At 49.1% G+C, this 57,671-nt stretch carries 51 protein-coding genes, 2 tRNA genes, 7 pseudogenes and 1 CRISPR repeat array (2 of these 61 running past the window's edge); of the genes and pseudogenes, 18 read left to right on the forward strand and 42 right to left on the reverse strand.

What is annotated here, in order from left to right; all coding sequences use genetic code 11:
* Positions 1 to 1,237: direct repeats of the CRISPR family, unit length 32 nt; unit sequence GTTTCAACACACAGCCGCCCGAAGGCGGCTGG (it extends 2,853 nt beyond the left edge of the window).
* A 189-nt stretch (positions 1,238 to 1,426) separates the two neighbouring features.
* The 15 genes from cas2 to cas3 all read right to left on the reverse strand — a co-directional run bounded on the left by cas2 (position 1,427) and on the right by cas3 (position 21,396).
* Positions 1,427 to 1,720: a CRISPR-associated endonuclease Cas2 gene (gene cas2 / locus J7445_RS05150; RefSeq protein ID WP_003685729.1), complete on the reverse strand. Its 294-nt coding sequence runs from the start codon at positions 1,718 to 1,720 to the stop codon at positions 1,427 to 1,429.
* A gap of 74 nt (positions 1,721 to 1,794) precedes the next feature.
* Positions 1,795 to 2,808 (reverse strand): type I-C CRISPR-associated endonuclease Cas1c, encoded by a 1,014-nt coding sequence (gene cas1c / locus J7445_RS05155; protein ID WP_209283250.1) that lies wholly within the window; start codon positions 2,806 to 2,808, stop codon positions 1,795 to 1,797.
* Positions 2,809 to 3,018: 210 nt separating this feature from the next.
* Positions 3,019 to 3,822 (reverse strand): DUF5677 domain-containing protein, encoded by an 804-nt coding sequence (locus tag J7445_RS05160; protein WP_209283251.1) that lies wholly within the window; start codon positions 3,820 to 3,822, stop codon positions 3,019 to 3,021.
* Between the two features lie 48 nt (positions 3,823 to 3,870).
* Positions 3,871 to 4,521 carry a CRISPR-associated protein Cas4 gene (gene cas4, locus J7445_RS05165; RefSeq protein WP_209283252.1) on the reverse strand — a complete coding sequence of 217 codons (651 nt, stop codon included), beginning with the start codon at positions 4,519 to 4,521 and terminating at the stop codon, positions 3,871 to 3,873.
* A 15-nt stretch (positions 4,522 to 4,536) separates the two neighbouring features.
* On the reverse strand, positions 4,537 to 5,403 hold the full coding sequence (gene cas7c, locus J7445_RS05170) for a type I-C CRISPR-associated protein Cas7/Csd2 (RefSeq protein ID WP_209283253.1): 867 nt from the start codon (positions 5,401 to 5,403) through the stop codon (positions 4,537 to 4,539).
* Between the two features lie 11 nt (positions 5,404 to 5,414).
* Entirely contained in the window at positions 5,415 to 7,193 is a 1,779-nt protein-coding gene (cas8c, locus tag J7445_RS05175; RefSeq protein WP_209283254.1) for a type I-C CRISPR-associated protein Cas8c/Csd1, read from the reverse strand.
* On the reverse strand, positions 7,190 to 7,867 hold the full coding sequence (cas5c, locus tag J7445_RS05180) for a type I-C CRISPR-associated protein Cas5c (RefSeq protein WP_209283255.1): 678 nt from the start codon (positions 7,865 to 7,867) through the stop codon (positions 7,190 to 7,192). Before cas5c ends, cas8c begins: the two co-directional genes overlap by 4 nt.
* 99 nt (positions 7,868 to 7,966) lie before the next feature.
* Complete coding sequence (locus J7445_RS05185) at positions 7,967 to 10,678, reverse strand: DEAD/DEAH box helicase (RefSeq protein WP_209283256.1); 2,712 nt, start codon at positions 10,676 to 10,678, stop codon at positions 7,967 to 7,969.
* Between the two features lie 11 nt (positions 10,679 to 10,689).
* A complete protein-coding gene (locus J7445_RS05190; RefSeq protein ID WP_244969542.1) occupies positions 10,690 to 11,097 on the reverse strand; it encodes a DUF1016 N-terminal domain-containing protein in 408 nt (135 codons plus the stop codon).
* Positions 11,075 to 12,868, reverse strand: coding sequence for a site-specific DNA-methyltransferase (locus J7445_RS05195; protein WP_209283258.1), 1,794 nt, complete (start codon positions 12,866 to 12,868; stop codon positions 11,075 to 11,077). The genes J7445_RS05190 and J7445_RS05195 overlap by 23 nt, the downstream gene beginning before the upstream one ends.
* Positions 12,869 to 12,906: 38 nt before the next feature.
* Positions 12,907 to 14,079: a GapS4b family protein gene (gene gapS4b / locus J7445_RS05200; protein ID WP_209283259.1), complete on the reverse strand. Its 1,173-nt coding sequence runs from the start codon at positions 14,077 to 14,079 to the stop codon at positions 12,907 to 12,909.
* 2 nt (positions 14,080 to 14,081) lie between these two features.
* Positions 14,082 to 15,017, reverse strand: a complete 936-nt coding sequence (gene gapS4a / locus J7445_RS05205) for a GapS4a family protein (RefSeq protein ID WP_209283260.1) — start codon at positions 15,015 to 15,017, stop codon at positions 14,082 to 14,084.
* A gap of 2 nt (positions 15,018 to 15,019) precedes the next feature.
* The gene (locus tag J7445_RS05210; protein WP_209283261.1) at positions 15,020 to 16,030 is read right to left on the reverse strand and encodes a nucleoid-associated protein; all 1,011 of its coding nucleotides are present in this window, start codon (positions 16,028 to 16,030) and stop codon (positions 15,020 to 15,022) included.
* Positions 16,030 to 18,912, reverse strand: coding sequence for an SNF2-related protein (locus J7445_RS05215; RefSeq protein ID WP_209283262.1), 2,883 nt, complete (start codon positions 18,910 to 18,912; stop codon positions 16,030 to 16,032). The genes J7445_RS05210 and J7445_RS05215 overlap by 1 nt, the downstream gene beginning before the upstream one ends.
* 96 nt (positions 18,913 to 19,008) lie before the next feature.
* Complete coding sequence (gene cas3 / locus J7445_RS05220) at positions 19,009 to 21,396, reverse strand: CRISPR-associated helicase Cas3' (protein ID WP_209283263.1); 2,388 nt, start codon at positions 21,394 to 21,396, stop codon at positions 19,009 to 19,011.
* 554 nt (positions 21,397 to 21,950) lie between these two features.
* On the opposite strand from cas3, the gene J7445_RS05225 reads away from it, so the two are divergent.
* The 7 genes from J7445_RS05225 (at position 21,951) to J7445_RS05255 (ending at position 27,900) form a co-directional block, all read left to right on the forward strand.
* Positions 21,951 to 22,160 (forward strand): heavy-metal-associated domain-containing protein, encoded by a 210-nt coding sequence (locus J7445_RS05225; protein WP_154885967.1) that lies wholly within the window; start codon positions 21,951 to 21,953, stop codon positions 22,158 to 22,160.
* A 75-nt stretch (positions 22,161 to 22,235) separates the two neighbouring features.
* The gene (locus J7445_RS05230; protein WP_209283351.1) at positions 22,236 to 23,765 is read left to right on the forward strand and encodes an ABC transporter permease/substrate-binding protein; all 1,530 of its coding nucleotides are present in this window, start codon (positions 22,236 to 22,238) and stop codon (positions 23,763 to 23,765) included.
* A gap of 127 nt (positions 23,766 to 23,892) precedes the next feature.
* A complete protein-coding gene (locus J7445_RS05235; protein ID WP_209283264.1) occupies positions 23,893 to 24,141 on the forward strand; it encodes a CsbD family protein in 249 nt (82 codons plus the stop codon).
* Between the two features lie 220 nt (positions 24,142 to 24,361).
* Positions 24,362 to 25,111, forward strand: a complete 750-nt coding sequence (locus tag J7445_RS05240) for a class I SAM-dependent methyltransferase (protein WP_209283265.1) — start codon at positions 24,362 to 24,364, stop codon at positions 25,109 to 25,111.
* 208 nt (positions 25,112 to 25,319) lie between these two features.
* A complete protein-coding gene (gene tehA, locus J7445_RS05245; RefSeq protein WP_209283266.1) occupies positions 25,320 to 26,261 on the forward strand; it encodes a dicarboxylate transporter/tellurite-resistance protein TehA in 942 nt (313 codons plus the stop codon).
* Between the two features lie 91 nt (positions 26,262 to 26,352).
* Complete coding sequence (locus J7445_RS05250; protein ID WP_209283267.1) at positions 26,353 to 26,799, forward strand: hypothetical protein; 447 nt, start codon at positions 26,353 to 26,355, stop codon at positions 26,797 to 26,799.
* A 21-nt stretch (positions 26,800 to 26,820) separates the two neighbouring features.
* The gene (locus tag J7445_RS05255) at positions 26,821 to 27,900 is read left to right on the forward strand and encodes a hypothetical protein (protein ID WP_209283268.1); all 1,080 of its coding nucleotides are present in this window, start codon (positions 26,821 to 26,823) and stop codon (positions 27,898 to 27,900) included.
* 120 nt (positions 27,901 to 28,020) lie between these two features.
* Here J7445_RS05255 and J7445_RS05260 read toward each other — a convergent pair whose 3' ends face one another.
* A complete protein-coding gene (locus J7445_RS05260) occupies positions 28,021 to 28,872 on the reverse strand; it encodes an MBL fold metallo-hydrolase (RefSeq protein WP_209283269.1) in 852 nt (283 codons plus the stop codon).
* 97 nt (positions 28,873 to 28,969) lie between these two features.
* On the opposite strand from J7445_RS05260, the gene J7445_RS05265 reads away from it, so the two are divergent.
* Positions 28,970 to 29,956, forward strand: coding sequence for a GlxA family transcriptional regulator (locus J7445_RS05265; RefSeq protein WP_209283270.1), 987 nt, complete (start codon positions 28,970 to 28,972; stop codon positions 29,954 to 29,956).
* Positions 29,957 to 29,962: 6 nt separating this feature from the next.
* On the opposite strand, the gene J7445_RS12355 is transcribed toward J7445_RS05265, so the two are convergent.
* The gene (locus tag J7445_RS12355) at positions 29,963 to 30,094 is read right to left on the reverse strand and encodes a hypothetical protein (RefSeq protein ID WP_280530525.1); all 132 of its coding nucleotides are present in this window, start codon (positions 30,092 to 30,094) and stop codon (positions 29,963 to 29,965) included.
* A gap of 9 nt (positions 30,095 to 30,103) precedes the next feature.
* Between J7445_RS12355 and J7445_RS05270 the strand changes: the two genes are divergently transcribed.
* On the forward strand, positions 30,104 to 30,976 hold the full coding sequence (locus tag J7445_RS05270) for an ABC transporter ATP-binding protein (protein ID WP_209283271.1): 873 nt from the start codon (positions 30,104 to 30,106) through the stop codon (positions 30,974 to 30,976).
* Between the two features lie 326 nt (positions 30,977 to 31,302).
* Positions 31,303 to 32,622: an MFS transporter gene (locus J7445_RS05275; RefSeq protein WP_209283272.1), complete on the forward strand. Its 1,320-nt coding sequence runs from the start codon at positions 31,303 to 31,305 to the stop codon at positions 32,620 to 32,622.
* Positions 32,623 to 32,708: 86 nt separating this feature from the next.
* On the opposite strand, the gene J7445_RS12505 is transcribed toward J7445_RS05275, so the two are convergent.
* On the reverse strand, positions 32,709 to 32,798 hold the full coding sequence (locus J7445_RS12505; RefSeq protein WP_099048457.1) for an IS3 family transposase: 90 nt from the start codon (positions 32,796 to 32,798) through the stop codon (positions 32,709 to 32,711).
* 220 nt (positions 32,799 to 33,018) lie between these two features.
* Between J7445_RS12505 and J7445_RS12510 the strand changes: the two are divergent.
* A pseudogene (locus J7445_RS12510) lies at positions 33,019 to 33,129 on the forward strand (IS5/IS1182 family transposase); the annotation flags it as partial.
* 149 nt (positions 33,130 to 33,278) lie between these two features.
* On the opposite strand, the gene J7445_RS12360 reads toward J7445_RS12510, so the two are convergent.
* Positions 33,279 to 33,410, reverse strand: a complete 132-nt coding sequence (locus J7445_RS12360; protein ID WP_267894338.1) for a hypothetical protein — start codon at positions 33,408 to 33,410, stop codon at positions 33,279 to 33,281.
* Between the two features lie 249 nt (positions 33,411 to 33,659).
* Here J7445_RS12360 and J7445_RS05285 point away from each other — a divergent pair.
* The 3 genes from J7445_RS05285 to J7445_RS05295 all read left to right on the forward strand — a co-directional run bounded on the left by J7445_RS05285 (position 33,660) and on the right by J7445_RS05295 (position 36,264).
* Positions 33,660 to 33,729 (forward strand) — tRNA-Glu (locus tag J7445_RS05285).
* Positions 33,730 to 33,734: 5 nt separating this feature from the next.
* Positions 33,735 to 33,810 (forward strand) — tRNA-Met (locus J7445_RS05290).
* Between the two features lie 468 nt (positions 33,811 to 34,278).
* The gene (locus J7445_RS05295; protein WP_209283273.1) at positions 34,279 to 36,264 is read left to right on the forward strand and encodes a slipin family protein; all 1,986 of its coding nucleotides are present in this window, start codon (positions 34,279 to 34,281) and stop codon (positions 36,262 to 36,264) included.
* Between the two features lie 198 nt (positions 36,265 to 36,462).
* On the opposite strand, the gene J7445_RS05300 is transcribed toward J7445_RS05295, so the two are convergent.
* From J7445_RS05300 to J7445_RS05345, 10 genes are all read right to left on the reverse strand, one after another.
* Positions 36,463 to 37,011, reverse strand: coding sequence for an SMI1/KNR4 family protein (locus J7445_RS05300; protein ID WP_209283274.1), 549 nt, complete (start codon positions 37,009 to 37,011; stop codon positions 36,463 to 36,465).
* Positions 37,012 to 37,230: 219 nt separating this feature from the next.
* Entirely contained in the window at positions 37,231 to 37,881 is a 651-nt protein-coding gene (locus tag J7445_RS05305; protein WP_070495245.1) for a hypothetical protein, read from the reverse strand.
* Positions 37,882 to 37,905: 24 nt separating this feature from the next.
* Positions 37,906 to 39,933: an excinuclease ABC subunit UvrB gene (gene uvrB / locus J7445_RS05310; RefSeq protein ID WP_209283275.1), complete on the reverse strand. Its 2,028-nt coding sequence runs from the start codon at positions 39,931 to 39,933 to the stop codon at positions 37,906 to 37,908.
* Positions 39,934 to 40,030: 97 nt separating this feature from the next.
* Positions 40,031 to 40,363 (reverse strand): thioredoxin TrxA, encoded by a 333-nt coding sequence (gene trxA / locus J7445_RS05315; protein WP_003763849.1) that lies wholly within the window; start codon positions 40,361 to 40,363, stop codon positions 40,031 to 40,033.
* Between the two features lie 150 nt (positions 40,364 to 40,513).
* A complete protein-coding gene (locus J7445_RS05320; protein WP_209283276.1) occupies positions 40,514 to 42,061 on the reverse strand; it encodes an ABC transporter ATP-binding protein in 1,548 nt (515 codons plus the stop codon).
* Between the two features lie 192 nt (positions 42,062 to 42,253).
* A complete protein-coding gene (locus J7445_RS05325; protein WP_209283277.1) occupies positions 42,254 to 43,795 on the reverse strand; it encodes a fatty acid--CoA ligase in 1,542 nt (513 codons plus the stop codon).
* A gap of 109 nt (positions 43,796 to 43,904) precedes the next feature.
* Positions 43,905 to 44,927: an ABC transporter permease gene (locus tag J7445_RS05330; protein ID WP_070689051.1), complete on the reverse strand. Its 1,023-nt coding sequence runs from the start codon at positions 44,925 to 44,927 to the stop codon at positions 43,905 to 43,907.
* A 43-nt stretch (positions 44,928 to 44,970) separates the two neighbouring features.
* Positions 44,971 to 45,147 (reverse strand): hypothetical protein, encoded by a 177-nt coding sequence (locus J7445_RS05335; protein WP_168162004.1) that lies wholly within the window; start codon positions 45,145 to 45,147, stop codon positions 44,971 to 44,973.
* A 35-nt stretch (positions 45,148 to 45,182) separates the two neighbouring features.
* The gene (locus J7445_RS05340) at positions 45,183 to 46,235 is read right to left on the reverse strand and encodes an ABC transporter permease subunit (RefSeq protein ID WP_016687013.1); all 1,053 of its coding nucleotides are present in this window, start codon (positions 46,233 to 46,235) and stop codon (positions 45,183 to 45,185) included.
* 90 nt (positions 46,236 to 46,325) lie between these two features.
* A complete protein-coding gene (locus tag J7445_RS05345; RefSeq protein WP_019271478.1) occupies positions 46,326 to 46,961 on the reverse strand; it encodes a phospholipase D-like domain-containing protein in 636 nt (211 codons plus the stop codon).
* 26 nt (positions 46,962 to 46,987) lie between these two features.
* On the opposite strand from J7445_RS05345, the gene J7445_RS05350 reads away from it, so the two are divergent.
* Positions 46,988 to 47,155: a hypothetical protein gene (locus J7445_RS05350; protein WP_176662394.1), complete on the forward strand. Its 168-nt coding sequence runs from the start codon at positions 46,988 to 46,990 to the stop codon at positions 47,153 to 47,155.
* Here J7445_RS05350 and J7445_RS12215 read toward each other — a convergent pair.
* Positions 47,123 to 47,329: pseudogene (locus J7445_RS12215) on the reverse strand (hypothetical protein); the annotation flags it as partial. The gene J7445_RS05350 and the pseudogene J7445_RS12215 overlap by 33 nt on opposite strands.
* Positions 47,330 to 47,473: 144 nt before the next feature.
* Positions 47,474 to 47,659, reverse strand: a pseudogene (locus tag J7445_RS05355) (transposase); the annotation flags it as partial.
* A 182-nt stretch (positions 47,660 to 47,841) separates the two neighbouring features.
* Between J7445_RS05355 and J7445_RS05360 the strand changes: the two are divergent.
* A pseudogene (locus J7445_RS05360) lies at positions 47,842 to 48,156 on the forward strand (transposase); the annotation flags it as partial.
* A 63-nt stretch (positions 48,157 to 48,219) separates the two neighbouring features.
* Positions 48,220 to 49,227: an IS5 family transposase gene (locus J7445_RS05365; RefSeq protein WP_209283352.1), complete on the forward strand. Its 1,008-nt coding sequence runs from the start codon at positions 48,220 to 48,222 to the stop codon at positions 49,225 to 49,227.
* Between the two features lie 146 nt (positions 49,228 to 49,373).
* Here the strand turns inward: J7445_RS05365 and J7445_RS05370 are convergent.
* From J7445_RS05370 to J7445_RS05395, 6 genes and pseudogenes are all read right to left on the reverse strand, one after another.
* Positions 49,374 to 49,559, reverse strand: a pseudogene (locus J7445_RS05370) (hypothetical protein); the annotation flags it as partial.
* An 18-nt stretch (positions 49,560 to 49,577) separates the two neighbouring features.
* Positions 49,578 to 49,739, reverse strand: a pseudogene (locus tag J7445_RS12515) (deaminase domain-containing protein); the annotation flags it as partial.
* On the reverse strand, positions 49,709 to 49,903 hold the full coding sequence (locus J7445_RS05380; RefSeq protein ID WP_003757858.1) for a phospholipase D-like domain-containing protein: 195 nt from the start codon (positions 49,901 to 49,903) through the stop codon (positions 49,709 to 49,711). The gene J7445_RS05380 and the pseudogene J7445_RS12515, both read right to left, overlap by 31 nt.
* Positions 49,904 to 50,054: 151 nt before the next feature.
* Complete coding sequence (locus J7445_RS05385) at positions 50,055 to 50,984, reverse strand: CobW family GTP-binding protein (protein ID WP_019271481.1); 930 nt, start codon at positions 50,982 to 50,984, stop codon at positions 50,055 to 50,057.
* The gene (locus tag J7445_RS05390; RefSeq protein ID WP_049227861.1) at positions 50,972 to 51,448 is read right to left on the reverse strand and encodes a Fur family transcriptional regulator; all 477 of its coding nucleotides are present in this window, start codon (positions 51,446 to 51,448) and stop codon (positions 50,972 to 50,974) included. Before J7445_RS05390 ends, J7445_RS05385 begins: the two co-directional genes overlap by 13 nt.
* A 67-nt stretch (positions 51,449 to 51,515) precedes the next feature.
* Entirely contained in the window at positions 51,516 to 51,728 is a 213-nt protein-coding gene (locus J7445_RS05395; protein ID WP_209283278.1) for a hypothetical protein, read from the reverse strand.
* A gap of 194 nt (positions 51,729 to 51,922) precedes the next feature.
* On the opposite strand from J7445_RS05395, the gene J7445_RS05400 reads away from it, so the two are divergent.
* Entirely contained in the window at positions 51,923 to 53,389 is a 1,467-nt protein-coding gene (locus tag J7445_RS05400; protein ID WP_209283279.1) for a DUF3360 family protein, read from the forward strand.
* 171 nt (positions 53,390 to 53,560) lie between these two features.
* Here J7445_RS05400 and J7445_RS12520 read toward each other — a convergent pair.
* The 5 genes and pseudogenes from J7445_RS12520 to J7445_RS05420 all read right to left on the reverse strand — a co-directional run.
* Positions 53,561 to 53,677, reverse strand: a pseudogene (locus tag J7445_RS12520) (IS5/IS1182 family transposase); the annotation flags it as partial.
* 27 nt (positions 53,678 to 53,704) lie between these two features.
* Positions 53,705 to 55,006: a polyamine export protein PaeA gene (gene paeA, locus J7445_RS05405; protein ID WP_107976650.1), complete on the reverse strand. Its 1,302-nt coding sequence runs from the start codon at positions 55,004 to 55,006 to the stop codon at positions 53,705 to 53,707.
* A 115-nt stretch (positions 55,007 to 55,121) separates the two neighbouring features.
* Positions 55,122 to 56,294, reverse strand: a complete 1,173-nt coding sequence (locus J7445_RS05410; RefSeq protein WP_209283280.1) for an NYN domain-containing protein — start codon at positions 56,292 to 56,294, stop codon at positions 55,122 to 55,124.
* A 67-nt stretch (positions 56,295 to 56,361) separates the two neighbouring features.
* A complete protein-coding gene (locus tag J7445_RS05415) occupies positions 56,362 to 57,348 on the reverse strand; it encodes a malate dehydrogenase (protein ID WP_209283281.1) in 987 nt (328 codons plus the stop codon).
* Positions 57,349 to 57,487: 139 nt separating this feature from the next.
* Positions 57,488 to 57,671, reverse strand: partial view of an FAD-binding oxidoreductase gene (locus tag J7445_RS05420; RefSeq protein WP_209283282.1) — the 3' end only. It continues 1,184 nt past the right edge of the window; 184 of the gene's 1,368 nt are visible here — the last part of the coding sequence; its start codon lies off the right edge, out of view — the gene reads right to left on this strand; it ends in the stop codon at positions 57,488 to 57,490.

A 57,671-nucleotide genomic window follows, 5' to 3' on the forward strand; every position in this document is an offset into this window, starting at 1 on the left:
AGGGTTTCAACACACAGCCGCCCGAAGGCGGCTGGTTCCTGAACCCAAGCCAGAATTTCCATTCCAAGATGTTTCAACACACAGCCGCCCGAAGGCGGCTGGTATCCGGGTTGCAACAAGCGTCAGGATACCTGCAAGTTTCAACACACAGCCGCCCGAAGGCGGCTGGCTCAATGAGTACAAGCGGAAAGGCGTGTAATGCTGTTTCAACACACAGCCGCCCGAAGGCGGCTGGTTCCAAACCCTGCTTAACGGGGTATCGGCTGCTGTCGTTTCAACACACAGCCGCCCGAAGGCGGCTGGCAGTACCAAGCGTAGGCAACCGCGCCGCGAACGGCTGGTTTCAACACACAGCCGCCCGAAGGCGGCTGGGTCCGCCCATGTATGCTCTTTGTCAGGCGACTGGTTTCAACACACAGCCGCCCGAAGGCGGCTGGGATTTGATTCACGTTCATTTAAAGCTCCCAAAAATGTTTCAACACACAGCCGCCCGAAGGCGGCTGGCACGGTCGTCCCTGTTTTGGCAGAGGATATGACGTTTCAACACACAGCCGCCCGAAGGCGGCTGGGTCCAAACGTCAGGCGATCCGCCCGCGCCCATCATGTTTCAACACACAGCCGCCCGAAGGCGGCTGGAGTACCATCACGTTACCGATGTTGACCTGCGCGGCGTTTCAACACACAGCCGCCCGAAGGCGGCTGGTTTTCACTGCTTCGATGCGTTTGGCTTTCTCTTGGTTTCAACACACAGCCGCCCGAAGGCGGCTGGCTAGGAGCGTCTAGGATTGCGTTTAGAGGGCAGGGGTTTCAACACACAGCCGCCCGAAGGCGGCTGGATCCTGAATAACCGGGACGTGGCAGCCGATAACTAGTTTCAACACACAGCCGCCCGAAGGCGGCTGGAAGGGGTTATCTGCGTGTGATAGTGGGCTATAAAGGTTTCAACACACAGCCGCCCGAAGGCGGCTGGGCTCGGAGGCAACATTACCAAAGCCGAACTGATACAAGTTTCAACACACAGCCGCCCGAAGGCGGCTGGCCCCCGTCCGAATTACAGAGATTGAAGAAGACGAAGTTTCAACACACAGCCGCCCGAAGGCGGCTGGCGGGATATCCTTTGCCATATCAGCAAAATGCAGGTTTCAACACACAGCCGCCCGAAGGCGGCTGGATACTACACACATCGAAGCAGCAAACGGACTGACGTTTCAACACACAGCCGCCCGAAGGCGGCTGGAGCCTCTCTCAAAAGCCTTGTTCCATCAGGCTTCGCAGCCCCGATTTCGCTAAGCTCCCAAGAAAAGCGCGAACGCGAGTATAACACAGCCTTTTCCGTTACACCCGCATTCGCAATATCCTTATTGTTAAAGAACAATCCCAGTTCGCCAACCCTGCCGCATTTTCATGAGAACTGTAGGTTGGCGATTCACACAATCAACGTATCCTTAAACACATCCACCGCCGGTTTCGCGCCGTGGTGTTCCACTTTGCGCCGCCATTTGCTGCCCAGATGGTAAAAGCGCAGGCTATCGGTTTCGGGGTTGTAGGTTTTCAAGAGTTTGTCTTTTAAAACAACCCACTGGTCGGGTGCGATGTCGCATTCGAATACCGAATACTGCACGCGCACGCCGTAGTCCAGACACAATTTCGCCACGCGCCGCAGCCTTGCCTGTCCTTCCGCGTCTTCCAGCGAAATATCGTAAGTAATCAGCATCAGCATTTTGTATTCCCATGTGCAGGCTGCTTTAGAGGTCGTCTGAAAACGTCCAGCCTGTTTTCAGACGACCTGCCAACCTATCTCATCAAAAACGGCGGATATTCCGCCAAATCCCCGCGCAAGTGCCGCGCTAGCAGCATCGCCTGAATATACGGTAGCAGCCCGATTTCCACTTCCTCACCCAAAAACGGATGCACGATTTTCTCCTGCTTTTTCGCCTGCAAAGCTTGGAACAACAGCTTACGCGCCTCCGCTTTCAAGCTTACCGCGCCACTTGCCTCGGTAACAAAATCCTGAGGTTTGATTTGCCCGCGGTTAATCAGCGACAGCACCAGCCTGTCTGCCCACCACGCGCGGAATTCTTCCAAAATATCCTGCGCCAAACTGTCGCGCCCCGGTCTGTCTGCGTGCAGAAAACCCACCTGCGGATCTAGTCCCACGCCTTGCAGCGCGCCGCTGATGTCCTTGCCCAAGATGCTGTAAACAAACGACAACAGCGCGTTCACCCCGTCTCTGGGCGGGCGGCGGTTGCGCCCGTCAAAAGTAAAGCCGCTTTTTTCGCTCAAAAGCTGCCCGAACACGCCGAAATAACGTGCCGCCGCATCGCCCTCAATGCCGCGTACCACGTCCAGCTCCGCCGCGCCCTTCAACTGCCGCAGCGAAATGTTCAAAGCATCGACCGCACTTTGAATCGCCGCATTCTCGCCGTAATTGCGAATCTGTCGCTGAAGCACCCGCTTACTCGCCTGAATCTTCGCCGCAATGATATTGCGCGCAATCGGCACAGGATTTTGCTCCGACACCCGATACTGCGCCCGACGCAGCAGCACATTGCCGCTTTGCCGCCCCTGAAACCGCCCTAAGAAACGTCCGTTCTCGGTAAAAAACACCAAATTTACATTATTTTCACCGCAAAACCCCAGCAAAAACGGCGACACCAGCACATTACCAAAACAGAAAATATGCCCGATGGAATGCACCGGCAACTGCGCCACCTTCTTACGCTCCTGCTCCACCACCAGCGTCTCCCGCTCCTTATGCAGATAGCTGCCTTGGGTGGTGATATACAGTGTGTTTTGCAGTTTACGCATGAGGAAAACTCCTTGGGGTTTGACCGCAGTTTTTTGGGTATTTGACAGATTAGGGCTACCTGAAAATTATTGGTAGGCTGGGTTAGGCGGAACGCCGTAGCTCAGCGGAACGGCTTGGTTTCCCAAGTATTGTTTTTCAGACGACCTTAGCTTGAAATTTCGGCGTTTTGTTTGGTTACTCCTACGGCTAACACAACCTACACTTACTTATTAACTATTATTACAACTGTAGTTTATATTAGTAGATACTGTTCCCGGAATATTATGTAACTCACCTTCTAACTTTGAAATAATTTTCTTAAGTTCATCATTATTTGACTTAATACTTAGAATTTTCAATGCAGATAAAATAGATGAAATTGACATACACCAAGCACTAAAACTATCTCGTCTTATTTCGGCTGTATCCAATTTTTCTACTCCAGTCTGTTTGTCGTTATATTTATAACGAATTCCAAAAGATTTTGTTCCCCAATGATGGTAATCAGACATTGACGAATAGTAGTTTTTATAAAAACTGTCCAGTTGAGCAATTTCTGCCAGCTCTTTTATCGTTTTACCTTTTGTCCAAGAATTATAAAATTTACCCTTTTTATTTTTAAAAGACTCGATAATATCCTTATTTTCATTTAATAAATTAATCACCTCTTTAGGTACAGAAGATTTATCAGAAAGCTCATCTAGTCTTCCTTTATCTATCACCAAGCTATAATTCCTCCAATCATCTGATAATTCTTTATTTTGAACAAAACATCCTAAATAAACAGCCCCTTCGAACATACTTCTAGCAATTAAAATATGGCTTTCATTATCCTTTAATGCAAGCATTGCTCGAAGTTGTTCAAATTGCCTTTCTATAAATAGTTTTGATGTGTAATTTGTAGTGTCATACATATCTAATTCTAGACAGTTAAATTTATAATCTAATACTACTATGTCTTCTGCAATTTTCTGTAATTGCATAATAGAGTTATCAAATAAATCATTACTTTCTTGATTATTGCAACTTTCCATAAATGTATCCTTTATTAAGTGATGTAAATAATTAAAAGTTTTATTTTACTAGTTCTTAAACAACCCCTCCACATACCCCACGCTCCTATCCCGTTTCCCCAACAACTCCGGCTGGCAAATCTCCACCAGTGAGCAGGCTTTGCAGCGTTTGCCGTAGTTGGGCGGCGGGGTTTGGCCGCTGTTTAGAAGTTCGCGCACGGCGGCGATGGTGGCGAGTGTTTGGGCGCGCAGGTCGTCTGAAAACACGACGAGGACGCGGTGGCGGGTTTGCATATACCACAGCGCACCCTCAGAGACGGTTTGCCCCGTCATTTCTTCCAAGCACAAACCTTGGGCGCAGAGCTGGATTTCGTCCATCGGGTCGGGTTTGGGCTTGCCGCGTTTGTATTCTACAGGTTTCAGACGACCTGTTTTCGTGTCCACTTCCACCAAATCCAACACGCCGCTGATGCCCAGCTTCTCCGCCGACACATGCACCGTCCGCTCGAAGCGCACGCCCTTGCGCGTTTCCGGCTCGCCCGAATCCACCCGCTCATGCAGCGCCTTGCCCTGCGCGGTCAAATAGTTCTCCGCCCACGCCTGCTCGTTGTGAATCAACGCACATTGACGCGGACAGAAGGCGTAGTGTTGCAGGGCGGAAAGGGAAATCAGGCGCGCGTCCTGATTTTCCCCTTGGGTTTCGGTTGAAAGTGCGGTCATTTTTTCAAACGTTTTTTAAAGCAACTCTTCCACACTCACGCCATTGAGGCCGTCTGAAACCACGCTGATTTTGTAATCGCCAAAACCGCTTGCTGGCGTACCTGATTCGCCGTTTACGCGTTCGACTTTCACGGCGTCAAACAATTTATGTGCAGGCTGGCTGCCGAGTGCGCTGTCGTGTTTAAAAACAATCAGTTTGCGTGCCGCCATTTCGCCACGGGCGGCGGAGCGGTCGTGCTCAAACATCAGTTGCAGGGCTTGCCAGAGTTTGGCTAAGTCGTCGTCTGAAAAACCGGTTTTGGCGGCAAGGTTGGCGGAGATAAAGCCGTGCACGCGGTAGAGCGCGTAAGGGACGATGTATTTGCGCCCCATAGTGCGTTCTTTTTCCAAGTCTTTTTCGTTAGTTACCGCCATGCGGGTGATGGAAACCTCCAGCGGCACAATCGGATCAATGGATTGGGCAAACGCCAGTTGCACCGGGCCGCGCACTTGTCCGCTGTTGACTTCGGTGGTCATCACAGCTCCGAAGGTGCGGATATCGAAGAAGTTTTTGCACATCCAAGCGGTAATGTCGCGGGCTTTGGCTTCGTCTTTGGGCAGTTTTTTGGCTTCAAATTCAATACCGAGCGCTTCATAAGCGCGTTTGTTTTGCAGGTTTAGCACGCTTTTTTCTTTGACGTAGATTTCGTAACCGACTTCGTTTTCGCTGCTGATTTCTACAAAATTACGGATTTTGCGTTTTAAGCAAACATCGGTTACCAAGCCTTTGCTGGATTCGGGGTCAAGGCGCGGCATATTGCCCGCGTCGGGATCGCCGTTGGGGTTGCCGTTGGTTACGTCAAAAAAGTAAACAAATTCATAGCGGTTTTGAATGGCAGACATTTTCTGGCTCCTTAGTTTTCAATGGTTTCAGCGGTTTCTTTTTTAGCAAAATAGCTTTGTTTTTGGTGGTAATAGCCGATAGCAAAGCGGCCTTGCTCGTCAATGCTCAAATGGCGCGGAAAGGTTTCGGGCAGTTTGGCAATGATTTCGCCCAAATCTTTATCCAAATTCACCGCCATACCGGCTTTGTCTTTACGCAAGCGCGACAAATGGTGTTTTGCACCCGACAAAAGGCGCGGAAAAACGGAAAACGGCACGGCGGATGCAGAGCCGTAATAGCGATCGGCAATGCCGGCGTTTAATTCACCGAGTGCCTGATATTGGATGCGCTCCAACACGGCAAACAGCCGCCCTAAAAGATAGGCACGATTCGGGCTTTCATTGTTCAAACTCATAGGAACTCCTTCTTCAATAAAACCTTTTCTAAAACGCCGCTGCAATACGGCTTTAATCATTGCCACGCGCAGTCCGTTCACCTCGCCGTCGGCGCGGATTCGGGTAATCAGTTGCGACAGCAAACTCAAGGGATACGGCGTGCCGCAAATCACGGCACGGGTCATTTCGCCCGCCAACACGGGCGAGATATTTTCGCTTTTGCCCAATACGGCAGTTTGCAATAAGAGTCGCCAAATCGACGGCGGCGTTTTCCATGCACAAGGCTCAAGGGCTAAATCTTGCCAATGCTGCGCCAAATTTTCCGCCAACTGCCCAAACGTAGTGTCCAGCCAAAATCGAACAGAAATCCGCGCGGCATTGGGGGCAAGCCCTAAGATGTAAAAACGGGTATTGGGAGAAAGTTCGGGCGCAATTTCTTGCAACGGACGACCTTTGCTCATTTGTTCCAATACGTTGAAAACTTTGGCGCTTTCTTGTTCATTATCCGGCGGCGTGAACACGTGCGCGAAAAAGCCTTCGGCAGCCTGCGCCGTAGTGCTATCGTCCGCTTCCGCCCAAAAAACCGTGCTGGCATCGCCGATGGTCAAGCAGTGATTATTTTCGCGGCGCAACAGATAGTTCAGCGCGGTGGTGTAGGCAAAGGCGGATTGTTCGGAGACGGGCGCATTTGCGCCTTGCTCCTTGCCGAACGAGGCGAAGGCTTCTTTGTTGAACGAAATAATCGAACCGCCGGAACTTTGCCCGCCAAACACGCCTTTAATCGCCGGATGCAGCCGTGCAATCGGGGCGGTGTCGCCGCTAATCAAGCACAAACCTTCAAGCGCTTCGTCGCTTTTCAGGCAACCTGCCCATAAGGTTTGCGCGGCTTCGCGTTTATGGATAAGTGCGGTCGGTTTTTCAAGAGAAAATGCAATGTTGGCATCCAGCATTTCGGCAGGTAGATTTTCGGCAGCGAAATGTGCAGGCTGCCAGTTTTTTAGAAAACGGCACAAGGCTTGCAAGCCTTCATCGTCGCTGTTTTGCAGTAAATCGAGATGGTATTGCTTGAAGGCGTCAAAGGTTTTTTCAGACGGCGTAAACGGTTTTTCTTTGGCTTCGGCTTTGTTTTTATTGGTTTCCACGCCGAGCGCGTAGGCGGTTTTGTCCCACAAAAAATTCGGCTTGATGCCCGACGTGCGTTTTTCAGGGCGCGGCACGCTCATCAATTTCGGCTGTGGCTTTTTATCGGCGGTCAGATTCGGCACAGCAGTTTTCAGACGACCTTCTTTATCCAACACCAAAATCCAGCCGATCTTTTCCTCGCTAAAACCATAAGGCGGCACTTTCGGGTTGCCCATTTCATCGATTTGTGCTGCCAAACGGCGGTAATAGCGGGCAAGGGACGCAAGAATCATGCTTTCACCTCCTCAGCGTAAAACGGCGGCACATCAATCACGCCGTCTTTCATTTGTGCGCGGAAAAAATGCGGCGTGTTGCCGTGGTCAAAATCAATATCGTGCAGCATCCAGCCCAAATCGCGGTTTGCCTCGCTTTCCACTAACGCCGACAGCGGCAGCGGCTCGTCTTCGTCAATCAAAGCAAAATCGGCGGGGAACTCGCGTACGCCCAAGCACGGCTGCTGAAAGCATTGCCCCTTTTTCGCACGGCGTTTGAACATCTCGATATGCTTGGTAACGGTCTCATCCGTCCCCGCTTTTGCCGTCAGCACCGCATGGGCGTCAATCACATAAGCCACGTCTTTGAGCACCGTCGCCGCGCGCTGCTGGCGGTCGTCTTCAATCAGCGTATATAAATCTGCAACACTCTTACGCTTCATCGCGCCACTAACCTTACCCGCCGAAATCTTGCCGCCCAACTCATTGCGCCGCACCGACTCAAACCGAATCGGTTTCAACACATAAATCCGGTCAATCACCCACCGAATCGCCGGCTTCCAATGCACTGCCGCCAAAATCCCGCGCGCCGCCGACGGTGTGATGACATCATAAGACACCCGCTCCACCTTCATCTCCGGACGGGTAAAACAGGCGTAATCGCCCCAAATGTGTAGGCGGATTTGGTTTGCCATACAAACTCCTTGACACACAGCCGCCCGAAGGCGGCTGATTTTTACTGATAACCTATAAATTTTAGTTTCAACCCACGCACTTGATAAGTGCGATCCGCTTTAGACAGACTTTTTCTCAAATCTTAAAAAATCTGCCAATTTTTTTGATTCGGCAACTTCATCATGCGGAATCAGTACATAACGCCAATGCTTACCATTGTGCTGCAACGCATAATCCGTAGCGTGTTTGCACCATTCAAAAGCTGCATCAGCTTTTGCCAAAACTTCAGGATCTTTTAAATCTTTACCTGCTTTAGTTTCGACAAGCCAGATAGAATCTTCGGTTTCTACAACAAAATCAGGGATATATTCTTTAGAGTCGAAACCAGATTTCCAGTAGATCTGGAATTGTCCTTGAGCAGGTTTGAACCATTTTCGCGCTTCTCGTTCCAGAATCACAGCAAAACGGCGTTCAGTATCAGAGTCGAATTTTTGTAAGGGATACAGACATTTGGAAAAGCTGCCAAACAGCATTTGCTTAATACGGCTGACATCTTTTGGTGTTTGTCGCACAGAATGAATCGGCTCATCAGCTGAAACAGTATAGTTACATGGTTTGAGTGTACTAAATCCTTGGCTGACGAGCGCCTCATAGCTCGCCACTTTTTCCCAAAAATGCGCCATCATTTGGGCATGGATTTCACGGGCAATTAGACGACGTTCTTTATCCAACACACTTAGAACTTCCTCTTCGGATAAATAACCGCGCAGGTGCGCCACCATCTGCCCCGCCAAATCGTAAAGCAAGTCGGCTTGGGTGAAATAGTCGATATCGTCGAAATCCATCAGCGAAAAAACAATATAGTCTTCAGGGCGTTTTTCCTTCATACCCAATTCAGCAGACAGGCTACTTTGTTCATTAGTGTGCAGATTGTGAATAGTGATTTCACGTTCACTCGGTTGTAGATGCAGGCTGCTTAAATCGAGTTTAAACGGATGAAATCCCGTGCTGACTTCCCCGCTAGGTACAACTGTGATTCTAGGAATATCGATGGTTTGATTCACCATTATTTCTGTGGTTTTAGCAACAATCTCAGCTATATCCAGCTCATCCATCGGCAATTCCCCTTGAATCGGTTGTAATGCCGTCTGAACTTCTTGAACGATTTTTTCGCGGATTTCCGTTGTCAATAAGGCTTGGGAAGTTGGTGCTTCACTTGGACGGGTAGCATATTTTGCCGCAGCTTCCATTACTGTGTGGGCAATGCGTTTTTCGGTTTCAGTTTTAAAAACAGGCTGATAATCGACTGAAGAATTGGTTTCTGAAATAGCTTGTTTTGTATTTTCAGACGACGTTTCCGCCAATCCCAATATCGTTTCCACACCGCTATACACCTGCACGCTGATTTTTTTATCGTCCGCACTTGGTGCATCCAAAATCACCTGTTTCAATTTCAGCACTGAATCACCTTTATTGGCTTCATCGATGATTTCCTGAAAGCGGTCGTGGGCGATAATGTTCAATCTATCTACCACTTCCACTCCCGTACGTTTTCCGTAAGGCAGACGCAAACCGCGTCCGATAGATTGCTCGATCAGTGTTCTAGCATTGGCAGCGCGCAGCGGTACGATAGTATAAAGATTGGTAACGTCCCAGCCCTCTTTGAGCATATTGACATGAATCACGATTTCCGTCGGCTCATCCACGCTCTCCACCGCCAAAAGTCGTTCAATCATTTCTTCTTCGTCTTTGCCTGATTTACTCGAATCCACCTGAATCACTTTGCCCTGATAACGCCCGTTATAAAAGTTGTCCGATTCCAGTAAAGACAATAATTGCGCCGCGTGCGTGGTATCGCGAGCAATCACCAGCATAAAAGGCTTCACTACAGCAACATTATTTTCCCGAGCATAAGTCATAAGCTCGACCTTGGTGTTTTCATGCACACGCACGCCGTCTTCCAACTTGATTTTCTCAATTTCTTCGGGCGTATAATTTTTCGCATCAAAATTGCGCTGCGTAACTACCGCAGGCATTTTGACAAAACCATCGTCCATTGCCCGGGCCAGCGGATAATCTACAATCACGTTTTTGAACGGAATCGGCGCTTTGGTGGATTCCACAAATGGCGTAGCAGTTAACTCCAAGCCAAAAAGCGGATTTAGCTCATTAATCGCCCGCATCCCCGCCTGCGCTCGATAGCGATGCGATTCATCCATCAGCAATACCAAATCGGGCAGATTCGCCAGATAGTTGAAATAACTATCACCCAGCACTTCACGCATCCGCTTGATTTTCGGTTCTTTGCCGCCGCGCACCTCGCTGTTGATTTTGGAAATATTGAACACATTAATGGTAATCTCACCAAAAAGATTATCCATTCCCATGCTCAAATTCTGCTGCTCATAGTTGTCGCCGCTAATCAGTTTAGGTGGATTTACCGCAAATTCGCTGATACCTTTAAACACATATTTCGGCGTATTCGGTGTAAAGTCGGCAATCAGCTTGTTATAAATTGTCAGGTTCGGTGCAAGTACAAAAAAATTATTGATACCGTGTGCCAAATGCAGATAGGCGATAAATGCCCCCATTAGGCGGGTTTTTCCCACCCCCGTTGCCAAAGCAAAGCACAATGACGGAAATTCCCGCTCAAAATCTTCTAAAGTAGAAAACTCTGCTTTTAAAGTATTCAACACTGCAGCCACATCTCGATCTTTTTGTGCCATTTCCGGGGCAGCATCCAACGCCTGCTTTAACTTCGCCAAACTTTCTGCTTGCGGTGCACGTAAAGACAAACGTCCGTTGATATAGTTTTGAGTTCTGATGCTCATGGTTTTATCTCTTATCTCTTGTTTTCAGTTTGTTGTGTGTCTCTCACTTTGTCAATCAAGGTACAAAGATGGAACCACGGCAATTGTCCAACAGCCTGTTGGACAATTTCAAAATCAGTCCAGGCTTCAGCGAAAGCCCGCATATACAGAAGGTTGGCACGGGAAAACCCCTTCATTTCAGGAAACGCCTCGCGCAAATCCCGCCCCAAGCGGTCAATCACTTTGCTACCCCAGCCTTGCGCAGCCTGCCGTTGCAAAATATCCCGCCCGATATGCCAGTAAAGCGATACCAGCTCGGCATTTACAGCCAAAACCGCTTTGTACCGTGCGGTCAGCACCCGGTTTTTAATGTCTGCCAGCCATTGCACATAATCGGCGGGCATCATCGCCATTTCCTTACCCATCACTATCCTCTCCATCAAACAATCCGCCCTGATTTTCGACCGCACTTTTGCGTTTCACGGGTTTGGTTTTGGCGGCGGGTTGGTTTTCAGACGACCTTGGTTCAGGCTCTTCTTCTGCCATCGGAAGATTGGCGACGTTCAAGCTGTAATCATCGTGTCCCCATTCGCAGCGTTTCAAAATCATTTTGGGGATTTTTTTTAAGGAAAGATTCGGGAAACGCTCTGCTGCCTGATCTGCCGTAATCCCACGCCAAGCGGAGCAGCAGATTAGCAGGCTGCGACCTGCTCCAACCTCGTCTGAAAGCACTTGCAACTGCTCAACAGATAGGCTTTGGGTGGTAACGTAGATAAAATCGTTTTCGCTGGAATAACCGTGCTGCCACCAAAGGTTTTCAGACGGCATATAGGTAAATCCCTCCAGCTTCGCCAACGCTTCCGCCAGCATTTCAGGGTTGTAGTCGGGATTGATGATTTGATTGCCCCATTTGTCATTGACAATCAATGTTGGCGCAAGGCGGAAATAACGGAATCCGCCGCCGCCCTGCCAATTCACCGCCTTGGAAATACCACCTTGGTCTTCGCCATCGATGACTTTTTGCAAACGTGGGATAATGTGGGTATGGCAATGCTCGCCCAGCTCCACCATAATCCAACGCCGTCCCATTTTATGGGCAACTGCGCCGGTGGTGCCGCTTCCGGCGAAGGAATCAAGGACAAGATCGCCGGGATTCGTAGCTAGCTCTAAGCAACGTTTAATCAATTTTTCAGGTTTTTTTCCTTTTCGGAAAGTGACACTTCCTTCCTTTGCAATTCCTTCCCATGCAATATCTTTCCAAATATTAGTTAGTAGTGCTGTTGCTGATAGCTTTCCGTCAATCTCTGCAACATTTTTTTTATAAAAAATTAATTGCTGTCCATCTAAAACATATACATCGTCAAGATCTCCTAAACGCTCTAATTTGAAAACTTTTCCTGGATTTCTTATCGATTCTTTTTTTAGCTGAATAATCTTTTCACCTGCCCCTGAATCACTTATAGATGCTAAACGGCAAACTTGCTCTGAGTTATTTACTATAAAATCATGAAAATGTTCCAAAATAGAATCTGGTCGTCTAGAACGAGAAGGTGGAGATTTTTCATAAGCATCCATCAAAGGGGATAACTTCCAGTTTGAAAAATTATCCTTTGGATTTTCTAACCATTTGTTATATGCATAGTCTGGTGTACGAGCTACACGTCCAGAATTTTCAATAAATTCACTTTTATCTCTTGCATACCAAAGAATATATTCAGAAGATTTAAATACTCCTGGATTAACCGTACTAAAAGCGGATGGTGATCTTGCTTCAATCGTTATTCTATTTACAAAATTATTTCTTCCAAAAACTTCATCAAGAACAACTTTACAATAATCGAGCTCATCATCATTTAGATGGACAAAAATAGAACCTTTGGGAGCTAATAAATTTTTCAAAAGCTTAAAACGTTCATACATTAAACCAAGCCAGATAGAATGTTCTAGGCCATCATCGTAATTTTCAAAGGCATCGCCCGTGTTAAATGGAGGATCGATGTAAATGCAAGATACTTTGCCCGTAAATTCCTGCTCCAAAGCTTTAAGCGCAAGCAGGTTGTCACCAAAAATCAATCGGTTGTCAAACGCCGCCGCCTCCGACCGCACTTTGGCGTGATAGGATTTTTCAGGATCTTCGAGCAAAATCCGCGCTTCTAACTTCGGACGTTTATGTTTGCCTATCCAGGTGAGTTCTAGTTTTTGTTTGGTCATTCTTTGTCCTCTACAAATAAATCTGACTGCTTTAGTTTTTACTTGGATGATTTCCCATTACCTTCAATAGCCTGCGACTCATTATCACGCTCTTCAATAATTTTCTGATATTCATTTTTTATCAGGATCCTAACATTTTCCAATATATAATTCTCAATATTTTTTTTGACAATAGACGTGGTTTCATTTTCAGTTTTAATATTAATAACTTCAAAAGCAAATTCAGAACTTCTATCGAAATCCTTTTTTCTTGATGAAGAACTAAAGAAAAAAGCTACTTTTACCCGACCTTTATTTATACCAAATTCATATTTATAGGTTAATTCCATATTATCAATGAAGTAATATTGGTAGTATTTTTCATCAGAAATTAAAAATATATTATGTAATCGGTCACCATCTATAGTCATATACTTTACAGTCTGATTCATCCATGATACTTCTGGATCATCAGGTAATGGCTTTGTTGAAGCTTCTCTGCTAATAACTACTTCATTTACATTGTCTAATATTAAAAATGTTCCCTGACCAGCTGTCAGTCTTTTAAAAAATCTTACCCTCTCTATTTCTTTAAAAGCATTAAAAATAATTTTTGATTCAATATCGCTTTTAATAACTCCAAAATTTTTCAGCTTTTTCGCAATGGCAGCACAAATTCTTTGATTTATAATTTCAGTTTCTTTAGATGTATGAGTAGATAGAAATTCTATTTTAAGATCAGTATCTTTCTTTTGAACTAAAACTTCCCCTTCAAAAAACATTTCTCGCTTTAAAAAATCTTTACTAAAATCTATTCTTTTTATTTCATATCTAATCCTTACAGTATTATTTTTATCAAATATTGGATTTGGCTTTTTGGTTACCTCAATATTTGGTATATCTTCAAAAGGATTAAATTGTGAAGAAAATAAATTTTTAAGTGGTGTATTTAAATCAATACCCGCCCCTACCAATTCCAAGCTAGATATTTTATTTTTAGGCTTAGAACTTCTAGAAATTGAGTTATCAATTATTCTTGCATATTCATCCGATGTTAAAAGTGTTGCTGTAAGTAACGGAACAGAAATAATCTTATCGCTATTTCCACAAAAGATCCCCTTATCCTTTAATGTAGAACTAATGTCTCCATAGGAAATATGATTACTATTCAGGAGAATCCGAAGTTCAGCCCCTGAAGGTATCAATCCTTTCAAGTCAATTTGCTTGCTCATGTTTACTCCTGAAATAAATTTAAAATTGATTCGTTATAAGAGAAAACTTGAATTCTCTCACTTCTTTCCTTAAAAGAAAGGCTAGCTTTATTAACAATGTTACTATCCCGTGTTGGATTATAATCAGAAAACCCAATACAAATATCACTAACCAATCCAGCCGAAAAGTTTAATGCATAAGCTATCATATTCTTACAAGTCAATTCATTAAAACTTTCCCGACTATATAGATAGAATTTATTTTTACCATCAATATCAACAATAGCAGTAATAATGTCCGATGATATTAGTTCAATAGGCAGAAATTTCCCCTTCCTATCCGAATCAACCAAAATAGATGTTCCAATTTTAGGGTAATAAAATTGATAATTTCCATTCGATTTACTTGATAAGTCATTTATAACTTTTAAAATAAAACTAGCTCTGCCACTATCTATAATATAATAAGGTGTATCTCCATCTAAACTCGGCTTGGATCTCGCAATGACTGGCAGAATATTTCTATCAATATTGTCTTTATCATTATGCAACCAAACTAGAACGCCTATGTGCCTTACATTAACCTTGGCTTTATATGATTCAATAAGAGAATCAATTTCTGAATTATATTTTGCACACTGGATAATCTGCTCTAGTTCTTTAATGTCATTATTAAATTTTCGTCTAATATCTGATTCCAAATCAGAATATCCATCCCAATTATGTTTAACTGAAACATGGGCAACTACTGTAGTTTCATCATGAAATGGATTATCATATATATAAACAATATCATCCCCATGACTTTTCCTTTGGTTACCTGAATCGTTTATATGATTGCTATTATTGCAGTTGATAGAAATATTTTGAATCTTATGCTTCCAGCCAATTTTCTCTAACAAAGTTGATGCAAGTTTTTCACCAACTTCTCCAGATTTTTTAGAGTTTTCACCTGACATATTTATTCTCCTTTTCTATTAATATCAACAATAGCTCTTAAACCAAACTCAGTATCTTGCACATCAATAGATGATATTTTCAAACTTGGTTCTGACAATACAATATTTACTCCTTTAGATATGCTTATCTTAGATATCACTTCCCTAACTTTCTTTGATAATATCTGTGTTTCAACCGAAAAATCGTCATCAACCACTAAACCACTCTTAACACCGATACCATCCACTATAGAATCAAAGTCATTCCTTTCAATAAAGGGGCTTGATATTTCTCTCAACTTATGGATGGATAAAGCATCTTCATTAACCAACGCTTCAGAAAAATTTAGATGATCTTGTGGCAAACTTATCTTACTTGATACTGCCTTCGTAACAGAACTTAAAACTTGCACATATTTTTGTGTCGTATTTTTAGGAATGGCTTTTATAAAACTATCAAGCCAATATTTCGTTTTCTTTCCAAGATTATCTACAATGAATACCGTATTATCTACTGATAAAACTACCGCTCCCTTTTGAATAGAATCAACAGCAATGCCTTTTTTTTTCACGATATTAATCGTATGATGATTATTTTTAATATCTAAATAAATATTTTTAGATTCAATTCTAAACAATCCAATTGCTTGGATTTCTAAATTATTTATTATTATTCCATCATACAATATTTCAATAAACTCCCCCCCTCCAATATTGGGGTGGGTTGAAGATATATATAAATGCTTCGCTATAGCCCCTGAAGCGGCAACAAATTCATTTTCATCTTTAAATACTAACGATGAATAGTGTTTAATCAGATTTAAATTAATATCAGACTCATGATTTAATAAGTATTCATTTTCACTATTTACAACAGGGGCTAAGAAGAATTTAAGTAAAAGATTATCTAGAGTTGCGTCATGCTCTGACTCCGCATCAGATAGTATCACTCCCTCATCTCTAAACTTATTCCCCACATGATGTACTATTACTTTTTTTACTTTCGCTGCACCTAAATCCAACAAGGTATTCATCACACCATCCCCCACTCAATAAAAAACATCTCTTCTTCCTCCACTTGCTGTTGCAAATTTTGCTCCAAATCTTCGATTAGTCGATTACGCTGCGTTTCGATTTCATCTTGCTTGTCAAACAGTTCTCGGCGTTGTTTGCTGCGTTTGCTTTCCAATTCCCGCTGTTTTTTCTGCCAGGCAAGTTTGTCTTCAAGCGTGGCGGCAGTGGCGGCGGTGCGGCGAATTTCTCTGATTTCGCGGTCGGTTTCTTTAATTTGCTGCTCCAGATTTTGCTTTAAGTCTTCCGCCCAGTCGTCCAATTTTTGCACTTCTTGTTCAAAATAGCTCAAATTCCGCTCCGTAGTATGGTTCAGCAGCGTTTGGCGGCGGTTGTTCACATCGGCAACTAGGCTTTCTTGTGCCTTTATATCGATGCTCGCGTTGCTGATGGTGGCGGGCAGTTTCAGCAGTTTTTCGGGATCGTCTTCTTGCAGTATCTGCCCGTGTTCGGTTACGGCGGCGATGAGCAGATGCTGCTCGGTGCTGTTTAATGCGCTGACGCTGATGATTTTGGCTATCAACTGCCCGCTTTGTCCGCGATAAGCCTCAAGCGTGCTGATTTTGCTGCCGTATGCCTGATAATCCAATTGCAGGCGCGCGGGCGGACAATCGCGCTTTTTCGCCTGCGCGATGATGGCTTGTGCCAGCGGGTGCTGAATGCGGTAGAGTTTGGCATCGCCGTTTTTGCGCGGCAGTTCGTAACGCCCTGTCGGAATCGGTTCATTCAGCTCTGCCGTATAACGCGCAGGCAGTTTTTTCAGCACAAAGCCGTCTGAATCAAAATCGGCGTCATCACCCAATTCGCTTTGGGTTAAATCCAATAAGAGACGTTCATATTTATCCCGCGCATTTTTGCTTTCCGTATCCCGCAAGCGTAATTTTTCGCGCACTTTTTCATCAAAATTTTCAAATAGGGTCTGGCGCGCTTTCATCATGTTTTGATTGATTTCGTCTGAAAGCTCGTGTTGCAACTCGTCAAATGCGTTTTTGATGTCTTCGGGCTGTCGGCAATTTTGGTAGATTTCGGCAATGCGCCGTTCGATATCCACGCCCGAACCGATCGCCCCCAACACTTCGTCGCTGGCGCCGAATACGCCGTCGAAAAGCTGAAATTTTTTCTCTAAAAGTTCGTACACGCGGGCATCGGCTTCATTGCTTTCATCGACAAAATTCACCACAACCACATCGTGCTTTTGTCCGTAACGGTGGCACCGTCCGATGCGCTGTTCGACACGTTGAGGATTCCACGGTAAATCGTAATTGATAATGAGGGAGCAAAATTGCAAGTTGATACCTTCTGCACCTGCTTCAGTGGCAATCATGATGGTGCCATGCTCTTTGAAATGTTCTACCAAAGCGGCACGGGTGTCAGCGGTTTTGGAACCGGTAATTTTATCGCTGCCTTCATGCCGTTTGAGCCAGTCTTTATAGATTTTTTGGGCTTGTGGGTCACTGTTTGTGCCATTGAATAACACGATACCATCACCATTCTCGCCTGCGTAGTCAGTTTGGGCAAGACATTCTAAGAGATAGGCTTGGGTGCGTTTGGATTCGGTAAAAATAATGGCTTTTTGCTCCGCACCAAGTTCTTTCAATTTGCCAAAGGCTGTGGAAAGTGCGGTCAATAATGCACGGCTTTTTGCGTCTTCTCGAATGTTTTCGGCAAGTTGTTTAAAATGTTTAAGCTCTTTAATTTCATCGGCAATCGCTTGATATTCATCAGCAGTCAGAATGTTCGATCCGCTTTCTTCTTCCCATTCTTCTGCAGTTTCATCTAAGCTTTCATAATCTTCGTCCAGAGTTTCGACCAGGTCTTGTGCGGTTGATTCTGCCAATACACCTTGCAGGCGTTTGGTCATAGTATCCAGTGCACCAGCAATAGCACGGCTACTAGAGGCTAAAAGTTTCCACAATACTAGTGAAATAAGCTGTCGTTGTCCTTCTGGCATTGCTTGCAGATTTGGACGGCGCAGGTATTCGGCAACCAAATGAGAAAATTCTCGTTCTTGGTCGGATGGCGTAAATTTTTGCAGGATGGCAAGGCGCTGAGTGTAGGGAACATAGGCCTGTACTTGGCGGCGTAAGGTACGCTGGCAAACAGGGCTGAGTCGCTGGCGCAGATGGGATAAGGTCTGTTCTGTGGCCTTTGCACCGAATTGAGCACGAAAACTATCTAAGTCGCCAAAAACACGGTCATCTATCATGCTGACCAAGCCGTAAAGTTCAAGCAGAGAATTTTGCAAGGGAGTAGCAGTTAATAGGACTTTGCTGGACACGTTTTCCAATGCTTCTTTTAACGTTTTACCGATAACATTGTTTTTCTTATAAACATTGCGCAGACGATGAGCCTCATCTAATACAACCAAATCCCATCCAATTTGCTTAATATCATCCGCTTTAGATTTAGCAAATTGATAGGAGCAGATAACGGGATTTTCTTGACGAAAAGGGTTTTTACCTGCTTTTTTTATGGCATTGTAGCTTTTAGCCTCCAAAATTGTGCCCTGCAAGCCAAATTTTTCCTGTAACTCTTGATGCCATTGTTTGCGTAAGTTGGCTGGGGTGATAATCAGAATTTTACGTTTGCGTTCTGCCCAATGCTGCAATATTACCAAGCCCGCTTCGATGGTTTTTCCTAAACCTACTTCATCTGCCAAAATCACACCTTTCGACAACGGATTTTTGCAGGCAAACAAAGCTGCATCAACTTGATGTGGGTTTAAATCGACTTGGGCATCAACCAATGTTGTTGCTAAGGAGTCCATACTGCCACCCTCGGCTTGACGGGTTAAAAGCCAGGAGTAGTATCGAGCTTGATGTGGTGTCAGTTGAGATTGGGACATGGTCTTAATTTTCTCCAAATTACTTTTTAAGCCACAGGAAGGATATGCCTTTTAAAGGTAAAAATCAAATTAATATTCTATAAATTATAAGTTAGTTTAAAACACCAGACTCTCCCTCTTCAAAAACTCCACATCCTCCCAAGAAAGCCCCGCCACTTCATCATACAAATCCAGTCCAATCAGCGTATAAAACTGTTTGCCGAAGTTTTTCTCGTTAATCGGTTCGATACGTCCTGCTTTATACAAAGCGGCGAGGGCTTTTTCGGGGATTTGGACGGTGTAGGGTTGCAGTTTGCGTAAGAGTCCGCCGATGTGGTCGGCGTGGTGCAGGCTGCTAATGAGGCTTTCAGCCTCAGCATCAAACGGAATAATCAGCGGCTGCATGTGGCTTTCGATCATGCGGAACTTGTCGGCGATGGTTTGGAATGGGAAATCGAGGCTTTGCCCTGTATCGTTGTGCATTTTCAGAATTTTTTTATTGTCCAGTTCACTGCCTTTTAATTGATAAAGCTCGGCGAAGTAGGCGGCGACGGCTTGGGTGGATAAGAGGTCGTCTGAAAACTCATCGGCGGTCAGGCGCATAACGGCGGCTTGGACGGCAAGTTCGGGCGGGGCTTGCCATTTATCTTCGGGTGCGAATATCCAGACAAAGCTGTTTTCAGACGGCCTTTTGCCTTCGCGGTTGCAGCGTCCTGCGGCTTGCGCAACGCTGTCTAAACCTGCTTCGGCGCGCATCACCAGCGGGAAATCGACATCAACGCCGGCTTCGATTAAAGACGTGGCGATAACGCGGCAGGGTTCGCCGTTTTTCAGACGACATCGAATCTCATCGAGCTTTTGGCTGCGGTGTTTGGCGCACATTAAGGTGGTCAGGTGGAACGTGCCGTCAAGGTGTTTGGCTTGGTCGTACAGGCTGCGGGCGTGGCGGCGGTTGTTGACGATAACCAGCATTTGCGGGTGTTCACCAAATTTGGTGAGCAGGTCGGCATCGGTTTGTGTGCCGATGTGCTGCACGGTGGTGCGGCGCAGTTTGTCGAAAAGTGCGGTCGGTTTTGGGGCTATTTCGCGCACGTTTTCAAAGCCGCGATAGAAGCCGTTTTCGGCTTGCACGGCTGGCTGGGTGGCGGTGCACATGACGACAGAGCAATGATAGTTTTGCGTCAATTCTTTGACGGCTTGCATGATGGGCAGCAAAAGATTGAGCGGCAGCATTTGCGCTTCGTCGAGGATGATGACGGAGCCTGCGATGTTGTGCAGCTTGCGGCAGCGCGAGGAGCGGTCGGCAAAGAGGGATTCGAAGAATTGCACGGCGGTGGTCACGACAATCGGCGCATCCCAGTTTTCCGAGGCAAGGCGCAATTTGTCTTTGGTGGCCTCATTTTGCAGTTTGCCGTCGTCGAAGGTGCTGTGGTGTTCCAACACGGCTTGTTCGCCCAATTCGCCAAAGGCTTTGCGAAATTCGGCGGCATTTTGTTCGATGATGCTGGTGAACGGGATGACGTAAATCACGCGCCGCATGCCGTGCCGTTTGGCGTGTTCCAGCGCGAACGCCATGGAAGTGAAGGTTTTGCCGCCGCCGGTCGGCACGGTGAGCGTAAACAGCCCTTGTGCTTGCGCCGCTTGTTCTACGGCATGCTCCAGAATTTCGCTGCGCAGGCGGTTTAAAGCAGCATTGCGTTTTTCGGCTTCGGTTTGCGCTGGAGCTTGGGTGATACGTCGTCTGAACGCGTTGATGAATTGATTGAAATTGTGTTGTAAGGCGTTTAAATCGGGATACCCGCCGCGCTCGATGGCTTTGTTTTCTAGCTTTAGATATAGTGGATTAACTTTAAACCAGTACGGCGTTGCCTCGCCTTGCCGTACTATCTGTACTGTCTGCGGCTTCGTCGCCTTGTCCTGATTTAAATTTAATCCACTATAAAAGGCTTCGGTGTCAAGATAATCGGCATCCACCAAGCAAGAATAAAGCATTCGGGTGAAGAAGGCGTAGGAGAAAAAAGGATGATGCGCGTCGGCCTTGAGTGGCGGTGCAGACAGGTTTTGAGGGAGCTTGATTTCTTGTTGCCACAGGTTATCAAGAGCGGGAATATCTGTGTCAAATTGCAATGCTAACCGCTGCTTTAACGTGCGGCGGTTATCCCCTTCACCATTGCCATTTGCAAGCCCCGCATGGTGCCCCGCAATGCAAAACGCCATCAGCTTACCGATCACATTTCCCCAGCATTCAACTGCAATCTTGGCTCCGGCAGTAGCATGATCGATTGATGGACCACCATGTAATCGGCGGTCAAATGGTTCCGAATATTTCCCTAAGTCATGAAGCTGTCCCGTCTGGCAGGCAATTTCCTGCGCACCAAACACCTGAGCAAACTCCGCCGCCATTTCCCCAACATTGACCGAATGGCTTTGTAAGGTTTGCCAATGTTTGTAAGGTAAGAGATTACCGAGTTCGTCTTGAGCAGAATGGGCGTAGTAAGTCGTCATCTAGATTCCCTTGGGTATTTTCACAGCCGGGCTATTTCTGTTTTCTGCTACTTGTCTTTGCAAAGACAGGCTGCGGTTGCCCGTTTGTTTTGCGGATATGGACGATGCAGTCGAAATTCACATCGATTTTCTAAAATTGAAACGTGCAAAGCCTTAACGAACAAGCCATATAAATAGCTTGAAGTGTTGAAAAATCGAAAATCTGCGGAATGAGGTCGTCTGAATGACGGATAAAGGAGATAGTTAGGAATTTATGATGTTATTATTTTATTTGTTATAATTACCCGGACATAATACAGCATTTATAATAAATAACAATATCAATTTGACTATTTGTGAGTAATGGAACAAATCAAACATGCCGAGATCACTCAAATGATGCAGATATAACGATGACAGGTTTTCAGACGACCCGCTTGACTTTGCCCCTACATTTAGGGTTATAGTTGATTGGATTTGAACTATGGCTTGCTTCTCTGCCTCATCCTGATTTTTGTTAACCCATCATATTTTATTGGTTTTTAGACTCAATTTGTTTACAGAAAGGAAATCCTATGGAAACCCTTACCCTCAATATCGGCGGTATGACCTGCGGCGGCTGCGTGAAAAGCGTTACCCGTATTTTGGAAAACACGGAAGGCGTTGCGAAAGCCGAAGTCAGTTTGGAAAACAAAAATGCGGTCATTGAATTCGACCCTGCGAAAACCAATCCTGCCGCATTAATTGAGGCCGTGGAAGACGGCGGATACGACGCTGCTTTGTAATCCTCCGAGGTCGTCTGAAAATGTTTCAGACGACCTTTTGTTGTAGTGAAGTTCTTTTTGTTTGATTTGCGCCTTATGCCCGATTTCCTTCCCGTCCCACCTGCCGAACTGTGGCAGGCAACGCTTGAACACCTACGCCTCTCCCTGATTGCCCTGCTTTGCGCCGTCGCGCTTGCCGTGCCGCTCGCCGTATGGCTAGCGGACAAACGTCGTTGGGCGGAAGGTGTTTTACAGGTAACCAATATCCTGCAAACCATTCCCTCCCTTGCGCTGCTTGGTTTGCTGATTCCCTTCGTCGGCATCGGTTCGCCGCCGGTTTTGATCGCGCTGACGCTCTACGCCCTGTTGCCGATTTTTCAGAACACCTATCTCGGTTTGAGCCAAATCGATCCTGCCATTAAAGAAGCGCACACCGCGTTCGGCTTGTCCCGTTGGCAGGCGTTGTGGCGCATTGAATTGCCGATGGCGCTGCCCGCCATGATTTCCGGCATCCGCACCGCGTCCGTATTGATTATCGGCACGGCGACACTCGCCGCGCTTATTGGCGCGGGCGGCTTGGGCAACCTGATTTTGCTCGGCATCGACCGAAACAACATGGCGATGACGTTTACCGGCGCGTTGCTGTCCGCCCTGCTCGCCGTATTGGTCAGCGGCGGAATCGGCATACTGCAAAAGTCCAAACACAAAATGCCGATTACCGCCGCCCTGCTTGCCATCCTTATCGCCATCGGCTTGGCACCGATTTTTCAAACGAACCCATCCGCACAAAAAATCACCATCGCAGGCAAGCTCGGCAGCGAACCCGACATCCTCATCAATATGTACAAACAGTTGATTGAAGAAAATAATCCGCGCGCGCTGGTGGCGCTCAAACCCAATTTCGGCAAAACTTCATTTCTGTTCAACGCTTTAAACAGCGGCGAAATCGACATCTACCCCGAATTTACCGGTACCGTCCTGGAAAGTCTGGTCAAAGTCCCCGCCGAACAGCAGAACCGCCGTCTTTCGCCCGAACAGACCTACCAAACCGCCAAAGAACTGCTCGCCCGACAACACCGGCTGACCTTTTTACCGCCGATGGCATACCAAAACACCTACGCCCTCGCCGTCAGCCAAGACTATGCCGTCGCGCACAACCTGCACAAAATCTCCGACCTCAAACGCGTGCAAAACCAAATCCGCGCCGGCTTTACCCTTGAATTTACCGACCGCGCCGACGGCTACAAAGGTCTGCAACAACACGACATACAGTTTAGCCACCTCTCGACGCTCGAACCCGCCCTGCGCTACACCGCCCTGCTAAACGGCAAAATCGACCTCGTCGAAGCCTACTCCACTGACAGCGATCTCAAACAATACCGCCTCGCCGTCCTTTCAGACGACATCGCCCTTTTTCCCTCCTATCAAGGAGCTCCGCTGATGAAAACCGAGTTTGCCGAACAGCATCCCGACATCGTGAACGCATTGAACAAGCTGGCAGGCAAAATCAGCGAAGCCGAAATGACTGAAATGAACTACCGCGTGAAAGTAGGCGGAGAAAAACCGGCGGACGTAGCGCGGGATTATTTGCAGAAAAACGGTTTGATTAACGATAAGGGCAAATGATTCAGGTCGTCTGAAAAGCAGTTTTCATTTTATTGAAGCGGGTTTTCAGACGACCTCCAAGTTGCAACAAGCTACCGATTAGACTATAGTGGGCTCTCGATCAACACAAACATCAAGGAAATAAGCCATGAGCGGTAAATTAGACCAAATCAGCGGTAATGTAAAAGAGAAAGCCGGAGAACTCTTAGACGATCCCAAACTCGAAGCAGAAGGCGTGATCCAACAAGGCATCGGCAAAGTCAAAGAAGTTGCCGCCGACATTGAGGAAAAAGCAAGCGACGTATTGAAAAAAGGCAAAGAAGAAGCAGAACATCTGGTTAGCGAAGCAAAAGAAAAAGCCGAGCACATGATTGACGACATCAAAAGCAAGTTCTAATCCATCCTTGTCTTAAACTATGTCAAAAGGCCGTTTGAAACACGATTTCAGACGGCCTTTATTTCAGGCAGCGCAGCCATCCAAAATCGCCTGTTCCCCATCTAATCAAACTTTCAGACGACCCCGCCGGATAAGTTGGATAGATGAATCCAACGCTTTAACGGTTTTGCCGAAACCGACTCGAGATACGCATAGTTTAATCATCGACAGGAGAAGCACCATGCCTTCCGCCAAACTCATCCAAAAGCTCAAACCCGCCCTGCAAAATCAGCTTCCGCCCGAACAAGACGGTATCTTGTTGTGCCTCGATTCCGACAACGTAACGGGCGACAACGCCAAATACATGAAAATGTACAACCGCCTCGCCCGTTGGTACGATTTCGGCGAACGCTGGATCGCCCGCCTCAGATACGGCAACAGCATCAACGAGACACGGCACAGCCTGATGAGCGAACTGGAATGGCGGCAGGACTGCACCGCGCTCTACGTCTCCATCGGCACAGGTACCGATTTAAACCACCTGCCCGCCGACATCGATCCCGCCGCGCTGGATTTAACCGGCGCAGACCTGTCGCTCGGTATGCTGGAGCGCTGCCGCGACGTATGGCGGGAAAAAGCAGCAGGCTTGGACTTGGTACACTGCAACGCCGAAGATTTACCCTTTGCCGACAATATATTCGACGTCGTATTCCATGTGGGCGGCATCAATTTTTTCAGCGACAAGCAAAAAGCCATCAACGAAATGCTGCGCGTCGCCAAGCCCGGCACCAAAATCATGATTGCAGACGAAACCACCGACTTCATCCAACAACAATACAAAAAAAGCCTATTTACGCGGAGCTATTTCCAAGACACCGATTTCGATCTGACACAAATTGAAAACTGCATTCCCGAAACCGTTCAGGAAAAGAAAACGCGGCTGCTGTGGAGCAACCGCTTTTACTGCATCACCTTCCGCAAACCTGTTTGAAATATTTTTCAGACGACCTCGAAATCTGAAAAGGTCGTCTGAAAACCACATTTATAAACTCAAACATCCGAATATCAATGCCCAATACGGCTCATGCTGAAATCCGATACTCCGGACAGATTTAGCGTCTTTATTATGATTCAACCCAAGCTGCATTTACCGATTTGAATCGGCTATACTACCGCCTTTCCTTAAAACACACATTGTCATGAGTACCCGAAAATTTCCCGTCCCCCTCAGCTATTTCAGCATGCCGTTGGGGCTTTTCGCTCTCGGTTTGTCTTGGCGTTACGGCGCGCGTATCGGGCTTTTGCCGCATTGGGCTGGGGAAACGCTATTAGCCGCCGCCTTTGTGCTTTGGCTGATGCTGGTCATTGCCTACATCGTTAAAATCCGTTTTTTCCGCCCCGAATTTTTGCAGGATTTGCAGGATTTGGTGCAATGCTGTTTCATCAGCGCAATTCCGATTACCGCTATGCTGGCAGGTTTGACAGCCTTACCCTATCAAACGCTACTGGCAAAAGGGTTGATTTTGCTGGGAACGGCGGGACAGTTGGCATTTGCCATGTACCGCGCAGGCGGCTTGTGGCGCGGCGTCCATACCCTTGATGCCACCACACCGATTGTTTACCTGCCCACTGTTGCCACCAATTTTGTCAGCGCGACCGCGATGGCAGCGTTGGGTTGGTCGGATTACGCTTGGCTGTTTTTGGGCGCGGGGCTGTTTTCATGGCTTAGCTTGGAAGCCGCCATATTGAGCCGTTTGCGCACCGGCACACCCGTCAACGCCCCTGCGCGCGGTATTGTCGGCATTCAGCTTGCGCCCGCTTTTGTCGGCTGTGGCACCTATTTTGCCGTATCGGGCGGACACATCGATGCCTTCGCGCTGCTTTTAATCGGCTACGGCTGCCTGCAATTCCTGCTGCTGCTGCGCCTTCTTCCTTGGATGCTGGAGCAGGGGTTTAGCCCCAGCTTTTGGGGTTTCTCGTTCGGCTTGGCGGCGATGACGGGCTGCGGTTTTCATTTGATCGCCGAACAGCGTTTACTGTTTTTAGGCTATTTCCTCGCCACCACAGGCTCCGGCTTGGTGATGTTGCTTTTGCTGGCTACTTTGAATTTGGCGAGACAGGGACGGTTGTTGGTTAAATGAAAAATCGTGCGATTTAAAGGCGTTATAAAACGGACATGGATACGAACATGGTTTTAGGTCGTCTGAAAACTACATTTGGAAATTCAAACCGATGAAGATAAACCCTGAAAACGGCAGCATCATCCTGCCAGACGGCAACATTATTAGCGCGCGCACCACGCTTGATGACTGGATTGCATGCTTCCCAAAATCCAGCCCGAATCATCTGCAAGCGGGAATAACATTTTTCGGTTTGTCATTTACCAAACAGTCCGAACAATACACCCTTACCGCCCGGTTCGAGCAGCAGCGGCTGGAGCGCTTATCCATATTCTTCTGTCCGATAGGCGAGGACAATAGCTGGGCAGCATGGTCGGAGGAGCGCGAATTGCAACGCAGAAAACAATTTGATCGATGGCTGGATAAACAGCTGGGCGATGCCCCTTACTCCATTGAAACATCGGCAGCAGGCAAGTGCCGTCGATTTGCATGGGGCAATGCGGGCGCGTACTACCACAATAAAGACGGCAGTACGATGATCGTCATCAGTTATCGCTGAACGCCTTTCAAAGGATGCCCCATGTACTACCGATCGCTCAACGCCGCGCTGGAACAATACAGCAGCAGCCTGACCCACCATCCCGCCTCCCCAAACAGCCTCGCCCTGCATATCGACCGTCAAACGCAAGGTCGTCTGAAACTCCACACGCCCGACGGCATCAGCCTCAGCCTGACCTATCAAGACGAACCCGTGTTCTGGTCGTTCTTCAGCCACGATTTATACGACGTTTACCTCGTCCGCAGCTATGCCGAAAGCTGGCAGGCATACCAGCCCGTCGGATACATCGGCAGCCGCGTAAACGAACATATCGCCCGCCAACCTGCTGCCGAACAAGGCCTGTTGTGGAACAAATATTTCATCGAACAACTCGCCGCCCACGACACAGGGCTGCTCGGCATCGGCGAATGGCATTTCAACTACCGCCCTGCCCAAACCCTGCCGCAGCGATGGGGCGAATGCCGACACGACACCACCGTAGTACAACCCGAAACCGACGAAAACTACGCCCAATGGCTGTTTTCAGGCAGCCGCTTCGACGCACTGGACAACGATTTCCACACCCAAGCCGAACGCTTCATCGCCCTGAAAACCCACCACGCCGAAGACGACCGTCTGAAATATTGGCGCAAACGCGCACGGCAAAACCAACTGCCGCCCGTCTTGGTGTACGAACTCTCTGCCCTATCCAACCGCCAGCTGATTTTAGACGGACACCTGCGCCTCGCCGCCGCGCTTGCCGAAGGACAACTGCCGCCACTGATTACCATCCAAGCCACCACCGCCCGACACAGCCGGCAAACCGCCGCCGAACGTGAAACCGCAAAAGCCGCCGCCCTGTCGCAATACGAAAAAATCGCCCAACAAACCAACAACAATCCCCAAGCCTTAAACGCCGTCAGCCAGCACATCGTCCACGCTTTCGATACCCGCCCCTACCTGCTGCACACCACCCGCGCCGTCGCCGACATCGCCCCGAAAACCTGGCTGCAACAACTGCAAACCTACGCCGCGCAACACGGTTTCGCCGAAGAATTTGAACGCGTTTGGACAACCGAATCATGGCCGATGAAACGGGTAGCCGCTTTTGGGGTCGTCTGAAAGCGCAGCTTCAACGAAGTTAAAACGAAGTTTCTGCACAGCCAAAAGGCTACCTGAAAGCCAAAAGCAGCCTGCACTTTGAAAACAATGTGCAGGCTGCTTAGGGTAATGTGCCGTTTATCAATCCAGCTTCACGATTTCTCCGTCTTCCGGAACGTTCACACGGCTTTCAATGCCTTGACCGCGTATAAATTTACGCATATCGGCGCGGCTGACGGCGGTATGATTCACAGTATCCATGTGTACGGTGATGATTTTGGCTTTAGGCATGACTTGGCTGGCTTTTAATACATCAGCCGTCCCCATAATAATGCCGTCTGAAATGCCTGAAATCAGCGCATAGCCCGTGTTCATAATCAGATAATCGGGTTTGTAGCGGTTCAATGCTTTGTTTACATCTGCCGTCCACACAGTATCACCCATAATATAAGCGGTTTTATGTCCGTTGCTTTGGAATACCACACCCATTGCATCACCTAAGATTTCGGCTAGCTGCGGGTTGGCATACATGGCTTCTGTACCGTGTACGCCGCCGGTTTTGCTGATGGTTACGCCGTTGAAGACAGCGCTGCCGTTCAACACGCGTACATCAGTAAAGCCTTGGCTGCGGATTTTTGCCGCGTCGGCTTGGTGCTGCACATATACGGGCAGGTTTTTCGGAATGGAACGTGCGGCGGTTTCGTCCCAATGGTCTTCGTGAGTATGGGTAACGATAACTGCATCCACACCGTCCAAAATTTTATTCACGCTCATCGGCAGCCCGACCAGCGGCATTTTGGCTTGGTTATTGAACGTGCCGGCAAAGCCGTTCATGGAATGCTTGGGGGCGAAAAACGGGTCAATCAAAAACGTCTGCCCCGCATATTCGACTTTGGCGGTAGCGTTACGGATATGTTGGTATGAATCGTCTGCCCAAGCGAAAAAGGCTGTCGCGCCCAAAACAGTGGCAAGAATAAATTGCTTGGATTTCATGATGTTGCTCCTTAAAAAATCATGGAGCGTATTTTAAGCAGCAGGTGTATCGGCTAAAATAGGCAATATTGCCAACAAACGCAAGGATAGTGCCAAAATGTCGTCTGAAAACGAGCGTAACGAGTTTCGCCAAAATCAAACTGTTCCCAAAATCGTGCTATATGCTCAATCGGGCATGAATGATTTTGTCTTCAACATTCCCTTTTCTGTTTTTCAGACGACCTATCGGAACAATCCACTCTTTGACCTGAAAATCTGTTCCGATGACAGCAAAGACGTTATCACGGCACTGGGCGCAAGCATTCCCGTACACGGCGGCTTGGATTTGACGGAAGAAGCCGACATCATCGTCATCGCAGGCTGGCGCAATATTGAAGAAGCCCCGACACCCGAGTTGAGCGCACATTTACAGAAAGCGGTACAACGTGGTGTGCATATCACCGCCCTATGTTACGGCACTTACGCCCTTGCCTACACAGGACTTTTAGACGGCAGAACCGCCGCCACCCACTGGCTTGCCGAAGACGACTTTGTCCGCCGTTTCCCTAAAATTCATCTAGATACCAACCGCCTATATGCGGAAAACGGCAACTTTTTAACATCGGCAGGCGCGGCGGGCGGGCTGGATTGCTGCCTTTACCTCATCCGCAAAATCCACGGTGCAACCGTTGCCAACGACCTTGCCCGTACCTTGGTTGCGGCACCACACCGCGAAGGCGGGCAGGCACAGTTTATCCACCGACCTGTCGAACGTCGTACCGCCGATGACAAAATCAATCACTTATTGGACGAACTGCGCCAAAACCTTGCCACCCCATACCGCTTGGACGATTTGGCAAAAAAATTAGCCGTTTCCCGCCGTACCTTTATCCGCCATTTTTCTCAAGCCACAGGCATGAATTTCGGTGAGTGGCTCACCACAGAGCGGCTATGGCAGGTACAGGATTTATTGGAAAATACGGACTTGCCGATAGAACGCATCGCCGAACAAAGCGGCTTCGGCAGCGCGGCAAACCTACGTTTGCAGTTCAAAGCCAAGTTTAAAATCAATCCGAATGCCTGGCGGAAAGTATTTGGCAGATAGCTCGCGTTAGTCAATCCAAAATACTTGAGTGCAGGCTGCTTTGGAGGTCGTCTGAAAACCCAAAAAGCAGCCTGCACTTTTCAGACGACCTGCCAAAGTTTTCGGAACATGAGCCACGCCGCTTTGTCGAAATTGCAAAGGATATTTATGATGCAGCCTGAACATACTCCCTTAATCGAATTCAAAAACGTCAGCAAACGCTACGACAACCACACCGCCGTAAACGAACTGAACCTCACCATTTACCAAGGCGAGTTTTTCGTGTTGGTGGGCGGTTCTGGCAGCGGTAAATCCACCACGCTGCGAATGATTAACGCGCTGACCGAGCCAACCGACGGCGATGTTTATTTCAACGGCAGGCGCATCAAAGATTACGACATCCGCGGGCTGCGCCACCGCATCGGCTATGTGCTGCAACAAATCGCCCTGTTCCCCACCATGACCGTGCGGCAGAATATCGAGCTGATGCCCGACATTTTGGGCTGGGACAAATCGAAGCGCACATCGCGCGTGAACGAACTGCTCGAGCTGGTCGGCATGCCGCCCGAAACCTACCTAAACCGCTATCCGCACGAACTTTCCGGCGGCGAACAACAGCGCATCGGCATCCTGCGCGCCATCGCTGCCAAACCCGACATCCTGCTGATGGACGAACCCTTTTCCGCCCTCGACCCGCTCGCCCGCGCTTCCCTTCAGGAAACCGTGTCGTTGATTCACAAAAAACTCGGCACCACCATCGTTTTCGTTACCCACGACATGAACGAAGCCGCCAAACTCGCCTGCCGCATCGGCGTGATGCACCAAGGCAGGCTGTTGCAGGTCGATACGCCGCAGGATATTCAAAACCATCCAGCGGATGATTATGTGCGCTCCCTGTTCGGCGCGGCGCAGCCGGAAAACACCGCCTCCGCCGACGAAGTCATCAATCTTTACCGCCGTTTGGACGCGGACGGCAAAGCGCGGGTAAGGGAGCATTGGGCAAAAGAAGAAAACCAAGAAGATTCGAAAAAGGTCGTCTGAAAACGGACATATCGGATTTTGCCCAATCGTTTTCAGACGACCTCAAACCATTTTCAGTACACGCTCAAGCACCAGGCCTACTTTCCGGTAACACCCAATTTCGCAAAAACTCTATTGTAAGTCCAAATCAAAAGCATCTATGTCGTCATTCCCGCGCAGGCGAAAATCCACTTTTGAATTTCGGCAACCGTTTTGCAAACATCTGTTGTTCAAAGTTTCCGATGGTTTTCCGCCTACGCGGGAATGACGGCAGCTGGCAGGTACCGTATCAAAAATCAAGCGAATCTGCTATATATACTTCCTCAAAACCCCAAAGGAGAATCAAGATGGACATTCTTTCCCGCCTGCAAGCATTGCCGCCGGGCAGGTTCCACTACAAATTACTGGTATTGGTCGGCATCGGCTGGCTGTTTGACGCAATGGATACCGGCATCGTGTCGTTTATATTGCCCGCATTGGGCAAAGAATGGGGATTGCAGCCGGCGCAACTGGGCTGGATAGTCAGCATCGCCTTTATCGGCATGGCACTGGGGGCAGTAGCGAGCGGCTGGCTGGCAGACCGCTTCGGAAGGAAAACCGTATTTGCCGCGACCATGGCAGTGTACAGCACAGCGACAGGTCTATGCGCCTTTGCACCCGACATCGCAACACTGCTTACCTGCCGCTTCTTTGTCGGCGTAGGACTGGGCGGACAGCTTCCCGTCGCGGTGTCATTGGTCAGCGAATACGCCCCGCCGAAAGTACGCGGTCGGTTCATCGTGTTGCTGGAAAGTTTTTGGGGGCTGGGCTGGCTTGCCGCAGCACTCGCTTCCTATTTCTTTATCCCAAAATTCGGCTGGCACAGCGCGTTTTTAATCGGCGCGTTGCCGATTGTGTATATCCCGCTGGTGTTGAAATTCATCCCTGAATCCGTACCCTACCTCCTCTCGCAAGGCAAAACGGACGAAGCGCACCGGCTGGTCAGCCGCTTGGAAGAGGAAGCGGGGATTACGCCCGCCGCAACAGCCGTAGCACCGCCGCAACAGCAAAAACAGCGCATCCGTTTCATACAACTGTGGCAACAGCCTTTCGCACGGCGCACGCTGATGTTGTGGCTGGTTTGGTTCGGCATCGTCTTTTCCTATTACGGCATTTTTACTTGGCTGCCGAAACTCTTGGTCGAACAAGGCAATACGGTGGTCAAAACCTTTGAATATGTGCTGGTGATGATCGTCGCGCAACTGCCCGGTTATATCGCGGCAGCGGCATTGGTGGAAAAAATCGGGCGCAAAGCAACTTTGGCGGGCTTTCTCGCCGCCTGCGCCGTCTGCGCGTGGTTTTTCGGGCAAAGCAGCAGTGCCGCCGAAGTCATGGCATGGGGCAGCCTGATGTCGTTCTTCAACCTCGGCGCATGGGGCGTTTTATACACCTACACGCCCGAACTCTACCCCCTCCGCTTCCGTGCCTTCGCCTCCGGCTGGGCGGGCGCAATCGGACGCGTGGGCGGTATCCTCGCGCCTATGGTGGTCGCCAAAATGGTCGGCGGCAGCGAAGGATTCGGCAATATATTCATGATGTTTGCCGGCGTGATGATGCTGATTGTATTGGTGATTTTGGCATTGGGCGAAGAAACGAAAGGCAGGACGCTGGAGGAAATCAGCTCTTAAACAACCGTATCCGCTACCCAAAATCAGCAAAAGGCCGTCTGAAAACTGAACTGGCCCCCAAATCTTGGACACTCATAAAAGCCTATTCAGGCACTCTGTGCAAGCTGGGTTCTGTATGCGACAGGACTCAGCTTTTTCAATTTCAAACTGCAACGCTCCCGATTGTAGTAATCCATATAGTCATCTATCTGTGTAGGAAATCGTCGCGTTGTTTACACTTTTTCTACGGCGGACAGCTTTTGTTTTTGCTTGAATGATTCTTAGGCAGCTATCCGGCATTATCAAGAACAGAGCGGGTTTCCCGTGTCTATCGACATTCTTGACAATGCCGGATAGCTGCTCAAACGGGTCTTCAAGCAAAAGCCAAAAGTGTAAACAACACTGTTGATTTCTACATGGAGTGGATTAAATTTAAATCAGGACAAGGCGATGAAGCCGTAGACAGTACAGATAGTACGGCAAGGCGAGGCAACGCTGTACTGGTTTAAATTTAATCCACTATATATTTGCTCATAAAAAAACTGCACCTTGGTGGTTGGAAGGTATGTGTCCAACTTTTGGGGTGCAGTTCAAACGCCAAATTGGTTTTCAGACGGCCTTTATGCTAAAGATTTTCAGACGACGTTTAAGGTCGTCTGAAATTTTGAAACAACGGTTTAAACGGCAAAGAACGCGTGCGTACCGCACACACCCTGCACGTTGGTTTTAAATTTAGGCCTCCCGCAGGTAGCTTGTGTGGCGTAGCCACGCACGCGGCTGATGGAGATACAGGCTACGACTTGCTGCAAAATCAATATTTGTTTTCAGGCTGCCTTTTTAATACAATCCGTCCATGCTTTTCAAAGCGATTAGCGGCGGCTCTGCGTGTTTAACGGCAGGCAGAACTGTGCGGGCGGCGTGCCGATTCCGTATCCTGCGCTACGAAAGTGGCGGAAAGCAGAAAACCAAAGGCAAAAGCGTGTTTCGTCTAGCGGATAAGACGGCGGGCATTAGGTCCGCAAACGTGGGTTCGAATCCCATAACACATAGCTGATGGAAAGTGTTTAGCTCACTCGGTAGAGCATCAGAATTTCATTCTGGCGGTAGCGGGTTCGATTCCCGCAACACAAGCATTTGAATTAGCTCATTGGGTAGAGCAAAGGACTCATAATCCTTGTGTAACAGGTTCGATTCCTGTATTCAAAACCAAGCCTGTCGGGGCTTTATCCGACACTATCCTGTCACGATAGAAAATGGTTTGTAAAACCGACATTTATTGGTCTCAAAAACCAAAAACGCAGTACCGCAACCTGCTGCTGCCGCTTTCTGCGCGGCGCGGGGTCGGAAGAAGCTTCAGGCAGCCTGCACCATTGGGGTCGTCTGAAACCTATCCGCCGCCACACTGCAAAGACAACGGGCAAGGCTTGCGGTCCGGCTGACGCAAAGGCGGGCACGTTACCAGCGCACGGCAAAACGGTTTAGGCAAGATGTGAAACCCAAGCCCTGCGCTGCTTTCATGCTCCCCGATGCACACACGGGTCCGCCGCCTCTGACTGTTGCACAAGCGGCAACGGCAGGTTGCCCCTATTTCTTCGGGTTGCCGTTTTCAGGCGGCCTGAAACGGGGTTTGGGGCAACGGAAATGCCCAAGCCCAATCCATTTTAAAAAGGAAACGTCATGTTCAAAAATTTCGTCGTCAAACCCACCGAACGCCTTATCGTTCTGCTGGATGGCGGCCTGCACACCGTTCTCAATGCGGGGAATCACACTATTTGGCATTGGGGCAAGGAAATTGAAACACACAAGCAGGACGCGACCGTACTGCATGTGCAGTGGAACGGCATCGGCAGTTTGTTGAAAATCGCTTCGGAACGCAAAAAGGCGGAAAAATTCCTGCAAATTGTCCATAACCCTGCCGGACACAATACATTGGTGTGGCACGATGAAATGCCCGTATTCACCATGACCGACAATACGGACTATTGGGCGTTTTTCCGTCCTGAAAAGGGCGAATTGAACACGCTCACGCTGGCGCACAACGAATACTGGCTGCCTGAAAACGTGCAGGAAACGCTGTTGTTGCGCAACCAAGTGCCGTCAAACTGCGAGAAATTTGTCGTGGAGCAACACGAACGCCTGCTTATCCGCATCAACGGGCGTTTGCAGCGCGTGCTGGGCGAAGGGCGGTATCTGCTGCAAAGCAAGGCGAGAGCGAAAAATAACGAAATCGAAATCGAACGGCAACACACTGCCAACGCAATGTATCATCAATGGGAAGACGCGCAGAAATGGGCGAAAGAGCAGCCTGAAAATCCGCAATGGCTGGTGCTGGAAAGCCCTGTGGGGCAAAACACGTTGGCATGGCATCAGGATTTTGGTGCAAAGGTCGTGGCAAGCTGCGAACACGCAGCGTTTTGGTTGCCTGAAAATGGAGAAATCGAAACGCACACGCAGCCGAAAACCGAATACTGGCTGCCCGAAAACGTGCAGGCTGCTTTGCTGGCACACACCACGTTAGACAAACCCCTGCAAAAATATACCGTTAAAGCCAACGAACGCCTGCTGATTACCGAGCGTAACCGCCTGATGCGCGTGCTGGGTGAAGGCGATTATGTGCTGCTGTTGGGCGAGGAACATAAAGCCCTGTTTGCCGATACAGGCATACCCGTGTATGAAAATACGGCGCAACTGGCGCAATGGGCGGCGCAAAATCCCGAACTCGCAGCGGCGCATTGGCAGCGCGTGGAAGCCGGAGAAAACGAATTGCTGCTGTGGTCGCAAAACGGCAAGCTGCAAAACCTGATCCGCCCCAAAGAAGCGGCGTGGTTCTGGCGCGAAGCGGCGCAGCCGTATGAAATCCAACGTATTGATTTATCCCAAGGTTTGGCAATCGATGCGGACACAGTGAAGCAGTTGCAGAACATCAATTTCGGCGGCCATCCTGTGTTCAAAAATGCAGTGCACACGGTAAACGTACCCGAACACCATCAGGGCTTGGTCTATATCGACAACGTGCAGCAACCGCCTCTGACGCAGGGTCGTTACCACTATTGGCTGGTAAACCAGACGGTCGGCAGCCAAGTGGCGGATTTGCGTTTGCAGACTTGCGAAGTATCGGGACAGGAACTGCTGACTGAAGATAAGGTTACCGTACGCGCCAATGTGGTGTGCAACTACCGGATTACGGACTCGCCCAAATGGTTTGCCCAGCATCAATCGCCCGAAGAATATCTCTACCGCGAATTGCAGTTTGCCATCCGCGCGCTCATCGGCAGTAAAAGTATGGACACGCTATTGGCGGATAAACAGGGCTTGGATACGGAGCTGACCGCGCTCATCCGCGCCAAAGTGCCGCAGGGCGCGGAAATCGACAGCGCGGGTGTGAAAGACATTATCCTGCCGGGCGAAATCCGCAGCATCTTAACGCGCGTGGTAGAAGCCGAAAAATCCGCCCAAGCCAACAACATCCGCCGCCGCGAGGAAACCGCCGCCACACGCTCGCTGCTGAACACCGCGCGCGTGATGGAGGAAAACCCGACCGCCCTGCGTCTGAAAGAATTGGAAACATTGGAAAAAGTTACCGAGAAAATCGACAAGATTTCGGTATACGGCGGATTGGACGGCGTGTTGAAAGGCTTGATTAATATTCAGCAGCCGAAATAGGATTTTTGGCCGCCTGAACACGCCGCACGGTACAAAAGCAGCCTACACTTTCAAAAATCGAAGTGCAGGCTGCTTTTCATAATAATTAGAAAAAAACGCGCAATATTTTATACTGTACATCATGCAGCAATCCGTAGCCTGCACCCGCCCACTTATTGACTGAACGAACAGCAAGCGTAGAGCGGGTATTTACGCCAGTTAGAGTGTATCTTCGCCCTCGCTTTCTACACAACGGATGATCCAGTCTTCAAATCGCCGCCATTGGGCTTCTTCGGCATAGGTAGCTGGATTGGCAGCATCGTGGATAAAAATATCGAAGTTAGGTTCGGCACGGGAAAGGTCGAAGCCGAACCAATCTCCCATGCTGTGATGCGCTCCGATGATAAAGATTTCGCCTATGTCGGGGTGTTCGTCAGGCGGTAGGTCGTCAAGTTCTTCGCGCAATAGTTGTTGGTAATAGAGGTTTTGTTCTTTCAATTGGGCGAGATTGTAGATTTCTATTTTGGGCGTTTGCGATACGGTTTGATCTATCACGCTGGTGTACCACGAATAAAAGAAATCCCCCGTACCGCATTGCTGTAAAAATAAATAATAGCTTTCAGGCAGCTTGTTTTGCGTATATTCACGTATCGCCTGCAATTCATCGGTTGAAAGGGGATGTGCATTGAAATTTAGGTGGTTTGCGTGAGATGCTTGGTTGTTTGTCAGCCAGTATTGAAGTTGTTGCAGGGCTTGCGGATAGGTCATGATGGGAGAGTTCTTTTTCAAAATGGATTTTGTTGAGTATTGAACCAACAGGAAGAAATCAGTCTTTGAGCCATTATATTTGTTGCTTGGAATGAAACAAAGGTCGTCTGAAAACAGAATCACGGTTTTCAGACGACCTTTTTATTATATGGTAATTGAGCAAAATGTAGGTTGGGTCTTGACCCAACCTACGCTTGCTTATTTTATTATATACATTTATTAAATATGATAGTCTAATTGTTGATTATCAAATTGTTCTAATTTAAGTTGTAATTTTTTTGCATTTTCGTATGGGATTGCTTGGATCCGTATCAATACACTGAAAATAAAAATGACTACTCCCGCAATAAATACAAACAACCCACGTAAACTATATTGCCAAGATGCAAAATTTAACAACAATATTATTGATGCAGCGAATATAAATAATATAAAAGCAATCACATAGTATATTAGCGCATCTATTACCCAATCAACAAATGAAGTCTTGATAGAAAGTTTCCCTTCTTTGAATTTTATATACCTCTTACTCTTTATAATTTGATTAAAAGTAAACTCTCCATTTAAAAAGGAATGGAAATCAATCAATTTCTCTATAAATATAACTTCCGCATTAAATTTAAATACGCGGACAAAATATTCTTTAATTAACTCACCCTCCAAGAAATTTTTTATTTCTGTTTTTTGTATTTTATTAATAATTTCTTCTAAAAGCCTCCGGCGAAAATTTTGTCTATTAGACCAGTATTCTAAAAAATCTTTGGATTTCCAAACAATAGCTACTGGCAACAATAACCCTATGATTATTGTTGCGATCTTATAGTTGCCTTCTTCAAGGTATTTAATAATTATCTCTAAGATTTTCTCCATTTTGATCTCCTAAATTTTGCAAAACTAATCAGCCCCAAACAACAAACTCTCTTTAATTCCCCGTATTCTATCACGAAGAACAGCCGCCTCTTCAAACTGCAAATCCCTAGCCGCCTGCTGCATAGCCTTTTCCAGTTTGGCGATTTCTTTAATCGCATCTTCTTCGTTGTGGATTTCGCCGACTTTAACCTTGTTTTTGCCTTTCAGACGGCCTTTTCCGCTGTCTTCTTCGTGGTACACGCCGTCGATGATGTCCTTGACTTGTTTTTTAATCTGCTGTGGCACGATGCCGTGTTCTTCGTTGAATTTAATCTGTTTTTCGCGGCGGCGTTCGGTTTCGTCGATGGCGGCTTTCATGGAGTCGGTGATTTTGTCGGCGTACAGGATGGCGACGCCGTTCACGTTGCGCGCGGCGCGGCCTATGGTTTGAATCAGGCTGCGGTGGGAGCGCAGGAAGCCTTCTTTGTCGGCATCGAGGATGGCGACGAGGGAGACTTCGGGGATGTCGAGGCCTTCGCGCAAGAGGTTGATGCCGACCAGTACGTCAAACAGTCCGAGCCGCAAATCTCTAATGATTTCAACGCGCTCTACGGTGTCGATGTCACTGTGCAGGTAGCGCACTTTGATGCCGAGTTCGCTGTAATAGTCGGTGAGTTGCTCCGCCATGCGTTTGGTTAGGGTGGTAACGAGCACGCGTTCGCCTTTTTGGATGCGGTCGTTGATTTCGCTCATTAAATCGTCGACTTGGGTGGCGACGGGGCGGATGATGATTTGGGGGTCGACCAGCCCGGTGGGGCGGACGACTTGTTCGACCACTTGTCCGGCGTGTTCTTCTTCGTATTTGGCGGGGGTGGCGGAAACGAAGACGGTTTGCGGCATGACTTTTTCAAATTCGTGGAATTTGAGCGGGCGGTTGTCGCGGGCGGAAGGCAGGCGGAAGCCATAATCGACGAGGTTTTGCTTGCGCGATGCGTCGCCTTTGTACATGCCGCCGATTTGGGTAACGGTAACGTGGCTTTCGTCGATGAACATGATGGCGTTGTCGGGCAGGTAGTCCATCAGCGTGGGCGGCGGTTCGCCTTCTTTTTTGCCGGAGAAGTGGCGGGAGTAGTTTTCGATGCCTTTGCAGAAGCCCATTTCGTAGAGCATTTCGAGGTCGAAACGGGTGCGCTGTTCGATGCGTTGTTGTTCGACGGGGCGTTGTTCGCGGGCGAAAAATTCGATGCGTTCGCGCAATTCTTCTTTGATGGACTCGCAGGCGCGCAATACGGTGTCGCGCGGGGTAACGTAGTGGCTGGACGGGAAGACGGTGTAGCGGCCGACGCGCTGGTGCAGGCTGCCTGAAAGCGGGTCGAACATATCGAGGCGGTCGATTTCGTCGTCAAACAGGCTGATGCGCAAGGCGTTTTCGGAGCTTTCGGCAGGGTAAACGTCAATCACGTCGCCGCGCACGCGGAAGCTGCCGCGTTTAAAATCCAAATCGCCGCGTTCGTACTGCATGGAAACGAGCGTGGCGATGATGTCGCGCTGCTCAATGGTGTCGCCTTCTTTGACGGACAACACCATTTGTTGATATTCGGTTGGGTCGCCGATACCGTAAATGGCGGACACGGTGGCGACGATAATTACGTCGTCGCGCGTCATCAGGTTTTTGGTGGCGGAAAGGCGCATTTGTTCGATGTGTTCGTTGATCGCGCTGTCTTTTTCGATGAACAAATCGCGGCTGGGCACATAGGCTTCGGGCTGGTAATAGTCGTAGTAGGAGACGAAATATTCCACCGCGTTTTCAGGGAAAAACTCGCGCATTTCGGCGTAGAGCTGGGCGGCAAGGGTTTTGTTGTGCGCCATGATGATGGCGGGGCGGCCGCTTTGGGCGATGACGTTCGCCATGGTGTAGGTTTTGCCCGAACCGGTTACGCCGAGCAGGGTTTGATAGGCAAGGCCGTCTGAAAGCCCTTCGAGCAGGCCGGCAATGGCGGTGGGCTGGTCGCCGGCAGGGGGGAAGGGTTGGTGGAGTTTGAAGGGGGAATTTGGGTATTGGATGACTTCCATATTGCCGCCTGTACCTGTTTTCTAGTTCGGGGAAAAGGGAAATTATAGCAAAAAGGTCGTCTGAAAATTTTCAGACGACCTTTTGCGTTGTTGAAACTTAAGCCAAAGAAGCGTTTACAAATGCAGTCAATTGACCTTTTGCCAATGCGCCGACTTTGGTAGCGACGTTTTCGCCGTTTTTGAACACCATCAGCGTCGGGATACCGCGCACGCCGAATTTGGCTGGGGTAGCTTCGTTATCGTCGATGTTGAGTTTGACGACTTTCAGACGACCTTCAAATTCGGCGGCGATGTCGTCCAAGATCGGAGCGATCATTTTGCAAGGGCCGCACCAAGGTGCCCAGAAATCCAGCAATACGGGGACGTCGGATTTCAAAACGTCTTGTTCGAAATTTGCATCGGAGGTGTGGATAATCAGTTCGCTGCTCATGAGTTTTTCCTTTTTGTGTCAAATTGAATCAGATGTTGTGCAGGATAGGGCTTGGAGCTGAAAATTTCAAGTGTTGCAAAAGTGTAATAGCTTTTTTGTAAGGTTGCCATCGGGATTGGCTAATGTTTTTCAGACGACCTATCCGACAGTTCAGCCTGCCCTAAAGCTCATCAGATGGCGCGTGTAATCGCTGGAAGGGTTGGCAAATACAGTTTCGCAGCCTCCCTCTTCGACGACTTTGCCGTCTTTCAACACCATCACGCGGTGCGACAGGGCGCGGATGACGGCGAGGTCGTGGCTGATGATGATGAGGCTGAGACCGTGTTTTTTCTGCAAATCGGCGAGCAGCTCCAGAATCTGTTGTTGCCATTGTACGTCGAGCGCGCTGGTGGGTTCGTCCAAAACGAGGATTTTCGGGCGGACGATGATGGCGCGGGCGATGGCGAGCCGCTGGCGTTGTCCGCCGGAAAAGGCGTGCGGATAGCGTTCGAGCGCGTCTTCGGGCAGCCCGACCTGACGCAATACGTCTTGCACGCGCTGCCGCATTTCTGCGCGGGACAAATCGGGTTCGTGGACGCGCAGGGCTTCGGAAACGATATTAAAGACGTTCATGCGCGGGTTGAATGCGCCGAAGGGGTCTTGGAACACCATTTGGATGTCGCGCCTCGATTCGCGCGTCCAGGCTTCGCCGTTGATTTTCAGACGACCTTCCGCGTCGATAAGGTGCATCACGGCTTTTGCGAGCGTGGTTTTGCCGCAGCCGCTCTCGCCGATGATGCCCAGCGTTTCGCCCGCTTTCAAATCGAAGGAAACCGGCTCCAGCAGGGTTTTGCTGCGTTTTTTGAACCAGCCCGCCGTTTCTTTGACGGCAACGGAAAGCTGCTCCGCCTGCAAGACGGTGGCGGGGTTGTCCGCCAAAGGTACGATCTTGCGTGCGGCACCGGCGTTCAACAGCATTTTCGTGTATTCGTGTTGAGGGCGGGCGAACACTTCCGCCGCTGCGCCCGTTTCGACAATGCGTCCGCCGCGCATCACGGCGACATCGTCTGCAAAGCGGCGGACAAGGTTCAGGTCGTGGGTGATGTAGAGCATGGTCATGTTGTGCGCCTGCTGCAAGCGCGCCAACAAATCGAGAATCTGCGCCTGCACGGCGACATCCAAGGCGGTGGTCGGTTCGTCGGCAATCAGGAGCTTGGGTTCGGCGGCGACCGCCATCGCAATCATCGCCCGTTGCCGCTGTCCGCCGGAAAGCTGGAAGGGATAGGCAAAGGCTTTCTGCTCCGGCTCGCGGATGCCGGTTTCCGCCAAGAGTTCGACCACCCTCGCCCATGCCTGTTTTTTGTCCAAACCCAGATGCAGGGTCAGCACTTCGGCAATCTGCGCGCCGACGCGCATCACGGGGTTAAGCGCGGTCATCGGTTCTTGAAACACCATGCCGATTTCCCGCCCGCGCAGCTTTTGCAGGGCGCGTTCGGATTGGGTCAGCAAATCGTTGCCGTCGAATTTCAGACGACCGTCAAACGACACCAGCGGATTCAGCCGCATAATGCCCTGCGCCAACACGGTTTTACCGCTGCCGCTCTCGCCGACCAATGCCAGTTTCCTGCCGGTCTGTACGGTCAGGCTGACATCGTGCAGGACTTGCTTGCCGGGGAAAAAGGCGTTTAGGTTTTCAATTTCAAGGATGGGTTTCGTCATGGTATCGAGGTCGTCTGAAAACGGAAAACGGTTGGAATCAAATCGGCAATACCCGCCGCACGGGCAGAAATCTTTACGAAGCAATAAGCCATATCTGATGGTTTACAAGAAACGCGCCCAACAAACATCGGCTTTCTGCTTTTCAGACGACCTCTGATTCAAACCCGCAAACCGAGGTCGTCTGAACGCTTATTATTTCTGAAACTGCTCTTTCAACACCCGTTTCAACACTTTGCCCGTAGCGTTTTTCGGCAGTTCGTCTTTAAAGTAAATCTGTTTGGGGATTTTGAAATTCGCCAAATGTCCGCGCAAATGGGCGCGCACGTCGGCTTCGTCCAACGTTTCGCCGTCTTTGAGTTGGATAAAGGCAATGATTTCTTCGTCGGCATATTGGTCTTTCACGCCGATGACGGCTGCGGCTTCGACGGCGTCAAGTTTGTAAATCGCCTCTTCGATTTCGCGCGGATAAACGTTTTGCCCTTTGGAAATAATCAGGTCTTTTTTGCGGTCGACGATAAAGATAAAGCCGTCTTCGTCTATCGTGACAAAATCGCCTGTTTTCAGCCAGCCGTTAACGATGGCTTCGTCCGTGGCATCGCGCATATTCAGGTAGCCCTGCATGACCGAACCGCCTTTGACGATGAGTTCGCCTACTTCGCCCGTCGGCACTTCGACCAATTCGTCGTTGACGGCTTTGACTTCCAATCCGGGCAAGGCGATACCGACGCTGCGGGCTTTTTGCCTTTCGGGCGTGTTGACGGCGACGACGGGCGAGCATTCGCTCAAGCCGTAGCCTTCCAAAAGCTTGGCACGCGGGAACTTCGCTTTAAAGTCGAGGATGGTTTGTTCCGCCAAAGGCGCGCCGCCGCTGATAAACAGACGGACGCGGTTGAACCATCTGAAATACCAAGGGATTTTCGCTTTGCTCATGGCGGTGTAAATCGCGGGTACGCCTAAAAACACGGTCGCGCGTTTGAATAAAACTTGTTTCAAAACGTTGGAGAACGGGAAAACGGATTTCACCAAAATAATCGAACACGCCATATAAATCGGCAGCAACACCATGGCCGTCAGCGTAAAGCTGTGGAACATCGGCAGGAACACGACGAAGCGGTCGCGTTTGGTAATCTTAAAGATGCGCTCGATGCCTTCAAGGTTGGAAAACAGGTTGCCATAGCTGATTAACGCGCCTTTAGGATGGCCTGTTGTGCCGGAAGTGTAAATAATATGCGCCAAATCATCGATTTTCGGCTGGCGGCTCAAATCGGGCGTACCCGAAAAACGGCGCGCTTCTTCAAAACGCACATCGGCTTCGTCCGCTGCTTTCGCTTCTCCTATCCAAATGATTTTCTCGACGCGGGTCTGTTTTTTCAGCCCCTTCAATTCTTTCTGCAAACCTGCCGAAGCAAACATAAACCGCGCTTTGCAGTCGTTCAAAATATATGCGTATTCGTTGTTTTTCAAAAACGTATTCATCGGTACGGCAACCGCGCCGATGGCGGAGACGGCAAAATAGGCGCTGATAAACTCTGGCGAATTGGATACCGCCAAAGCCACTTTGTCGCCGAATTTGACGCCCATATTTTGCAGATATGCGGCTACGGCATCGACTTCCTGCTTGAGTGCGTGGTAGGTGGTTTTTTCTTTGTCGTTGAACACCGCAGTACCTTTTCCGTTTTTACGGCAGGCAGCGGCCAGCATTTCGTAGAAATTTGTGTTGTGTGTTTGATTCATTGTAATTCTTCAAAAATTAAGTGAGTAAAATATTATAGAGGTCGTCTGAAACTCCTGAAGGCACGGGTTACCCATCAATGGGCGCTCCCTCAGAATTTCCGTGCTTATACTATCCCCTAGCGCGCACGTCAAACGCCTGACGCAAACCCTCGCCTATCATCACCAGCAAAAGCAGCATAACCGTCAGCGTACCGACGGTGGACAAGCCTATCCACCAAGCGTCCAAGTTGTCCTTGCCCTGCGCCAAGAGTTCGCCCAAGCTCGCCTGCGACGCGGGAACGCCCAAACCGAGGAAATCCAAGCTGGTCAGCGCAAGCACCGCGCCGGAGATGCGGAAAGGCAGAAATGCCAATACGGGCGTCAGGCTGTTGGGCAGGATGTGCCGCCACATAATCGCGCGGTTGCCCACGCCCATCGAACGCGCCGCCAAAACGTAATCTGCCTGACGGTTTTTCAAAAACTCGGCGCGGACGTAGTCCGACAGCCCCATCCAGCCGAACAGCGACAGCAACACCAGCAAAATCAACAAACTGGGATTAAAAAACGAAGACAGGATAATCAGCAGATAAAGTTCCGGCATCCCGCCCCAGATTTCGATAAAACGCTGCATCAAAAGGTCGGTCTTGCCGCCGAAATAACCCTGCACCGCGCCGGTGATCACGCCGATTACGGTCGTTACCAAAGTCAGCGCAAGGGCAAACAACAGGGAATCGCGGAATCCGTAAACCAAACGCGCCAAGACATCGCGACCGCGGTCGTCCGTGCCGAGCAAGTGCCTTTCGGACGGACTTGCAGGGTCGGGCTGCGTGTCGAAATCATTGAGCGTATCGGCATCGTAGGGATTGGGCAGATAAACGGCGTAATTGCCGTTTGATGTGATGTTGCCGCGTATCAGCGGGTCGAGGTAATCGGCAGGCGTATCGAAATCGCCGCCGAACACGGTTTCGTTGTATTCGTTTACCAGCGGAAAATAATATTCGCCCTGATAACGTATCCACAACGGCTTGTCGTTGCTCCACAAAGGCGCAAGCAGCGCAACAGCGAACAAAACGGCCAAAACCCGCAACGCGAACCAGCCGCGTTTGTGTTGCTTGAAAGCCTGCCAAGTGGGGTTTGAGGTGTGTGTTTTCATAATTGGATTGCACAAAGGTCGTCTGAATATTCAACCATGGAGATTACTTATAAGCCAACTTTTCCAATTCTGACTTATGCGCGGCAATTACGCGCTTTGCACTATGTATGACCAACCGTTTGGTTGCTTCATCATCCTGCAATTCCATACGGACTACTTTTGCACCATCGTTTTTATGTTTGCGGCTTTCTTCAGAAATATCTTTTAAACGTTTAATCATATTTAACTCCAAAATTCTTTAAGTTTTCAGACGACCTATTTCTGTCCGCCGAAATGAATGCGCGGATCGACCCACGAATAAGAAATATCCGACACCAATTTCGCCAGCAAACCCATCAGCGTGAACACATACAGCGTCCCCATCACCACCGGATAATCGCGCTTCATCACCGCCTCGTAAGAAAGCAGCCCCAGCCCGTCGAGCGAGAACAAGGTTTCAATCAGCAGGCTGCCGGTGAAAAACGCGCCGATAAAGGCAGCGGGAAAGCCGGTAATCAGCGGAATCATCGCGTTGCGGAAAACGTGTTTCCACAAAATCTGCTTTTCCGGCAAACCCTTGGCGCGGGCGGTATAAACATATTGGCGGCGGATTTCTTCAAGAAACACGTTTTTCGTCAAAACCGTCGTTACCGCCAGACTGCCCGCCACCGAAGCCGTAATCGGCAGCGCCATGTGCCACAGATAATCCTTAATTTTGCCCGCCCACGACAACGTATCGAAATCATCGCCGACCAAACCGCCCTGCGGGAACCACGCAAAAAAGCTGCCGCCGCCGAATAACACCAGCAGCACCAAACCCAACACAAACGGCGGTATGGTATAACCGACCAGCACTACCATCCCCGTTACCGCATCAAAACGGCTGCCGTCGCGCACCGCCTTGGCAATGCCCAACGGGATACAAATCAGATAAGTCAGGAAAAACGTCCACAAGCCCAAGCTCATCGACACCGGCATTTTCTGTTTGACCAGCTCGAACACGGTTTCATGATGGAAAAAACTCTTGCCCAAATCAAAACGGGCAAACCGCCACACCATATCCGCAAACCGCGTCAGCGGCGGCTTATCGAAACCGTACAGCGCATTCAACGCCGCCAAATCTTCCGGACTGATGCGGTTGCCGTTTTTCATGATATTGCCCGCCGTCGCATTCGCCGTCTCGCCGCTGACCGCACCATGCGTCAACTGCTGCACCATCTGCTCGACCGGCCCGCCCGGCACAAATTGGATAACGGCAAAAGTAATCGCCAAAATCCCCAACAGCGTGGGGATTAAGAGTAATAGGCGGTGGAGGATGTAACGGTACATGCTTGGGTATTCCTCTATTTGGGTTTGAAGGTCGTCTGAAAAGTACGGATTGCTTTCAGACGACCTATACTTTTAATACTTGTAAAAAATTTAACTGATAAGCCAGCTAATAAACTTATCCAGCAAATCTTTCTGATTATTGCCAGCCGCTTCGACCATTTCCAATGTCAAACTATCCGGCCACACAATAAAATATCCGTAACGTCCTTTTTTGATAAGCCCACCGGCTTTCTTACCTGTATCTGTCAAACGGTAGAACTTACCGTCTATTTCCTGCAAGCCTGCATGACACAGTTTCGCATTGCATTCTTCCGTTGTTACGCCCCATTTTTCTGCCAGCTTAGCGACAGTCAACGTATCGTATTTTTTAGCAATTTCTATATTCTGATTTTTCTGCGAAACTTGCTCTTTTTCTACTACGTCAACTGAAATCTTAACTTCGTCGCTAATACGGATAATACGCTGCGCTTCGCTATAAGCATCTTGATAGACTTCTCCATCTTCACTACGTTTCAGCAAGATACTCATTTCATTATTATTTACTTGGCTGAATTCATATAAATTCAGGCTTGTAATAATGCAAGCATCTTCGCTGACGTAACATTTTGCATGAAGATTCGGACAATAGCTTGTACGAACATAATTTAAATTTTTCAACCAAGCTGCCTCTGATGGCTGCAATTCACTTTTACCATACTGAAAAATTGTGAGCTTTTCAGACTGCATTGAGCCGTAAATTATGGAACGCGTGCGTGCGGGAGCACACACCTTACGCATGGATTTTAGGTTTCATGCAGGCTACAGCTTGCTGCGGCGGCGGTATAAAAGTATTTTTAGTGATTTACCGTTTTTGGTATTTTTGCCCGACGGGGTTAAAAATACAGTTGCTACTCTTGCTGAATGATATTGGCAAGATTTAATTTAAATGTTTGTTGAATCTTGTTTACATCCTTAGCAAAAATATGATAGTCACTCGAAGAATAGATAGATTTTATTCTATCCAAATTAGTTTGTTGATAACATTTTTTCATTTCCGCGATGAAAAAATTATCTTTTCCTCTTTCATTGAGACAGTTATTTTCTAACAGATAGAGACCTTTGCAAAAAAGCCCCTCCTTCGACAGCCGAAACCCAAACACAGGTTTTCAGCTATTTTTCCCCCTAACACCTCCTGATTTTACCCAAATGCCCCCTGAATCCTCCCCGAATACCTGATAATCAGGCATCCGGACCGCCTTTTAGGCGGCAACAGGCACACTTAGCCTGTTAGCCTCTTTCAACAGGTTTAAACACATCGCCTTCAGATGGCTTTGCGCACTCACTTTACACAGACCAAAATAGGCTGCCCGGGCGTAGCAGAATTTGCGGTGCAACGTACCGAAGCTTTGTTCGACCACATAACGGGTCTTCGACAAATACCGGTTGAGCCCTTTGCAAAAATAGTCTGCTAACGAAATTTGACGCATAAAAATGCACTAAAAAATTTTCAATTGACTAAAACCTTCCTAATATTGAGCAAAAAGTAGGAAAAATCAGAAAGGTTTTGCATTTTGAAAATGAGATTGAGCATAAAATTTTAGTAACCTATGTTATTGCAAAGGTCTCGGAAGGTATAGCCGACGGTACGACCGTCTATGCCGATAAAGGCTACGACAGTGCGGAAAACCGGCAACATTTGAAAGAACATCGGTTGCTGGACGGCATTATGCGCAAAGCCCACCGCAACCGTCCGCTGACGGAAGCGCAAACCAAACGTAACCGGTATTTGTCGAAGACCCGTTATGTGGTCGAACAAAGCTTCGGTACGTTGCACCGCAAATTCCGCTACGCCCGGGCAGCCTATTTCGTGCTGATTAAAGTGAGTGCGCAAAGCCATCTGAAGGCGATGTGTTTAAACCTGTTGAAAGCGGCTAACAGGCTGAGACCTTTGCAAAATTCCCCAAAATCCCCTAAATTCCCTCCCAAGACATTTAGGGGATTTCTCATGAGCACCTTCTTCCAGCAAACCGCACAAGCCATGATTGCCAAACACATCGACCGCTTCCCATTATTGAAGTTGGATCAGGTGATTGGTTGGCAGCCGATCGAGCAATACCTGAATCGTCAAAAAACCCGTTACGTCCGAGACCACCGCGGCCGTCCCGCCTATCCCCTGTTGTCCATGTTCAAAGCCGTCCTGCTCGGACAATGGCACAGCCTCTCCGATCCCGAACTCGAACACAGCCTCATCATCCGCATCGATTTCAACCTGTTTTGCCGTTTCGACGAACTGAGCATCCCCGATTACAGCACCTTATGCCGCTACCGCAACTGGCTGGCGCAAGACGACACCCTGTCCGAATTGCTGGAACTGATTAACCGCCAACTGACCGAAAAAGGCCTAAAAATAGAGAAAGCATCTGCCGCCGTCATTGACGCCACCATTATTCAGACCGCCGGCAGCAAACAGCGTCAAGCCATAGAAGTCGATGAAGAAGGACAAGTCAGCGGCCAAACCACACCGAGCAAAGACAAAGATGCTCGCTGGACAAAGAAAAACGGCCTCTACAGACTCGGTTACAAACAACATACCCGTACCGATGAGGAAGGCTATATCGAGAAACTGCACATCACTCCCGCCAATACCCATGAGTGCAACCACCTGTTGCCTTTGCTGGAAGGTATAGCCAAAGATACGACCGTCTATGCCGACAAAGGCTACGACAGTGCGGAAAACCGGCAACATCTGAAAGAACATCGGTTGCTGGACGGCATTATGCGCAAAGCCCACCGCAACCGTCCGCTGACGGAAGTGCAAACCAAACGCAACCGATATTTGTCGAAGACCCGTTATGTGGTCGAACAAAGCTTCGGTACGCTGCACCGTAAATTCCGCTACGCCCGGGCAGCCTATTTCGGGCTGATTAAAGTGAGTGCGCAAAGCCATCTGAAGGCGATGTGTTTGAACCTGTTGAAAGCGGCTAACAGGCTAAGTGTGCCTGTTGCCGCCTAAAAGGCGGTCCGGATGCCTGATTATCGGGTATCCAGGGAGGATTAAGGGGGTATTTGGGTAAAATTAGGAGCAATTAGGGGCGAAAACAACCAAAAACCTGTGTTTGGGTTTCGGCTGTTGGGGGAAAAGGAATTTTGCAAAGGTCTCAGATAGATTGCCCATGCTGTAAAAATAAATGTACTATCTTCCGGATATTCAGATAAATAAATTTCGAATTCAATTATAGAATATTCAGCTGCTTCAATTAATGTTATATCTAAATCTCTGACAAATTTTTCCGTTATATTTTTAAATAATTTCTTGAATTCTATATAATTTTTTATTTTTTCCATGATTCTATTTTCCTGTAAAATATTTAATTGAATATTTGGATAGCGATTTCTAAACTCTAAAATAACATTGCTGCAAGATTGACAGGCCTTTAATTCTGTAAATAGATCAATTCTACCTGATACATTACGATTATTTCCGAGTTGCTGTGCTATAGTTTCAAGTAATTTATATTCTCCATTACAATCCGCACATCGATTTTCATGCGGTCTTTGTCTTCTAAAAGCTCTTTTACCCTATCGTTTAATTTTAGATAAGGGCTAATCAAATAAAGCCGTTCCTGTGCATTTTTAATTAACTCCTCCAAGTAATACGTTGTACCGCTGGTATTTAAAAATTTTGCCATTTTCTTCTTTCCGCAATGTTTATTTGATTTATTCGCGGGCAGAGCCCACGCTACGCAGTTGCTTTATATTATTCTGACAGTTGAAACAATAGACTTCACTATCGTTTAGGTCGTCTGAAAATTGCTGCGACAAACTTTCAGACGACCTTCCTTATTTCTCCAAAGCCTCTTGCAGTTTCTTCTCAATCAAATCCGCATCAAACGATTTGGCAATCAGCTCGAAGCGCGAGTCGCGCCGCCATGAGACTTGGTTAGCGCCCCACTGCCCGTCCACCCAGTTGAGCCACACCCATGTGCCAAGCACTTGGAACACGCCTTTGGCGCGGACGAGGTCGTCTGTGAATTTGGGCAGGTCGTTGAAGAAGTTGGTCAGCTTTTCGCCGTCAAAATCGCGTCCGGCAGGGAAAGTGAAACCTTGCGACTGGAAGCCCATAGTGTTGTCCGGCAGGGCTTTGAGGCGGTAGCGTGATTTTTCAATAACGGGAATGTCGAGCCATTGGATGTCAAGTTGTGCGTTTTGGACTTCGACCACTTTGGCTTTGGGCGGGAACAGTTTTGCCGCTTTGTCGTGAAATTCGGCAAGCTGTTCGGGGGTGCATAAATCGGTTTTGCTGGCGACCAATACGTCGCAGATGCCGATTTGGTCTTTATACAATGCCTGCTGCGCGTAATCGGGATTGATGAACTGGCGCGGATCGACGACGGTAAAGACTGCGCCGATTTCCAAAAGGCTGTCCAGCGGTTTGGCTTTCAATTCGTCGATGACGCTGGCGGCGTGTGCCAGTCCGCTTGCCTCAATCATCAGGCGGTCGGGCTTGGCGTCGCGCAGCATTTTCTGTACGGTTACGCCCATTTGCGGGCCGGCGGTGCAACACAAACAGCCGCCGGCGATTTCTGCCACAGGGATGCCGTTGTCGCTCAATACCGCGCCGTCAATACCGATTTCGCCGAACTCATTGACGATGATGACCCATTTTTCGTTCGGGTCTTTCTGCTCCATCAGGCTTTTGAGCGCGGTGGTTTTGCCTGTTCCCAGAAAACCTGAAATCAGGTGGACTTTGGTTTTTTTCACTTCTGACATTTTTTACAGATTCCAGTTAAAACAACGTGTTCTTCTTTCAGCGCAAAGCCGCTTTCGGCAACGCCTGCGCGCAGTGCCGCCCATTCGTGGCTCAGGGTTTGCTCGTCCGCCGTGCCGCATTCGGTGCAGACCAAAATAAACGCGCTATGGTGCGCTTCAGCTTCTTCGTGGTCGTGGCAATGGTCGTTGCACTCGTGCTGCGCGTGGCTGCACAAAATATAGCCGTTGACCGCCGCCACTTTATGCAAAACGCCCTGCTCCGCCCAAAAATCAAGGGCGCGGTAGGCCGTCGGCGGCGCAACCACGCCCTCGCTTTGCTGCTGCATCTGCGACAAGACATTGTAGGCTTTAATCACGCCGCTTTGCTGCAAAACGATATCAAGCACCTGCTCGCGCAAAGCGGTTACCTGTACGCCGTCACGGCGTGCCTGTTCAAGGATTTTTTGTTTGATTGCGTGTTTCATAAAGGCTTTCAGACGACCTTAAAATTCTGAATGGAAAGGATTATATTATAACGTGTTTCCGTTTGGTTCAAACTGCTGTTGTTTTCAAGAACGAAAAACTTGGGAAAACCCTTGGAAATAACGAATAATAGTCCTCCTTCAAAATCCAAATACCTAAAAATAAACCTGTCATTTTACCGAGAGGAATGGCTCTTCCCCCTTTGTATCTGTTTGGAGGATTAAAAATTTCAAAACAAAGGTCGTCTGAAGTTTCAGGCAACTTTTTTTGTTGTTTTTCCAACCTATTCGTACTAAAACGAAAATTTTTACTTGTTCCGGATAATTTGTGTGTTAGTATCCAAACGCTAAATTGTTGACAATACAGCCCGATCCCGACTACCGGCTTTGCCGTGTATAGCCGCTTTCGGAGCGGATATAAGAAGTCGGACGGCGATTGCCGACAGAACCAAAAACAAGTCAACCAAAGGAGAAATTATGAACCACGACACATCATATTCCGGTATGCACAAGCCGTCGTCGGACTTTGAAAGCCGTGAGGCGTATTTGGAACACGAGCTGCAAATCATGCAGCCTAAACGCTGGCGGCTCAATCTGCCGTTTCGCAATTACCGCTTCGAACCTGAAGACCTGATTCCCGCCATAGCGGGAACCATCGGCAAGGTGGTGATGGTCAGCGCAGTGGCGGCGGCGTTTGCCGTGCCGTTGGGCCTGCCCGACACCTTTCTGCCGCAAAACGTCCGTTACGAGCTGCTGATTGCTTCAATCTTTATCATTCTGCTCTCCGGCCTTTTTCTCCCCACTTCCAACTTACCCGGTACGCACGGGCCACTGATTCCGCTGATTCCTATCGTCGTTGCCGCGGGTGGACATCCGCTGGCTTTCGGCTTGTTGATCGGGGTGTTCGGTTTCTTGCTGGGGATTACCAAGGGTGGTAGTCTGATGGCGAAACTGACAAGCAACGGCGTATGCGGCGGGCTGCTGCTGTATCTGGGCTTCGTCGGCACGACCGGTCAGGTCAAGAAACTTTTTGAATGGGCAGGCGGTTTTGACAAAAGCTACATCGCCTTCATCGTGATAATCGGCACTATCCTGCTCTATGCGCTGCTGGAACATTGGCGCAAGCGTTGGCTTGCCGTCCCATTGGGCTGCGTGCTGGCAGGCTTTACCGCCTATCTTTTGGGTGCGCCGTTTTCCTTCCAAACCGCTCCTGGCCTGCCGCCCATGAGTCCTGCCTACTGGTGGGGTGAAAATACCGGCTGGATGATGGGTTTGCCGACGATGGACAGCTTTTTGGTCGTATTCCCCTTTGCCGTACTCGCCGTCGCCATGTGGTCGCCTGATTTCTTAGGGCATCAAGTGTTCCAAAAGATCAGCTACCCGGAGCGTTCCGAAAAAGCCTTGATGAACATCGACGACACCATGTTCACCTGTTCTGTCCGCCAAGTCGCAGGCTCGGTATTGGGCGGCGCGAACTTTACCTCTTCATGGCGAACTTACATCGTTCCCGCTTCCATTGCCAAACGACCGATTCCCGCAGGCGCGATACTGACCGCCTTGTTCTGCATCATCGCCTCCGTCTGGGGCTATCCCATGGATTTGGCGATTTGGCAGCCCGTATTGAGCGTTGCGCTGATTGTCGGCGTCTATGTTCCGCTTTTGGAAGCAGGCATGGAAATGACGCGCAAGGGTAAAACCACTCAGTCTGCCGCCATCGTTGTCTTCTCCTCTGCACTGGTCAACCCCGTTTTCGGCTGGTCGCTGACCATGCTGTTGGATAACTTGGGCTTAATCGGATGTAAAGAACGCAGCGCGGAACTCGGGTTTATGGGTCGCGTCGTCGTACCTACCGTCGGCTTTGTCATTCTCTGCGCAGCAATGGGCGCAGTCGGCATGCTGCCCGGTATTCCCGCCTTCCTCGAGCAGTTTAGAAATCTGCATTAATAAAGCAGCACCAGCGTTTCAGACGACCTTTTTAGAACTAAAGGTTGTCTGAAAACCGCGAATTGCGGATAAATCGGATAATCGACATTGGTTTGAAGTTTTAAAATAAAAGGTCGTCTGAAAAACTGATTTTCAGACGACCTTTCGTTATCTCAGATATTTAAGACAATAGATTAGGTATAGTGGATTAACTATAAACCAGTACGGCGTTGCCTTGCCTTGCCGTACTATCTGTACTGTCTGCGGCTTCGTCGCCTTGTCCTGATTTAAATCTAATCCACTATAACGTCATATCAGAAAAAAGCTTTTTGCAATTTACCGGCTGACTACGTCCTCCCCCTGTTTGGACACCAAAAGCTGGTCAATTTTCAGATTTTCGGTGTCGATGATTTCAAATTTATAGCCCGCATAAACCAAAAAATCAGTGCGTTTCGGGATTTTGCGCAGGGAATACATCATAAAACCGGCGATGGTTTCGTAGTTTTCCGAATTGGGAAATTCTACGATATCCAACGCGCGCATGACGTCGGCGAGCGGGGTCGCGCCGTCCACCAGCCAAGTGTCTTCGGTGCGGCGGATAATTTGCGGCTCTTCTTCGGTATTGACCAGCTCGCCCATGACGATGCTCATCACGTCTTTCAACGTTACCACGCCGACCACCAGCGCGTATTCGTTCACTACCACGGCAAAGTCTTCGCCGGAGGTTTTGAAGGTTTCCAAGACATCGTAAAGCGACAGCGTGTCGGGAATAAACAAAGCTTTGCGCAGCACGCGCTTGTCGGTCAGGCGGACGTCTTTTTCTTTTAAAAACAATGTTAAGAGCGTGTGCGATTCGATGTAGCCGATGACGCGTTCCAAATCGCCGTCGCACACCAAGAATTTGTTGTGCGGTTTTTCCGACATAATTGCCAACACGGTATCGCTGCCGTCGTTTTTATCGAAATAGGCGATGTATTCGCGCGTACTCATGGTGGAAGTTACCGTGCGCTCCTGCATGTCGAAAATATTTTCAATCAGGTAGTGTTCCTGCTCTTTCAACACACCAGCCTGTGCGCCCGCATCGACGACGGCGTAAATGTCTTCCGAGGTCAGCTGTTCTTGACGGACGGTGGAAATTTTGAAGAGTTTGAATATCGCGTTTGCCATTCCGTCGAAAATCCAAACGACGGGTTTTAAGATAAAAATCAAAAACATCATCGGACGCACGATGCGCACCGCCACCGCTTCGGGATGGGTCATCGCTATGCGCTTGGGCATCAGGTCGGCAATCAGGATGAAGCTGCCTGTTACCAGCGCGAACGTCAGCAGCGACGCGGCGGTACTGCCCCAACTGCCCGCGTTTGCCAACAAACTGCCGAAATAAGGGCGCACCGCCGCTTCGCCGACGATACCGGCGAGAATGGCGACGGCGTTCAAACCGATTTGGACGACGGTGATGAAGCTGCCTGGCTGCTGCTGCATATTGAGCACATCCAGCGCGCGCGTGTCTCCGCCGTCTTTCGCCATCACTTGCAATTTGATTTTGCGCGCCGAGGCGAGCGCGAGTTCGGAACAGGAAACAAATGCGCTGATGACAATCAGCAGACACAATAATAATAAGGCTTCGAGAATATTCATGAAAAACGGTGTATGTGGCAAACAGAGGACATTTTAACATTAAAGGTCGTCTGAAAAATTCAGACGACCTTTTTAGATTGGGCGGCAGATTGTCTTTCGCCTTCAAACCTATGGTTTAACCTTTGGCGGTAAAGCGTTTGTTGACGCGCAGGCGTTCGCCGCGGCCGGCTTTTTTGATTTCCAGCCAGTCGGCGAAGATGGCGTGGATAAGGTGGCGTATGGTTTCAAAGCCGTATTGTTGCGGGTCGGTACCTTCTGTGGCGAGTTGCTTCGATACGTCGCTCAAGCGCGCCCAGCCTTGTTCGTCGGCGTGGGTGTCGACTGCCTGCTGTACGGCGGGGATAACGCGGGTTACAGGCAATTTGCTGCTTTTGGCGGCGGGTTCGGGTTTGGCAGGTGTCGGTTGTGCGGTATCTGCCGTTGGGCTTGGCGCGGTGTTTTCGTTCTTGGCTGGGTTGGTTTTTTTGCCGCGCGTTTTGCGTTTTGGTGCGGCGTTGGGGTCGTCTAAAACGGTTTCTTCTGCTTGATGGGTTGCCACAGGGTTTTCAGACGACCTCTCTGTCGGCTTGTCGGCGGATTTGCGGCGGCGGACTTGGAGCTGGTTGTTGTCGGTGCGGTGTTCGAAGATGTCGAAGGATTTGATGAGGTCGGAGAGTTTGCCGTAGCCGTACAGCCTTGAGTCGAAATCAGGATTGATTTTGCTGATGTAGCTGCCGATGGGGCCGAGGTTTGCCCAGCCGAGGTCGTCGGCGTTTTCGCGCACGGCGCGTTTGAGCAGGGACAGCGCATCAGGGGCGGCGGCGGGGTTGTTTTTACCGTTGTTCTTCTCTTTTTCTTGGCGTTGTTTTTCGGGACGGAAGATTTCGGTGTAGATGAATTTGTCGCAGGCTTTGCGGAAGGCTTCGGGCGTTTTCTTTTCTCCGAAGCCGTATACGGTCAGGCCGCTTTCTCGCAGGCGGCTTGCCAGGCGGGTGAAGTCGGAATCGCTGGATACGATGCAGAAGCCGTCGAAGTTGCCGCTGTATAGCAAATCCATCGCGTCGATGACCAGCGCCATATCGGTGGCGTTTTTGCCTTTGGTGTAGGCGAATTGTTGGACGGGGATGATGGCGTGGGGCAGGAGGGCGGCTTTCCATTTGGAAAGGCCGTGGCTCCAGTCGCCGTAGATGCGCTTGACGCTGGCGATGCCGTATTTGGCAACTTCTTCGAGCAGGCGGTCGATGATGTCGGCGGGGGCGTTGTCGGCGTCGATGAGGACGGCGAGTTTTTTGTTGGCCAATGTGGTCATGGGGACTCCGTGGTATTCATGTCAGTCGAGGTCGTCTGAAAACCGGTTTTCAGACGACCTCGATCTTTTAAAGCATATCTTGTATGGCGGCGCGCTCTTCTTCCAGCTCCGCTAGTGTCGCGGCGATGCGTTGGCGGCTGAACTCATCCGACAAGTCCAAGCCTTGGACGATGCGGTAGCTGCCTGCGTCGCAAATAACGGGGAAGCCGAAAATCAAACCTTCGGGGATGCCGTAAGAGCCGTCGGAGGGGACGCCCATCGTTATCCATTTGCCGCTGCTGCCGAGCAGCCAGTCGCGCAGGTGGTAGATGGCGGCATTCGCGGCGGAGGCGGCGGACGACGAACCGCGCGCGGCGATGATGGCAGCACCGCGTCCGGCGATTTTCGGCATGAAGACTTCGGTATTCCAATCGGGTTCGGTAATCATGTCTTTGACGGACTCGCCGTTGCTGGTGGCGTAGCGGTAGTCGGCGTACATGGTCGGGCTGTGGTTGCCCCAGACGCACATTTGCTCGATGGAAGGAATCGGGCGGTTGATTTTCTCGGCGACTTGGCTGACGGCGCGGTGGTGGTCGAGACGCATCAGGGCGGTGAAGTTCTCCGGCGGGATGTCGGGCGCGGATTTCATGGCGATGTAGGCGTTTGTGTTGGCGGGGTTGCCGACGACGAGGACTTTGACGTCGCGATGGGCAACTTTGTTCAACGCCGCGCCTTGTACTTTGAAAATTTCGGCGTTGGCGTGCAGCAGGTCGGCGCGTTCCATGCCTTGCGTACGCGGGCGCGCACCAATCAACAAAGCGATGTCGGCATCTTTGAAGGCAACTTCGGGGTCGTCTGTCGCGAAGATGTCGTCAAGGAGCGGGAAAGCGCAATCCTGCATTTCCATGATCACGCCGCGCAATGCCTGCTGCGCCTGAGGCAGGTCGAGCAGTTGCAAGATAACGGGTTGGTCGCGTCCGAGCATAATGCCGCCGGCGATACGGAACAGGGTAGCGTAGGCAATTTGGCCTGCGGCGCCGGTAACGGCGATTCGGACGGGGGGCTTAAGCGTCATATTTTTCCTTTTGAAGTCGTTGTTTTACTTGATTTACGAATTATAACAGCATTGAGTAAGGGAGAATGAAAAGGTCGTCTGAAACTGGAAATAGGATTTCAGACGACCTTTTTGATTTTGGCAAATGCTGAAATTCTGCTTACGGCAGGAGTTTGCCCGGATTCATGATGTCGTGCGGGTCAAGCTGGGCTTTGATGGCACGCATCAGGGCGATTTCGGACGGAGTGCGGACGCTGGGGAGCCAGTGTTTTTTGATGGTGCCGATACCGTGTTCCGCCGCGATGGTGCCGTGGCAGGCGAGGATGTGTTCATAGACGATAGTG

The organism is Neisseria sicca (assembly GCF_017753665.1).
GTDB classification, from domain to species: Bacteria; Pseudomonadota; Gammaproteobacteria; order Burkholderiales; family Neisseriaceae; genus Neisseria; species Neisseria flava.

Excerpts from the sequence above, each read along its gene's own strand:
- gapS4a (WP_209283260.1), bottom strand. The coding sequence starts at position 15,017 with ATGTCAGGTGAAAACTCTAAAAAATCTGGAGAAGTTGGTGAAAAACTT.
- cas1c (WP_209283250.1), bottom strand. The coding sequence starts at position 2,808 with ATGCGTAAACTGCAAAACACACTGTATATCACCACCCAAGGCAGCTAT.
- J7445_RS05230 (WP_209283351.1), top strand. The coding sequence starts at position 22,236 with ATGCCCGATTTCCTTCCCGTCCCACCTGCCGAACTGTGGCAGGCAACG.
- cas7c (WP_209283253.1), bottom strand. The coding sequence starts at position 5,403 with ATGTCTGCCATTCAAAACCGCTATGAATTTGTTTACTTTTTTGACGTA.
- J7445_RS12505 (WP_099048457.1), bottom strand. The coding sequence starts at position 32,798 with ATGGATTACTACAATCGGGAGCGTTGCAGTTTGAAATTGAAAAAGCTG.
- J7445_RS05365 (WP_209283352.1), top strand. The coding sequence starts at position 48,220 with ATGAGCACCTTCTTCCAGCAAACCGCACAAGCCATGATTGCCAAACAC.
- J7445_RS05215 (WP_209283262.1), bottom strand. The coding sequence starts at position 18,912 with ATGTCCCAATCTCAACTGACACCACATCAAGCTCGATACTACTCCTGG.
- J7445_RS05265 (WP_209283270.1), top strand. The coding sequence starts at position 28,970 with ATGTCGTCTGAAAACGAGCGTAACGAGTTTCGCCAAAATCAAACTGTT.
- J7445_RS05410 (WP_209283280.1), bottom strand. The coding sequence starts at position 56,294 with ATGACCACATTGGCCAACAAAAAACTCGCCGTCCTCATCGACGCCGAC.
- gapS4b (WP_209283259.1), bottom strand. The coding sequence starts at position 14,079 with ATGAGCAAGCAAATTGACTTGAAAGGATTGATACCTTCAGGGGCTGAA.
- tehA (WP_209283266.1), top strand. The coding sequence starts at position 25,320 with ATGAGTACCCGAAAATTTCCCGTCCCCCTCAGCTATTTCAGCATGCCG.
- J7445_RS05260 (WP_209283269.1), bottom strand. The coding sequence starts at position 28,872 with ATGAAATCCAAGCAATTTATTCTTGCCACTGTTTTGGGCGCGACAGCC.
- J7445_RS05325 (WP_209283277.1), bottom strand. The coding sequence starts at position 43,795 with ATGAATCAAACACACAACACAAATTTCTACGAAATGCTGGCCGCTGCC.
- J7445_RS05295 (WP_209283273.1), top strand. The coding sequence starts at position 34,279 with ATGTTCAAAAATTTCGTCGTCAAACCCACCGAACGCCTTATCGTTCTG.
- J7445_RS05400 (WP_209283279.1), top strand. The coding sequence starts at position 51,923 with ATGAACCACGACACATCATATTCCGGTATGCACAAGCCGTCGTCGGAC.
- J7445_RS05275 (WP_209283272.1), top strand. The coding sequence starts at position 31,303 with ATGGACATTCTTTCCCGCCTGCAAGCATTGCCGCCGGGCAGGTTCCAC.
- cas5c (WP_209283255.1), bottom strand. The coding sequence starts at position 7,867 with ATGGCAAACCAAATCCGCCTACACATTTGGGGCGATTACGCCTGTTTT.
- J7445_RS05185 (WP_209283256.1), bottom strand. The coding sequence starts at position 10,678 with ATGAGCATCAGAACTCAAAACTATATCAACGGACGTTTGTCTTTACGT.
- J7445_RS05255 (WP_209283268.1), top strand. The coding sequence starts at position 26,821 with ATGTACTACCGATCGCTCAACGCCGCGCTGGAACAATACAGCAGCAGC.
- J7445_RS05340 (WP_016687013.1), bottom strand. The coding sequence starts at position 46,235 with ATGTACCGTTACATCCTCCACCGCCTATTACTCTTAATCCCCACGCTG.
- trxA (WP_003763849.1), bottom strand. The coding sequence starts at position 40,363 with ATGAGCAGCGAACTGATTATCCACACCTCCGATGCAAATTTCGAACAA.
- cas2 (WP_003685729.1), bottom strand. The coding sequence starts at position 1,720 with ATGCTGATGCTGATTACTTACGATATTTCGCTGGAAGACGCGGAAGGA.
- uvrB (WP_209283275.1), bottom strand. The coding sequence starts at position 39,933 with ATGGAAGTCATCCAATACCCAAATTCCCCCTTCAAACTCCACCAACCC.
- J7445_RS05390 (WP_049227861.1), bottom strand. The coding sequence starts at position 51,448 with ATGAAACACGCAATCAAACAAAAAATCCTTGAACAGGCACGCCGTGAC.
- J7445_RS05190 (WP_244969542.1), bottom strand. The coding sequence starts at position 11,097 with ATGGAGAGGATAGTGATGGGTAAGGAAATGGCGATGATGCCCGCCGAT.
- J7445_RS05195 (WP_209283258.1), bottom strand. The coding sequence starts at position 12,868 with ATGACCAAACAAAAACTAGAACTCACCTGGATAGGCAAACATAAACGT.
- J7445_RS05385 (WP_019271481.1), bottom strand. The coding sequence starts at position 50,984 with ATGTCAGAAGTGAAAAAAACCAAAGTCCACCTGATTTCAGGTTTTCTG.
- J7445_RS05270 (WP_209283271.1), top strand. The coding sequence starts at position 30,104 with ATGATGCAGCCTGAACATACTCCCTTAATCGAATTCAAAAACGTCAGC.
- cas3 (WP_209283263.1), bottom strand. The coding sequence starts at position 21,396 with ATGACGACTTACTACGCCCATTCTGCTCAAGACGAACTCGGTAATCTC.
- J7445_RS05235 (WP_209283264.1), top strand. The coding sequence starts at position 23,893 with ATGAGCGGTAAATTAGACCAAATCAGCGGTAATGTAAAAGAGAAAGCC.
- J7445_RS05225 (WP_154885967.1), top strand. The coding sequence starts at position 21,951 with ATGGAAACCCTTACCCTCAATATCGGCGGTATGACCTGCGGCGGCTGC.
- J7445_RS05300 (WP_209283274.1), bottom strand. The coding sequence starts at position 37,011 with ATGACCTATCCGCAAGCCCTGCAACAACTTCAATACTGGCTGACAAAC.
- J7445_RS05380 (WP_003757858.1), bottom strand. The coding sequence starts at position 49,903 with ATGGCAAAATTTTTAAATACCAGCGGTACAACGTATTACTTGGAGGAG.
- J7445_RS05250 (WP_209283267.1), top strand. The coding sequence starts at position 26,353 with ATGAAGATAAACCCTGAAAACGGCAGCATCATCCTGCCAGACGGCAAC.
- cas4 (WP_209283252.1), bottom strand. The coding sequence starts at position 4,521 with ATGACCGCACTTTCAACCGAAACCCAAGGGGAAAATCAGGACGCGCGC.
- J7445_RS05305 (WP_070495245.1), bottom strand. The coding sequence starts at position 37,881 with ATGGAGAAAATCTTAGAGATAATTATTAAATACCTTGAAGAAGGCAAC.
- J7445_RS05415 (WP_209283281.1), bottom strand. The coding sequence starts at position 57,348 with ATGACGCTTAAGCCCCCCGTCCGAATCGCCGTTACCGGCGCCGCAGGC.
- J7445_RS05210 (WP_209283261.1), bottom strand. The coding sequence starts at position 16,030 with ATGAATACCTTGTTGGATTTAGGTGCAGCGAAAGTAAAAAAAGTAATA.
- cas8c (WP_209283254.1), bottom strand. The coding sequence starts at position 7,193 with ATGATTCTTGCGTCCCTTGCCCGCTATTACCGCCGTTTGGCAGCACAA.
- J7445_RS05320 (WP_209283276.1), bottom strand. The coding sequence starts at position 42,061 with ATGACGAAACCCATCCTTGAAATTGAAAACCTAAACGCCTTTTTCCCC.
- J7445_RS05330 (WP_070689051.1), bottom strand. The coding sequence starts at position 44,927 with ATGAAAACACACACCTCAAACCCCACTTGGCAGGCTTTCAAGCAACAC.
- J7445_RS05160 (WP_209283251.1), bottom strand. The coding sequence starts at position 3,822 with ATGGAAAGTTGCAATAATCAAGAAAGTAATGATTTATTTGATAACTCT.
- paeA (WP_107976650.1), bottom strand. The coding sequence starts at position 55,006 with ATGAATATTCTCGAAGCCTTATTATTATTGTGTCTGCTGATTGTCATC.
- J7445_RS05240 (WP_209283265.1), top strand. The coding sequence starts at position 24,362 with ATGCCTTCCGCCAAACTCATCCAAAAGCTCAAACCCGCCCTGCAAAAT.
- J7445_RS05345 (WP_019271478.1), bottom strand. The coding sequence starts at position 46,961 with ATGCAGTCTGAAAAGCTCACAATTTTTCAGTATGGTAAAAGTGAATTG.
- J7445_RS05335 (WP_168162004.1), bottom strand. The coding sequence starts at position 45,147 with ATGATTAAACGTTTAAAAGATATTTCTGAAGAAAGCCGCAAACATAAA.